This is a genomic window from Proteus sp. G4380, from assembly GCF_963885725.1.
GTDB lineage: Bacteria > Pseudomonadota > Gammaproteobacteria > Enterobacterales > Enterobacteriaceae > Proteus > Proteus mirabilis.
This window is the reverse complement of sequence record NZ_CAWPAV010000120.1, coordinates 1-55804: the sequence shown is the minus strand read 5'-3', so window position 1 is coordinate 55804 and position 55804 is coordinate 1. Positions and strand designations below refer to the sequence as shown.

The 55804-nt window shown below is 40.0% G+C and carries 68 protein-coding genes and 7 tRNA genes (1 of these 75 cut by a window edge); 18 read left to right on the top strand and 57 right to left on the bottom strand.

Translation table 11 applies throughout. The features are described from left to right. The 10 genes from crcB to rsfS all read right to left on the bottom strand — a co-directional run. Positions 1–21 carry the start of a fluoride efflux transporter CrcB gene (gene crcB / locus AACU98_RS11055; RefSeq protein ID WP_004246058.1) on the bottom strand. The gene continues 354 nt to the left of window position 1, outside the view, so 21 of the gene's 375 nt are visible here — the first part of the coding sequence; it begins with the start codon at positions 19–21; the stop codon falls past the left edge of the window. Between the two features lie 15 nt (positions 22–36). After that, positions 37–1002 carry a lipoyl synthase gene (gene lipA, locus AACU98_RS11050; RefSeq protein WP_004246057.1) on the bottom strand — a complete coding sequence of 322 codons (966 nt, stop codon included), beginning with the start codon at positions 1000–1002 and terminating at the stop codon, positions 37–39. Between the two features lie 101 nt (positions 1003–1103). Further along, positions 1104–1748: a lipoyl(octanoyl) transferase LipB gene (gene lipB / locus AACU98_RS11045; RefSeq protein WP_004246056.1), complete on the bottom strand. Its 645-nt coding sequence runs from the start codon at positions 1746–1748 to the stop codon at positions 1104–1106. Positions 1749–2099: 351 nt separating this feature from the next. Then, complete coding sequence (gene ybeD, locus AACU98_RS11040; protein WP_026090527.1) at positions 2100–2363, bottom strand: DUF493 family protein YbeD; 264 nt, start codon at positions 2361–2363, stop codon at positions 2100–2102. Between the two features lie 198 nt (positions 2364–2561). Beyond that, complete coding sequence (dacA, locus tag AACU98_RS11035; RefSeq protein ID WP_004246054.1) at positions 2562–3773, bottom strand: D-alanyl-D-alanine carboxypeptidase DacA; 1212 nt, start codon at positions 3771–3773, stop codon at positions 2562–2564. A 126-nt stretch (positions 3774–3899) separates the two neighbouring features. After that, a complete protein-coding gene (gene rlpA, locus AACU98_RS11030) occupies positions 3900–4931 on the bottom strand; it encodes an endolytic peptidoglycan transglycosylase RlpA (RefSeq protein ID WP_049210528.1) in 1032 nt (343 codons plus the stop codon). Positions 4932–4941: 10 nt separating this feature from the next. Then, positions 4942–6054 (bottom strand): peptidoglycan glycosyltransferase MrdB, encoded by a 1113-nt coding sequence (mrdB, locus tag AACU98_RS11025; protein ID WP_004246052.1) that lies wholly within the window; start codon positions 6052–6054, stop codon positions 4942–4944. A 4-nt stretch (positions 6055–6058) separates the two neighbouring features. Further along, complete coding sequence (mrdA, locus tag AACU98_RS11020; protein WP_004246051.1) at positions 6059–7954, bottom strand: peptidoglycan DD-transpeptidase MrdA; 1896 nt, start codon at positions 7952–7954, stop codon at positions 6059–6061. 37 nt (positions 7955–7991) lie between these two features. Continuing rightward, positions 7992–8462 carry a 23S rRNA (pseudouridine(1915)-N(3))-methyltransferase RlmH gene (gene rlmH, locus AACU98_RS11015; RefSeq protein ID WP_004246050.1) on the bottom strand — a complete coding sequence of 157 codons (471 nt, stop codon included), beginning with the start codon at positions 8460–8462 and terminating at the stop codon, positions 7992–7994. A 2-nt stretch (positions 8463–8464) separates the two neighbouring features. Beyond that, positions 8465–8791 carry a ribosome silencing factor gene (rsfS, locus tag AACU98_RS11010; RefSeq protein ID WP_004246049.1) on the bottom strand — a complete coding sequence of 109 codons (327 nt, stop codon included), beginning with the start codon at positions 8789–8791 and terminating at the stop codon, positions 8465–8467. A 390-nt stretch (positions 8792–9181) separates the two neighbouring features. Between rsfS and AACU98_RS11005 the strand changes: the two genes are divergently transcribed. Further along, positions 9182–9937, top strand: coding sequence for a YbgA family protein (locus tag AACU98_RS11005; protein WP_017628839.1), 756 nt, complete (start codon positions 9182–9184; stop codon positions 9935–9937). Positions 9938–9950: 13 nt separating this feature from the next. Here AACU98_RS11005 and nadD read toward each other — a convergent pair whose 3' ends face one another. The 8 genes from nadD to AACU98_RS10965 all read right to left on the bottom strand — a co-directional run bounded on the left by nadD (position 9951) and on the right by AACU98_RS10965 (position 18301). Next, positions 9951–10622, bottom strand: a complete 672-nt coding sequence (gene nadD / locus AACU98_RS11000) for a nicotinate-nucleotide adenylyltransferase (RefSeq protein WP_004252240.1) — start codon at positions 10620–10622, stop codon at positions 9951–9953. Then, positions 10615–11649: a DNA polymerase III subunit delta gene (holA, locus tag AACU98_RS10995; protein WP_017628838.1), complete on the bottom strand. Its 1035-nt coding sequence runs from the start codon at positions 11647–11649 to the stop codon at positions 10615–10617. The genes nadD and holA overlap by 8 nt, the downstream gene beginning before the upstream one ends. Next, positions 11646–12194, bottom strand: a complete 549-nt coding sequence (lptE, locus tag AACU98_RS10990) for an LPS assembly lipoprotein LptE (protein WP_004246045.1) — start codon at positions 12192–12194, stop codon at positions 11646–11648. The genes holA and lptE overlap by 4 nt, the downstream gene beginning before the upstream one ends. Positions 12195–12206: 12 nt before the next feature. Next, positions 12207–14789: a leucine--tRNA ligase gene (gene leuS, locus AACU98_RS10985; RefSeq protein ID WP_161735896.1), complete on the bottom strand. Its 2583-nt coding sequence runs from the start codon at positions 14787–14789 to the stop codon at positions 12207–12209. Positions 14790–15148: 359 nt separating this feature from the next. Further along, complete coding sequence (locus AACU98_RS10980) at positions 15149–15874, bottom strand: amino acid ABC transporter ATP-binding protein (RefSeq protein WP_004246043.1); 726 nt, start codon at positions 15872–15874, stop codon at positions 15149–15151. Then, complete coding sequence (gene gltK, locus AACU98_RS10975) at positions 15875–16549, bottom strand: glutamate/aspartate ABC transporter permease GltK (RefSeq protein WP_004246042.1); 675 nt, start codon at positions 16547–16549, stop codon at positions 15875–15877. After that, entirely contained in the window at positions 16549–17289 is a 741-nt protein-coding gene (locus AACU98_RS10970) for an amino acid ABC transporter permease (RefSeq protein ID WP_004247440.1), read from the bottom strand. The genes gltK and AACU98_RS10970 overlap by 1 nt, the downstream gene beginning before the upstream one ends. Positions 17290–17407: 118 nt before the next feature. Then, positions 17408–18301 (bottom strand): amino acid ABC transporter substrate-binding protein, encoded by an 894-nt coding sequence (locus tag AACU98_RS10965; protein WP_004246040.1) that lies wholly within the window; start codon positions 18299–18301, stop codon positions 17408–17410. A 356-nt stretch (positions 18302–18657) separates the two neighbouring features. Between AACU98_RS10965 and AACU98_RS10960 the strand changes: the two genes are divergently transcribed. The 4 genes from AACU98_RS10960 (at position 18658) to AACU98_RS10945 (ending at position 22398) form a co-directional block, all read left to right on the top strand. Continuing rightward, positions 18658–19047: a hypothetical protein gene (locus AACU98_RS10960; RefSeq protein ID WP_004246039.1), complete on the top strand. Its 390-nt coding sequence runs from the start codon at positions 18658–18660 to the stop codon at positions 19045–19047. 80 nt (positions 19048–19127) lie between these two features. Further along, on the top strand, positions 19128–21164 hold the full coding sequence (locus AACU98_RS10955) for a protein-disulfide reductase DsbD family protein (RefSeq protein ID WP_004246038.1): 2037 nt from the start codon (positions 19128–19130) through the stop codon (positions 21162–21164). Further along, entirely contained in the window at positions 21164–21895 is a 732-nt protein-coding gene (locus AACU98_RS10950) for a DsbA family protein (protein WP_004246037.1), read from the top strand. Before AACU98_RS10955 ends, AACU98_RS10950 begins: the two co-directional genes overlap by 1 nt. After that, positions 21895–22398 (top strand): protein disulfide oxidoreductase, encoded by a 504-nt coding sequence (locus AACU98_RS10945; RefSeq protein ID WP_036919933.1) that lies wholly within the window; start codon positions 21895–21897, stop codon positions 22396–22398. Before AACU98_RS10950 ends, AACU98_RS10945 begins: the two co-directional genes overlap by 1 nt. An 8-nt stretch (positions 22399–22406) precedes the next feature. Here AACU98_RS10945 and AACU98_RS10940 read toward each other — a convergent pair whose 3' ends face one another. From AACU98_RS10940 to miaB, 6 genes are all read right to left on the bottom strand, one after another. Continuing rightward, positions 22407–23090 carry a hypothetical protein gene (locus tag AACU98_RS10940; protein WP_004246035.1) on the bottom strand — a complete coding sequence of 228 codons (684 nt, stop codon included), beginning with the start codon at positions 23088–23090 and terminating at the stop codon, positions 22407–22409. A 76-nt stretch (positions 23091–23166) separates the two neighbouring features. Next, positions 23167–24690, bottom strand: a complete 1524-nt coding sequence (gene lnt / locus AACU98_RS10935) for an apolipoprotein N-acyltransferase (protein ID WP_004247445.1) — start codon at positions 24688–24690, stop codon at positions 23167–23169. A gap of 7 nt (positions 24691–24697) precedes the next feature. Beyond that, positions 24698–25579 (bottom strand): CNNM family magnesium/cobalt transport protein CorC, encoded by an 882-nt coding sequence (gene corC / locus AACU98_RS10930; RefSeq protein WP_004246033.1) that lies wholly within the window; start codon positions 25577–25579, stop codon positions 24698–24700. Positions 25580–25649: 70 nt separating this feature from the next. Then, positions 25650–26117, bottom strand: a complete 468-nt coding sequence (ybeY, locus tag AACU98_RS10925) for an rRNA maturation RNase YbeY (RefSeq protein WP_004246032.1) — start codon at positions 26115–26117, stop codon at positions 25650–25652. After that, positions 26110–27171 carry a PhoH family protein gene (locus AACU98_RS10920; protein ID WP_004246031.1) on the bottom strand — a complete coding sequence of 354 codons (1062 nt, stop codon included), beginning with the start codon at positions 27169–27171 and terminating at the stop codon, positions 26110–26112. Before AACU98_RS10920 ends, ybeY begins: the two co-directional genes overlap by 8 nt. A gap of 28 nt (positions 27172–27199) precedes the next feature. Then, a complete protein-coding gene (miaB, locus tag AACU98_RS10915) occupies positions 27200–28630 on the bottom strand; it encodes a tRNA (N6-isopentenyl adenosine(37)-C2)-methylthiotransferase MiaB (protein ID WP_004246028.1) in 1431 nt (476 codons plus the stop codon). A gap of 212 nt (positions 28631–28842) precedes the next feature. Between miaB and ubiF the strand changes: the two genes are divergently transcribed. Beyond that, complete coding sequence (gene ubiF, locus AACU98_RS10910) at positions 28843–30030, top strand: 3-demethoxyubiquinol 3-hydroxylase (protein ID WP_017827457.1); 1188 nt, start codon at positions 28843–28845, stop codon at positions 30028–30030. Between the two features lie 48 nt (positions 30031–30078). Here ubiF and fghA read toward each other — a convergent pair whose 3' ends face one another. From fghA to nagB, 13 genes are all read right to left on the bottom strand, one after another. Further along, complete coding sequence (gene fghA / locus AACU98_RS10905) at positions 30079–30909, bottom strand: S-formylglutathione hydrolase (protein WP_017827456.1); 831 nt, start codon at positions 30907–30909, stop codon at positions 30079–30081. Between the two features lie 53 nt (positions 30910–30962). Then, positions 30963–32075, bottom strand: a complete 1113-nt coding sequence (locus AACU98_RS10900; protein ID WP_004246024.1) for an S-(hydroxymethyl)glutathione dehydrogenase/class III alcohol dehydrogenase — start codon at positions 32073–32075, stop codon at positions 30963–30965. 19 nt (positions 32076–32094) lie between these two features. Then, positions 32095–32370, bottom strand: a complete 276-nt coding sequence (gene frmR / locus AACU98_RS10895; RefSeq protein WP_004246023.1) for a formaldehyde-responsive transcriptional repressor FrmR — start codon at positions 32368–32370, stop codon at positions 32095–32097. Positions 32371–32632: 262 nt separating this feature from the next. Then, positions 32633–32717 (bottom strand) — tRNA-Leu (locus tag AACU98_RS10890). A gap of 51 nt (positions 32718–32768) precedes the next feature. Then, a tRNA-Gln gene (locus AACU98_RS10885) sits at positions 32769–32843 on the bottom strand. 3 nt (positions 32844–32846) lie between these two features. Continuing rightward, positions 32847–32923, bottom strand: a tRNA-Met gene (locus tag AACU98_RS10880). Positions 32924–32967: 44 nt separating this feature from the next. Beyond that, a tRNA-Gln gene (locus AACU98_RS10875) sits at positions 32968–33042 on the bottom strand. A 44-nt stretch (positions 33043–33086) separates the two neighbouring features. Then, positions 33087–33161, bottom strand: a tRNA-Gln gene (locus AACU98_RS10870). 25 nt (positions 33162–33186) lie between these two features. Continuing rightward, positions 33187–33271, bottom strand: a tRNA-Leu gene (locus AACU98_RS10865). Positions 33272–33279: 8 nt separating this feature from the next. Continuing rightward, a tRNA-Met gene (locus tag AACU98_RS10860) sits at positions 33280–33356 on the bottom strand. A 413-nt stretch (positions 33357–33769) separates the two neighbouring features. Further along, positions 33770–35002: a DNA-binding transcriptional regulator NagC gene (nagC, locus tag AACU98_RS10855; protein ID WP_004246020.1), complete on the bottom strand. Its 1233-nt coding sequence runs from the start codon at positions 35000–35002 to the stop codon at positions 33770–33772. A gap of 9 nt (positions 35003–35011) precedes the next feature. Continuing rightward, on the bottom strand, positions 35012–36175 hold the full coding sequence (gene nagA, locus AACU98_RS10850; protein ID WP_004246019.1) for an N-acetylglucosamine-6-phosphate deacetylase: 1164 nt from the start codon (positions 36173–36175) through the stop codon (positions 35012–35014). 122 nt (positions 36176–36297) lie between these two features. After that, on the bottom strand, positions 36298–37104 hold the full coding sequence (nagB, locus tag AACU98_RS10845; protein WP_004247451.1) for a glucosamine-6-phosphate deaminase: 807 nt from the start codon (positions 37102–37104) through the stop codon (positions 36298–36300). Between the two features lie 387 nt (positions 37105–37491). Here nagB and nagE point away from each other — a divergent pair, with 387 nt between their 5' ends. After that, positions 37492–39495: an N-acetylglucosamine-specific PTS transporter subunit IIBC gene (gene nagE, locus AACU98_RS10840; protein WP_201741339.1), complete on the top strand. Its 2004-nt coding sequence runs from the start codon at positions 37492–37494 to the stop codon at positions 39493–39495. A gap of 227 nt (positions 39496–39722) precedes the next feature. Here the strand turns inward: nagE and AACU98_RS10835 are convergent, their stop codons facing one another. From AACU98_RS10835 to AACU98_RS10760, 16 genes are all read right to left on the bottom strand, one after another. Further along, positions 39723–40724 (bottom strand): tyrosine-type recombinase/integrase, encoded by a 1002-nt coding sequence (locus tag AACU98_RS10835; protein WP_049213530.1) that lies wholly within the window; start codon positions 40722–40724, stop codon positions 39723–39725. Beyond that, the gene (locus tag AACU98_RS10830; protein ID WP_012367595.1) at positions 40681–40926 is read right to left on the bottom strand and encodes an excisionase; all 246 of its coding nucleotides are present in this window, start codon (positions 40924–40926) and stop codon (positions 40681–40683) included. Before AACU98_RS10830 ends, AACU98_RS10835 begins: the two co-directional genes overlap by 44 nt. Further along, positions 40923–41261, bottom strand: a complete 339-nt coding sequence (locus tag AACU98_RS10825) for a phage protein NinX family protein (protein WP_004247455.1) — start codon at positions 41259–41261, stop codon at positions 40923–40925. The genes AACU98_RS10830 and AACU98_RS10825 overlap by 4 nt, the downstream gene beginning before the upstream one ends. Further along, positions 41254–41430, bottom strand: coding sequence for a hypothetical protein (locus AACU98_RS10820; protein ID WP_012367596.1), 177 nt, complete (start codon positions 41428–41430; stop codon positions 41254–41256). The genes AACU98_RS10825 and AACU98_RS10820 overlap by 8 nt, the downstream gene beginning before the upstream one ends. Before the next feature lie 157 nt (positions 41431–41587). Then, positions 41588–41848, bottom strand: coding sequence for a hypothetical protein (locus AACU98_RS10815; protein WP_107033967.1), 261 nt, complete (start codon positions 41846–41848; stop codon positions 41588–41590). Between the two features lie 51 nt (positions 41849–41899). Beyond that, positions 41900–42352: a hypothetical protein gene (locus AACU98_RS10810; protein WP_017628829.1), complete on the bottom strand. Its 453-nt coding sequence runs from the start codon at positions 42350–42352 to the stop codon at positions 41900–41902. 284 nt (positions 42353–42636) lie between these two features. Further along, positions 42637–42927: a hypothetical protein gene (locus AACU98_RS10805; RefSeq protein WP_102086781.1), complete on the bottom strand. Its 291-nt coding sequence runs from the start codon at positions 42925–42927 to the stop codon at positions 42637–42639. Positions 42928–42966: 39 nt separating this feature from the next. Next, entirely contained in the window at positions 42967–43128 is a 162-nt protein-coding gene (locus AACU98_RS10800) for a hypothetical protein (protein WP_153274246.1), read from the bottom strand. 32 nt (positions 43129–43160) lie between these two features. Continuing rightward, a complete protein-coding gene (locus AACU98_RS10795) occupies positions 43161–43619 on the bottom strand; it encodes a single-stranded DNA-binding protein (RefSeq protein WP_107033968.1) in 459 nt (152 codons plus the stop codon). Beyond that, positions 43609–44415 carry a recombination protein RecT gene (recT, locus tag AACU98_RS10790; protein WP_107033969.1) on the bottom strand — a complete coding sequence of 269 codons (807 nt, stop codon included), beginning with the start codon at positions 44413–44415 and terminating at the stop codon, positions 43609–43611. The genes AACU98_RS10795 and recT overlap by 11 nt, the downstream gene beginning before the upstream one ends. Beyond that, on the bottom strand, positions 44408–45226 hold the full coding sequence (locus AACU98_RS10785) for a PD-(D/E)XK nuclease-like domain-containing protein (protein ID WP_063693264.1): 819 nt from the start codon (positions 45224–45226) through the stop codon (positions 44408–44410). The genes recT and AACU98_RS10785 overlap by 8 nt, the downstream gene beginning before the upstream one ends. Further along, entirely contained in the window at positions 45223–45477 is a 255-nt protein-coding gene (locus AACU98_RS10780; RefSeq protein ID WP_063693267.1) for a hypothetical protein, read from the bottom strand. Before AACU98_RS10780 ends, AACU98_RS10785 begins: the two co-directional genes overlap by 4 nt. Beyond that, positions 45474–45911 (bottom strand): SAM-dependent methyltransferase, encoded by a 438-nt coding sequence (locus AACU98_RS10775; protein WP_107033978.1) that lies wholly within the window; start codon positions 45909–45911, stop codon positions 45474–45476. The genes AACU98_RS10780 and AACU98_RS10775 overlap by 4 nt, the downstream gene beginning before the upstream one ends. A 32-nt stretch (positions 45912–45943) precedes the next feature. Next, entirely contained in the window at positions 45944–46201 is a 258-nt protein-coding gene (locus AACU98_RS10770; protein WP_107033970.1) for a hypothetical protein, read from the bottom strand. Continuing rightward, complete coding sequence (locus tag AACU98_RS10765) at positions 46192–46326, bottom strand: hypothetical protein (protein WP_255310961.1); 135 nt, start codon at positions 46324–46326, stop codon at positions 46192–46194. The genes AACU98_RS10770 and AACU98_RS10765 overlap by 10 nt, the downstream gene beginning before the upstream one ends. 427 nt (positions 46327–46753) lie before the next feature. After that, positions 46754–47029, bottom strand: coding sequence for a hypothetical protein (locus tag AACU98_RS10760; RefSeq protein WP_107033971.1), 276 nt, complete (start codon positions 47027–47029; stop codon positions 46754–46756). A 304-nt stretch (positions 47030–47333) separates the two neighbouring features. Between AACU98_RS10760 and AACU98_RS10755 the strand changes: the two genes are divergently transcribed. Further along, positions 47334–47783, top strand: a complete 450-nt coding sequence (locus tag AACU98_RS10755; protein ID WP_049256526.1) for a hypothetical protein — start codon at positions 47334–47336, stop codon at positions 47781–47783. Positions 47784–47806: 23 nt separating this feature from the next. On the opposite strand, the gene AACU98_RS10750 is transcribed toward AACU98_RS10755, so the two are convergent. From AACU98_RS10750 to AACU98_RS10735, 4 genes are all read right to left on the bottom strand, one after another. Further along, complete coding sequence (locus AACU98_RS10750; protein ID WP_049256529.1) at positions 47807–48124, bottom strand: transcriptional antitermination N peptide; 318 nt, start codon at positions 48122–48124, stop codon at positions 47807–47809. Positions 48125–48555: 431 nt separating this feature from the next. Continuing rightward, entirely contained in the window at positions 48556–48732 is a 177-nt protein-coding gene (locus AACU98_RS10745; protein WP_159037577.1) for a hypothetical protein, read from the bottom strand. Next, positions 48725–49636: an SDH family Clp fold serine proteinase gene (locus tag AACU98_RS10740; protein WP_107033972.1), complete on the bottom strand. Its 912-nt coding sequence runs from the start codon at positions 49634–49636 to the stop codon at positions 48725–48727. The genes AACU98_RS10745 and AACU98_RS10740 overlap by 8 nt, the downstream gene beginning before the upstream one ends. Before the next feature lie 48 nt (positions 49637–49684). Further along, positions 49685–50329 carry a LexA family protein gene (locus tag AACU98_RS10735; RefSeq protein ID WP_004247476.1) on the bottom strand — a complete coding sequence of 215 codons (645 nt, stop codon included), beginning with the start codon at positions 50327–50329 and terminating at the stop codon, positions 49685–49687. A gap of 105 nt (positions 50330–50434) precedes the next feature. On the opposite strand from AACU98_RS10735, the gene AACU98_RS10730 reads away from it, so the two are divergent. From AACU98_RS10730 to AACU98_RS10685, 10 genes are all read left to right on the top strand, one after another. Then, a complete protein-coding gene (locus AACU98_RS10730) occupies positions 50435–50644 on the top strand; it encodes a helix-turn-helix transcriptional regulator (protein ID WP_004247477.1) in 210 nt (69 codons plus the stop codon). Positions 50645–50789: 145 nt separating this feature from the next. Then, the gene (locus tag AACU98_RS10725; RefSeq protein WP_004247478.1) at positions 50790–51137 is read left to right on the top strand and encodes a hypothetical protein; all 348 of its coding nucleotides are present in this window, start codon (positions 50790–50792) and stop codon (positions 51135–51137) included. A gap of 95 nt (positions 51138–51232) precedes the next feature. Continuing rightward, a complete protein-coding gene (locus AACU98_RS10720; RefSeq protein ID WP_004251793.1) occupies positions 51233–51406 on the top strand; it encodes a hypothetical protein in 174 nt (57 codons plus the stop codon). Beyond that, positions 51403–52170, top strand: coding sequence for a helix-turn-helix domain-containing protein (locus AACU98_RS10715; protein ID WP_104459722.1), 768 nt, complete (start codon positions 51403–51405; stop codon positions 52168–52170). The genes AACU98_RS10720 and AACU98_RS10715 overlap by 4 nt, the downstream gene beginning before the upstream one ends. Continuing rightward, positions 52170–53555, top strand: coding sequence for a replicative DNA helicase (locus tag AACU98_RS10710; RefSeq protein WP_017628813.1), 1386 nt, complete (start codon positions 52170–52172; stop codon positions 53553–53555). The genes AACU98_RS10715 and AACU98_RS10710 overlap by 1 nt, the downstream gene beginning before the upstream one ends. 21 nt (positions 53556–53576) lie before the next feature. After that, positions 53577–53912, top strand: coding sequence for a hypothetical protein (locus AACU98_RS10705; protein ID WP_017628812.1), 336 nt, complete (start codon positions 53577–53579; stop codon positions 53910–53912). 67 nt (positions 53913–53979) lie between these two features. Beyond that, positions 53980–54429, top strand: a complete 450-nt coding sequence (locus AACU98_RS10700; RefSeq protein WP_036919942.1) for a YbcN family protein — start codon at positions 53980–53982, stop codon at positions 54427–54429. Between the two features lie 78 nt (positions 54430–54507). Next, on the top strand, positions 54508–54798 hold the full coding sequence (locus tag AACU98_RS10695; RefSeq protein ID WP_004245984.1) for a DUF1364 domain-containing protein: 291 nt from the start codon (positions 54508–54510) through the stop codon (positions 54796–54798). Then, positions 54795–55151, top strand: a complete 357-nt coding sequence (locus AACU98_RS10690) for a RusA family crossover junction endodeoxyribonuclease (RefSeq protein WP_004245983.1) — start codon at positions 54795–54797, stop codon at positions 55149–55151. The genes AACU98_RS10695 and AACU98_RS10690 overlap by 4 nt, the downstream gene beginning before the upstream one ends. Further along, complete coding sequence (locus AACU98_RS10685; protein WP_223310087.1) at positions 55085–55783, top strand: bacteriophage antitermination protein Q; 699 nt, start codon at positions 55085–55087, stop codon at positions 55781–55783. Before AACU98_RS10690 ends, AACU98_RS10685 begins: the two co-directional genes overlap by 67 nt. The last annotated feature ends 21 nt before the right edge of the window (positions 55784–55804 follow it).

The window sequence follows — 55804 nt, the reverse complement described above, 5'->3', positions numbered from 1 at the left end:
AGCTATTGCAATGTTAAGCATAAGAGAGATTAATCGTTATTTAACCTCAATCCCTTGAGCTTGAAGATCAGCATGATAAGACGAACGAACAAATGGTCCACAAGCGGCGTGGGTAAAGCCCATCGCTAATGCTTGCTCTTTCATATATTCAAACTCGTCAGGACTGACGTAGCGTTGAACAGGAAGATGGTGACGACTGGGTTGTAAATATTGCCCTAATGTCAGCATCGTTACACCATGTTTACGCAGATCGCGCATCACGTCAATAATTTCTTCATTTGTTTCACCTAAACCGACCATTAACCCCGATTTAGTTGGAATATTTGGGTGGGCTTGTTTAAAGCGTTCTAGTAACGTTAGAGACCATTGATAGTTCGCACCAGGACGCACTTGACGATAAACACGAGGTACGTTTTCTAAATTGTGGTTAAAGACGTCTGGTGGTGTGTCAGTGAGGATCTCTAATGCTTTATCCATACGACCACGGAAATCAGGGACTAAAGTTTCGATGCGAATATTAGGATTTTTTTCACGGATAGCGGTAATACAATCGGCAAAATGTTGTGCACCACCATCGCGTAGGTCATCGCGATCTACTGAGGTGATAACAACATAACGTAATCCCATATCTTTTATCGTTTGGGCTAATTTAATTGGCTCTTGGGGATCGGGTGCGTTAGGACGACCATGAGCAACGTCGCAAAATGGGCAACGACGCGTACAGATTGCCCCTAAGATCATAAAGGTTGCGGTACCGTGGTTAAAACATTCTGCAAGATTAGGGCATGAAGCCTCTTCACAAACAGAATGCAGGCCATTTTTACGCATGGCCGCTTTAATACCTTGAATTTTACTTGAATCTGCGGGCAACTTTATTTTCATCCACTCAGGTTTGCGTAGCAGTTCTTCACGTTCTGTAACGATTGTTTTAACAGGAATAAGTGCCATTTTATCGGCGTCACGATATTTTACGCCGCGTTCCATCTGAATAGGTTTACTCATAATTGTGCCAGTTCCAGTTATCTAGGGTGATTAACACGATGTGACTGAGGTAATCAGGGTTTTAAAAAAAAATGATAAATGTTAAAAAAATTATAGCATTTTTATTGCTGTGGTTGGAATCCCAGTTGTGTACAAAAATGGTTGATTAATAATGATGCCACTTGTTCCGATGTTGCATTAGGCGCTAAATCAACCAGTTGTGTCATTTTTAGATCAGGATAACCACAAGGATTTATTCGCGTAAAAGGAGATAAGTCCATATCAACATTAAGTGCTAGACCGTGAAAAGAGCAACCTTTGCGTATACGTAATCCCAAAGAGCAAATTTTATCACCATTAACATACACGCCCGGTGCATCTGCACGAGCATATGCGTCTACATTAAATTCTGCGAGTGTGTTGATCACAGTATTCTCTAAAACAGTGACTAATTGGCGAACGCCAATATGGTTACGTTTTAGATCAAGCAAAACATACATCACTTGTTGGCCAGGGCCGTGGTAGGTTACTTGTCCACCGCGGTCAGATTGGATCACCGGTATAGAGCCTGTGTTTAAAAGGTGTTCTGCTTTACCCGCTTGACCTTGGGTAAAAACCTGTTCATGTTGAACCAGCCATATTTCATCAGGTGTATGACTTTCCCGTTTTTCCGTAAACTGATGCATAGAATCAGAAACCGGTAAATAGGGTTTCATACCCAATTGGCGAATAATGATTGTTTTATCTTGCACCGTGAAAATCTTCATTTGTAGCGTAATTGTGAAAGGCAGTATAACGCTCCAACAAATGAACTACCAGAATGAGATGAGATTATTGCTTCAGTTTGTGTTTGATAAAGGAATATTGATAAAAAAACGACGTAGTGAGAAGGGGGATAGATGTGATTAACCAAGCAGTGCTTAATTGGCGATTAACCCCAATTAGGCTTTTATTTAAGTGAGACTTACTAAATCTAGGTGACAAATCAATAACGAAATAATAAGAATTAATATAAGAAGTAAGGTGAAAGAGAAAGATAAAGAGAAGATACTGCGTAATATTGCTTCTTAAGTACGTCTAATGCCCCCTAATAGGGTAAGGGGGCAAATAGAAAAAAATTATAACACCATGCGAACAAGCTCTAATTCACCTAACTCTTTATAGAGGGTTTCTACTTGTTCAATATGCGTTGCGTTGATAGTCACCGAGACTGAGTGATAGTTACCTTTGCTACTTGGTTTTACTGAAGGTGTATAATCACCGGGTGCATGACGCTGGATCACTTCAACGACTTGGTCAACTAATTCGGGTTTAGCATGACCCATGACTTTGTAAGTAAATGAGCAAGGGAACTCTAATAGTTCGTTTAATTTTGTTTTCATCATAATGTAATCCTTAAGACAACAGGCGATGTTGTTTTAATAATCTCTTTTACACCTCATCAGCACAAATAAAAAGCGCATTCCTCCTATAATGAGGAATGCGATACTGATAGTTAGGGTAAATATAGAATGGGTAAATGTGTTTATTCCAATATCGATATAATCTTTATATATGGACACATTTATCCTTTTCAAGCCTTAACCAAACCAACGTGAAAATAATAATTTGATGTAATCAATCAAGCGGCTGAAAATGCCACCTTCTTTCACTTCATTCATAACAACAAGTGGACGTTGTTCAATGACTTGCCCATCAAGTTGGAAATTAATGGTGCCAACCACTTGGTTTTTACTGACTGGCGCATGTAATTCAACATTATCTAATACATAACTGGCCTTTAGATCTTTGAGTCGGCCACGGGGGATCGTGAGATAAACATCTTTATCAACCCCTAATTGCACTTTATCAGTATCACCATACCAGATAGGTTCAGCGGCAAATTCTTTACCCACTTGCAGCGGTTTTACCGTTTCAAAGAAGCGAAAACCCCAAGTAAGTAGTTTTTTACTTTCAGCATCACGGCCTTTAGATGAGTGTCCCCCCATCACAGCAGAAATCAAGCGCATATTTCCTTCTGTTGCAGAGGCAACAAGATTATAACCCGCAGCTTCAGTATGACCTGTTTTAATACCATCAACATTGAGGCTAGTATCCCAAAGTAAACCATTACGGTTAGTTTGACGGATATTATTGTAGGTAAACTCTTTTTCTTTATAAATGGCATATTCTTCTGGAACATCACGAATTAATGCGGCGCCAATCAATGCCATATCTCGTGCACTACTGTATTGCCCAGGTGCATCTAAACCATGTACAGTTTGAAATTGTGTGTTTTGTAAACCTAGACGCTTAACATAGTCATTCATCATAGTGACAAAGGTATCTTGGCTTCCCGCAACATAAGAGGCCATTGCTACACAGGCATCATTACCTGATTGTAGATTGATACCGCGTGTTAATTGTGAAACGGTGACTTTATCACCGGGTTTCAAAAACATTAATGATGAGCCGCGAAATACAGGGTTGCCCGTTGCCCATGCTTCTTCACCAATAGGAACAATATCGTTGTTCGATATTTTTCCTGCACGAATGGCTTGACCTATAACATAACTGGTCATCATTTTGGTTAAACTGGCTGGATCACGACGGACATCTGCATTTTTTTCCGCGAGGACTTTCCCAGAATTATAGTCGATAAGAATATAGGATTCGGCTTCGATATTAGGAACAGCGGGTATCATTGTTTTTAATGTGTCATCAGCAATAGCATGATGGCTAATAGCTAATAATATAAAGGTTGCACTAAATAGACGTGTTCTTAGTAATTTCACTGGGCGTGTCTGTTTCATTCTGTTTGTCTGTTCCGGAAATTCAGGGAAAATAAATAAAAGTTGATAAGAAAAATATCAGCAAACTCAGGTGATTCTATGCCTGAATTTGCTTTTAGAAAAAGAGTTTTTACGAATTATTACCCTTTATTGGCTAACAATAAACCCATCGATATTTTTACTTTGTTTCAAAGCACTTTTTATTGTTTCGGCTTGCGTTTTTGATGAGTAGGGGCCTAATTGCACTTTATGTAGTCCATCAGTTGTATTAATGACACCTTGGGTATTTAAAGCATTGGTTAATTCAGATAACCATGTTTGTGCATTAGTTTGATTACTTAAAGCACCTACTTGTACATAGTAGCCTTGCGCTATTGCGCTAGATGAAGATACTGGCTGTGGAGCTGGAGCTGGAGCTGGAGCTGGAGCTGGAGCTGGAGCTGGAGCTGGAGCTGGAGCTGGAGCTGGAGCTGGAGCTGGAGCTGGAGCTGGAGCTGGAGCTGGAGCTGGAGCTGGTTGAGTCACTGTTATGGGAGACGGTGCTGTTACAGAGGGTTGGGGAGCCATTGTCGATGGCTGAGTATTAAAGTTAGGACGCTCAGGTAATGTAGTAGCTCTTTTCTCTATTTGTGCACCTTGAGTACCAATACCACTTATTTGGCCATTTTGATCAACGACAATACCTTCAATTTGAATAGGGGTTGTTGGCATTAACTGCAAACTGTTATAAACAGCAGGTGTAACCTGTATTTGTTTGCCTTCAACGTAAGGGCCACGATCGTTAATTCGCACAATCATTGTGCGTCCATTGATTAAGTTTGTTATTTTCGCATAACTTGGAATAGGCAATGTTGGGTGTGCCGCAGCAAACTCATAAGGGTTGACTCGTTCACCTATGGTTGTTAAGCGACTCATTGCTAAGCTGTCGTAAACAATCGCTTGTCCTCGTTCACTAAAGTTCGCCGGATCTTTGACTATGCGATAAATTACCCCATTTTTACGATAATCTTGATTCGCAGTCGGGTGATAAGGCTCATAACGAGGCTCTATACCTAATACGGGTTGTGTAGGTACATTTGGCAACCTTGTGGTTGGCTGATTATTATTCACAGGTTTATCAGCAACACATCCTGCAAGTAGCAATGCACTGACACCCATCAAAACCCATTGCAAACGCATAGAAACCTCATTATAAACTTTTTGATAATAGTTTTCGGTGTGTATGAATTGACATAACAATGCCAAATCCTGCCATTAGTACAATTAATGCCGATCCCCCATAGCTTACCAGTGGTAATGGCACGCCGACTACTGGGAGGATCCCACTCACCATACCAATATTGACGAAAACATAAACAAAGAAGATCAGCATTAATCCACCAATCATGACTCTGCCAAATGTATTTTGTGCTTTTGTCGCGAGATAAAGACCTCGAGCAATTAAGAGTATATAGAGCGTTAGTAGGATTAAAACACCAATCAGTCCTAATTCTTCTGCGAGTACGGCAAAAATAAAGTCGGTATGGCGCTCTGGTAAAAACTCAAGTTGAGACTGAGTCCCTTGTAACCAACCTTTGCCATGTAATCCACCAGAACCGATAGCAATTTTAGATTGGATAATATGATATCCGGCTCCTAAGGGGTCAATTTCAGGATCAAGTAACATCATGACCCGTGTTCGTTGGTAATCATGCATCAAGAAAAACCAGAGTATCGGAATAAATCCAGCAATTAATAGTGTTGCGACAGTAATTAAACGCCAACTCATACCGGCAAGGAAGATAACAAAAATTCCTGAAGCAGCAATTAAAATAGAGGTACCCAAATCAGGTTGTGCAGCCACTAAAAGGGTGGGGACGAAGATCAACACTAAGGCTATTGCTGTGTTACGTAATGTTGGCGGACAAACATCACGGTTCATAAAGCGAGCGACCATTAGAGGAACGGCAATTTTGGCAATTTCAGAAGGCTGAAAACGTATGATACCTAAATCAAGCCAGCGTTGTGCACCTTTACTAATTTGCCCAAAGACATCAACAAAAATAAGTAATACAACACAAAATACGTAAAGGTGAGGAGCCCAGTTTTCATACACCCGTGGAGGGATCTGCGCCATGATAATCATAACGATAAAACCCGTAGCAATTTGTCCCAGCTTGCGTTCCATCATATCGGGATCTTGCCCACTTGCTGTCCACATAATAAATGCGCTATAGCATAATAAGGCAATAATACAGAGCATAAAGAATGGATCGATATGTAAACGCGTCCAGAGTGATTTTTTCTTGTTATTTTCTGTCATTGGGTTATTCCTCTGAGCCACGCGGTGAAGGCGGGGAAATAGGCAACTCGGTGTTGTTGTCTCCAAGTATAATGTGATCAAGTATTTGGCGAGTAATATCCCCAACAGATGGGCCAGCACCACCATTTTCTAAAATTATAGAGACGGCAACGGTAGGGTTTTCATAAGGCGCAAAAGCAATCATTAATTTATGATCACGAAGATGTTCTGCTAATTGGCTAGCATTATAGGTTTCATAACTAAATACCTGTGCTGTACCTGATTTTGCAGCAATCTTATAAGGAGCATCAGCAAAGCTACGTCGCCCTGTACCATTGGGTAGATTGGCAACACCATACATACCGTACTTCGCTAACTCCCAATAACCGGAGTTGATATCGCCAATTTGGCGTGTCTCTTTATCCACGTAAGGTAGCATTTCATTACCTAACTTGGTGCCATAAAGTAAGTGAGGGGTTTTAACCTGACCATCGTTAATTAAGGTCATTAACGCTTTTGACATTTGGATTGGGGTCGCCGTCCAGTAACCTTGACCTATACCAACAGGGATGGTATCCCCTTGATACCAAGGTTTTTTATATCGTTGTTGTTTCCATTCTCGGGTTGGCATAATGCCATTACGCTCTTCAGAAAGGTCAATCCCCGTGTATTCACCATAGCCAAAGCGGGACATCCATGTGGAAATACGATCAATACCCATATCATAGGCAACTTGATAGAAGAAAGTATCTGCTGACTCAATAATGGATTTAGTAACATTGAGTTTTCCATGACCCCAACGTTTCCAGTCACGATAGCGTTTTTCAGAGCCGGGCAGTTGCCACCAGCCCGGATCATGGATAGTTGTGTTAGGAGTAATAACCCCTTCACTTAGGGCTGCAACAGACATAAAGGGTTTAACCGTTGATGCCGGAGGATAGAGCCCTTGGGTTGCCCGGTTTATTAATGGTCTATCGGGATTATTAAGTAGGCCTTGATAGTCTGTATTAGATATTCCCCCAACAAATAGGTTAGGGTCATAACTTGGATTAGAAACCAGTGCTAATATCTCGCCGTTACGAGGATCTGTGACGACCACAGCCGCTCGGCTAGTGGTTAATAGCGTTTCAATATAGGTTTGTAATTCAAGATCAATAGTTAGGTAGATATCTTTACCGGCTTGTGGTGGTTGCTCATGCAATTGGCGGATCACACGGCCACGGCTATTAACTTCGACCTCTTCATAACCGGTTTTACCATGCAAAACAGATTCATAATAGCGTTCAATACCTAATTTACCGATATCTCGGGTTGCTGCGTAATTAGGATAGAGCCCTTCTTTTTCAAGACGTTCTACATCTTTATCATTAATTTTTGCAACATAACCAATAACATGAGTAAGGGCTGAACCATAAGGGTAATAGCGACGTTGATAGCCTTTGATTTCTAATCCGGGATAGCGATATTGATTAATGGCAAAACGTGCCACTTGCACTTGGTCAAGTGACGTTTTAAGCGGAATAGAACTAAAACGACGAGAGCGTTTTCGCTCTTTTTCAAATGCAGCAATATCGTCGTCAGTTAAATCAACGACCTCTCGTAAACTCTCCAATGTTTCTTGGATATTAGCCACTTTCTCCGGTACGATTTCTAATTGATAGATAGTACGATTTAGGGCAAGTGGAACCCCATTACGATCGTAAATAATGCCTCGGCTCGGTGGGATGGGAACTAATTTGATCCGGTTATCATTCGAGCGAGTTTGATAATCATCGTGGCGAGCGACTTGTAAGTGATACAAGTTAAAAACTAAGATGCCCGTTAAAACTAAGATCCCTGAAAATGCGACAATAACACGGCGGATAAAGAGTTTTGACTCCGCTGTATAATCTCGAAACGGGGTGCGTTTTCTTTTCTTCATCCCATTAGTTGATTTCACTTACTTACCCGCCAATTTATTATTCCCGATGATAAGGATGGTTTGTGGTAATACTCCATGCACGGTAAAGGCTTTCTGCTACCACTACACGTACTAGCGGATGTGGCATAGTTAATGGAGATAAAGACCAACTTTGTTCTGCAGCTGCTTTACAAGCGGGGGCTAAACCTTCAGGGCCACCAATTAATAAGCTGACATTTCTTCCATCTAACTTCCAGCGATCGAGTTGTTCGGCAAGTTTTGGGGTATCCCAACGGGCGCCAGGAATATCAAGGGTGACGATACGATTTCCTTTACCTACCGCTGCTAACATCTGTTCGCCTTCTTTTTCGAGAATACGCTTAATATCAGCATTTTTCCCTCGTTTACCCGCGGGGATCTCGATGAGTTCTAAGGGCATATCTTTGGGAAAGCGGTTAAGATAATCCATAAAGCCGGTCTGGATCCAGTCCGGCATTTTTGTACCAACGGCGATGAGCTGTAATTTCAAACTCAGCTCCAGAGTTTTTCGAGTTCGTACATACGGCGACTGTCTTCTTGCATTACGTGTACCATGGCTTCACCAAGGTCAACAACAATCCAATCAGAAACGCCTTGTCCTTCGATGCCTAAAGGTTGTAATCCTGCTTCACGACAGTCATCAACCAGATTATCGGCGACAGACATTAAGTGTCTGTTTGAAGTTCCCGTACAGATGATCATGTAATCAGTGACACTTGATTTTCCACGAACATCTAATGCGATAATGTCTTGAGCTTTAGAATCCTCAAGTTTATCAATAATAAATTGCTGTAATTCTGAGCCTTGCAAAAGGGTCACCTTTTTCTATTTAGTTAACTCAATCGAGAAAATAACAAAGCGCTATTTTAAAGGAATTTATACCAATAAATCTATTTTACTCGATGATTTATTCCAGTTGTCGATAGCAAAAACATCTATCAAGTATGGTTGCTATTCGACGCTTGATTTAGAAAAATTCATATATGCCTATTTATTGCGCCATAATAAATAATAAAAGCCGGCAGATAAGAACTTTCCAATTAGACGACAATTTTACTCCACAGTTCCCTTAATGGGAGCCGAGGGTGAGAATAACAGTAAAACAATGTCTGTCAATGCTCGTGAAATACCTGATAACGGTATCATCACGTCAATGATTGTATCATTATACGGTGTAATGTTGAGATAGTGACTAAGAGAAACAGACGAATGAAAGAAAATTATTATTATTTGGAGCAAACTTCAGAAATAGCGAGTAACAAAAACGCATTGTTACAGGCAGATTGGCAACGATTTTGTCAATTGTTATGCTATGAAGGCATTGAAATTAAACAAAATAATGATGAAAAACGACAAAATAAGGCAGTGATTTGTCGGGTTAAAATGAAAGGGGAATATTCATCAACCTTATTCATGCAGATTTTGGGGGAAGGAGAGTTACAATTAACCCTTGAACAATTTTCTCAACCTAGTGGATTGGAACATTTTCTGACACAGTTTTTTGCCTTAATTGATTATCAACAGCAGGTAAATGCTAAGTTGAGCAAAAAAGCACTGATCCAATTTCATAGTCGATATAAATATTTGTTAATGGCTTATTCTCAAGTCGCTTATCGAGAATTGGGGCGTTATATGGCCAATATCCCTAATTCGCTACCGCTGTTACAATTTGCCGAGCAGTATCAAAAGGCCTTAATGAAAGCACTGTCAATACCAGCAACTCGAGAAGGGCATACCAATGCATTAATGCATATGGCGGGATATTTTAAGCGAGCACTTAGCGCAGAGCAAAAACAGTTGTTAACACAAGAGATTTTATCTTATCGGCAAGGAAAAACGAGTCTTTCGGCTCCTTTGTCACGGTTGAAAAACTACTTGGCGTTTTATCCTGATAATTATCTACTTTCTCAACGCTATTTTTCACCTTATCCAGCGGTATTTGATGACTTAAGAGCGCAATTTTAATCTCTAAGATCTGTTATCGATACAACTGATGCTGTTTGATATAGTTTTCAACAGACTCAGGCAGAAGATCATGACAATCTAATCCTGCTTTATGTCTAGCCCTAATATCGGTCGCTGAAATATTGTATAAAGGAGTATCAGCAAGAAAAATTTTCCCGGCGGGTAAACAGTGAATATCTGCTTGCTGTTTGGTTTGATGTTGTTCAAGCCAGGTTTGCATTTGTGGTGATGTAAATGTGGTTTGGTAACCCGGGCGAGCGCAAACCAATAAGTGACACACATCTAACAACTCTTCCCATTTATGCCAAGTATCAATTGAAAGTAATGAATCTTGTCCAATAATAAAGGCTAATGGCTGTTTCTCACCAATTTCTTGTCTAAACGCTTTTAATGTCTCAATGGTATAAGAGGGAGTCGGTTTCTCTAACTCTCGAGTGTCGACTTTGAAAGCACTAAAAGGTTGTAATGCGAGCCGCACCATGGCTAATCGCTGTTGTGAAGAGGCTTCTGGTTGGGGGCGATGAGGGGGAATATTATTAGGCAACCAAATCACTTCTTTTAGCCCTATCAAGCCAGAAAGGGCTTCTACAGGACGTAAATGCCCATAATGGATCGGATCAAAAGTACCACCATATAGAGCAATGGCTTGATGAATTAAAGGGGGGTTATTATTGGTGCTAGCCATGGCGAATAAATCCTTCCGGTAATGCTTTTCCACATAATAATAAGCCAAGGGCATGAAGTTCAGGCCAAACGTTTTGTCCGTGATCCTGTTTAAGGGTTATTTCAATCTGGGTAAGTAATCGCATGGCAGTGAGTAATTGATGCTCTGACAAACGTTGTAACGCGGCGGTAAATATCGGACGTCGGTTTTGCCATATCCGATGTTGATCGAAAACGGATTTTAAGGAGGCCGTTTTAGCGCTACGATGTAAGGTAATTAATTGCATTAATTCGCGTTGCAATGTTCTAAGTAGAATAACGGGTTCAATATCCTCTCTTTTTAGTTGCTGCAAGATATGCCATGCCCGTTGGGTTTTGCCTGCTAATAATGCATCAATCCAATGATAAGCAGTAAAATGAGAGGCATCATTGACAGCCGCTTCAACTCTTGGCAGGGTTAATTTACCATCAGGATAGAGCAAACAGAGGCGTTCAATTGCTTGAGCTAAAGCGAGTAAATTTCCTTCATAGCAGTAACACAGTAATTGATTACCTTGTTCATCAAGCTCAAGGCCTTTTTGTTTGGCGCGTCTCGCTACCCAATTTGGTAATTTATCTAACTCAGGGGTTAAGCAAGTCACATAAATACCTTGCTGGCTGAGTGTTTTAAACCATTCGCTATTTTCCTGTGCCTTGGTTAATTTATGTCCACGTAAAATTAACAAGAGATCTTCATGCAATTCGTGAGATAAGCGTAAGAGCTTTTCTGACATTGCCGCATTAGGACCATTCTCAGGAAGATGGAGTAAGATAGATTGCTTTTGTGAAAAAAGACTCAGTGACTGGCAGAGTGAATATATTTCATTCCAATCAGTGCTGTTATCAAGGGTAAATTGATAATGTTCCGTAAAGCCTTGTGATTTTGCCACCGTTTGAATGGCATCTTGAGATTCTTGGAGTAATAGCGGTTCATTACCCCAAAGTAGGTAACTTTGGCGCAACCCCTCTTGGAGTTGCGCATTAAGTTGTTCTGGATAAAGGCGGATCATTTGGCTGGTGAGATTATCTGTTTCGCTTTAGCTGCCTCTGACGCTTTTTGGCGTTCAGCATTGTGAACCACCAATAATTTACGTACTAAGATAGCGGTAGCCTGTTCACGCATTTCCTGTTTGATAATATCATTTTCGGCATCTTTAGCTAATGCTTCTAATGGGTTATCAAAGAATGGACGTGAAACCTGTGATGAAATAGGGTAGATGGTTCCATCAGGCATAATCACTTGTGCATCTAGGACAAAAGTGAGCTGACGTTCAGCCGATTTACCGTCTTGATACACAGAGACAGTCTCTTTATTTTCTGAAGATCCAACAATTTTGAGAACAGGAATATCTGCTTTTGGCGTTTCAACCAGTTGAACTCCACTTAATCTCAATTGTTGACGCATTACACGAGATAGTGGCCCGTATGGGTCACCAGAGCTTAGGTAAAGCGTTTTTAATTCAGCTGGAACTTGGGTTTTACCTTGTAGGTGAAAACCGCAGCCAGCGGTGACCAACACCGCTAACGCAAAAAACAGCGAAAATAGATATCGCACTAAGCCTCCTTATCAGCCAACAACGATGTTCAGTAATTTGCCCGGTACATAAATCACTTTACGTACGGTGACATTTTCTAAATATTTAGCAACACTGTACTCTTTTGTTGCCATTTCCTGAACATAATCTTTTTCTGAATTAGCAGGAACAGTGATACGACCACGTACTTTACCATTAACTTGAACAATAATAAGTTTCGTGTCATCGACCATCGCTTCTTCATCAGCAACAGGCCATGGTGCAACATCAATATCCTCTTTACCACCTAACGCTTGCCACATAACAAAACAAGCATGTGGAATGATAGGAGAAAGCATACGTACCACCGCTTCTAATGCTTCTTGCATTAAAGCACGATCTTGCTCAGTCTCTTGTGGTGCACGTGTTAATTTATTCATTAACTCCATAATCGCAGCAATAGCCGTATTGAATGCTAAGCGACGACCTACATCATCAGAAACTTTGGCGATAGTTTTGTGTAAATCGCGACGTAAGTCTTTCTGCTCTGTGGTTAATGTTGCCAAATCAAGTGATTGAGTCGTTCCTTTTTCGGTATGCTCATGAACTAAACGCCATAAACGACGTAAGAAACGGTTCGCACCTTCAACACTTGATTCTTGCCACTCAAGTGTTAATTCTGGTGGTGCAGCAAACATCATAAATAGACGTACGGTATCAGCACCATAACGCTCAACCATGGTTTGTGGGTCGATGCCGTTATTTTTTGATTTAGACATTTTGCTCATACCAGCGTAAGTCAGTTCATGGCCTGCACTGTCAGTTGCTTTGATGATGCGATTTTTTTCATCGCGTTCAACAATCGCTTCTGCAGGAGAGACCCAATGGCGAGCGCCATCTTCACCGGTATAATAAAATGCATCTGCTAATACCATGCCTTGGCACAGTAAGCGTTTAGCAGGTTCATCAGAATTAACTAAACCAGCATCACGCATCAATTTATGGAAGAAACGGAAATACATCAGGTGCATGATAGCGTGTTCAATACCACCAATGTACCAGTCAACCGGTAACCAATAGTTAGCAGCTTTTGGATCTAACATTCCCTTGTCGTAATCAGGGCAGGTATAACGTGCGTAATACCAAGAAGATTCCATAAAGGTATCAAAAGTATCTGTTTCACGTAGCGCTGGTTGACCATTAATCGTTGTTTTAGCCCACTCAGGATCGGCTTTAATTGGACTGGTAATGCCGTCCATTTTCACATCTTCTGGTAAAATAACCGGTAATTGGTCATCAGGAACTGGAACAACGGTACCATCTTCTAAGGTTGCCATTGGAATTGGCGCACCCCAATAACGTTGACGAGAAACACCCCAGTCACGTAAACGGTAATTCACTTTACGTTCACCCACACCCATTGCAGTAAGTTTATCTGCAATAGCATTAAAACCAGCTTGGTTATCAAGTCCTGAGAATTCACCAGAGTTAATCAGGCTATTTTTCTCAGTCAGAGCGCCTGTTGATAAGTCAGGTTGGTTACCTTCTGCATCAGCAATAACCGCTTTAATCGGCAAACCATATTTAGTGGCAAATTCCCAGTCGCGTTCATCGTGACCTGGAACGGCCATAACCGCACCTGTACCGTATTCCATTAAGACAAAGTTAGCTACCCAAATAGCGATTTTCTCTTGGGTTAATGGATGAATAGCATACAGACCTGTAGCAATACCTTTTTTCTCCATGGTTGCCATTTCAGCTTCTGCCATCTTCATGTTACGGCATTCATCAATGAAGTGCTGAATTTCAGGATTATTTTGAGCGGCTTTTTGAGCTAATGGATGACCGGCGGCCACAGCAACATAAGTGACACCCATAAAGGTATCTGGACGTGTGGTATATACGGTCATAGTATCGTCGCTATCTGCGACATCAAAGGTAATTTCTACACCTTCAGACCGGCCAATCCAGTTACGTTGCATGGTTTTAACTTGTTCTGGCCATTCATCTAACGTATCTAAGTCGTTTAACAGCTCTTCAGCATAATCGGTGATTTTAATAAACCACTGTGGAATTTCTTTGCGCTCGACAGGGGTGTCGCAACGCCAGCAACAACCATCGATGACTTGTTCGTTAGCCAGTACGGTTAAGTCGTGTGGGCACCAGTTTACAGCAGAGGTTTTTTTATACACTAAACCTTTTTCATACAGCTTAGTGAAAAACCACTGTTCCCAACGATAATATTCTGGTGTACAGGTGGTGACTTCACGATCCCAATCATAACCAAAGCCCAGTTTTTTTAACTGGCCTTTCATATAATTGATATTTTCATAAGTCCACGGTGCAGGTGCGGTGTTATTTTTTACGGCAGCACCTTCTGCGGGTAAACCAAACGCATCCCAACCAATAGGTTGTAAGACGTTTTTACCCAACATACGTTGATAACGGGAAATCACGTCACCAATGGTGTAGTTACGGACGTGTCCCATGTGTAGTCGACCAGAAGGATAAGGTAGCATTGACAGGCAGTAATATTTTTCTTTGTTATTATCTTCTGTCACTTTAAATGTATTGTTCTTTTCCCAGTGTTCCTGGATAGTTTGCTCTATATCTTCGGGACGATATTGTTCTTGCATGGCACCGATAATCCTATGGTGAATTAATGGCTACCGAAGGGTAACCGCTATGATGAATTAAGACTTGCATAGCATAGCTGATTTTGTCTAATAGCCACAACTATTGATCTCAAGGAAAGCCATTGTTTGCATAACTTTTTTGCCACAATGGCGAGATAGCGCGAAAACAGCATTTTTTTGTTAATGATAAATGCGAGATTTTCAACCGCTTAGCCTAATTATTGCAAGAAAAATGAATTAATTGCTACTGTGTTGCGTCATCAAAGGTTGATGATTATTTTTAGCGATATTTTGCTGGCATGTAATAATTCATGCCAGCAAAGGGGAAAAGTGAGTGGGATAAAAAAGAAAATTGAAGATTAATGTAAGATTTTAGCTAGGAAATCTTTAGCCCTTTCTGATTTAGGATTATCAAAGAAGTCATTTTTCGGGCTATCTTCGACAATACGACCTTCATCCATAAAAATAATACGGTCAGCAACTTTTTTAGCAAAGCCCATTTCGTGTGTAACCACCATCATGGTCATGCCTTCATTCGCCAGCTCAACCATAACATCAAGAACTTCATTAATCATTTCAGGATCAAGTGCGGATGTGGGTTCATCAAATAGCATCGCAATAGGATCCATACATAAAGCACGAGCAATAGCAACGCGTTGTTGTTGACCACCAGAAAGTTGAGCAGGGTATTTATTAGCGTGGTTGGCTAAGCCTACGCGCTCTAATAATTTTAGCCCTTTCTCTTTTGCTGCACCTTTCTCTCTATTAAGGACTTTCACTTGCGCTAGTGTAAGATTTTCAATAATGGAAAGGTGAGGAAATAATTCAAAGTGTTGAAACACCATACCAACTTTGGCTCGTAACTTAGCTAAATCAGTTCGTTTATCATTGACTTTTATATCATTTACTAGGATTTCACCTTGTTGTATAGGCTCTAAACCATTAACGGTTTTGATAAGTGTCGATTTACCTGATCCTGAAGGTCCACAGACAACAACAACTTCCCCCTTTTTCACTTCAGTGGAACAATCTGTCAGTACTTGAAACTGACCATACCATTTGGATACATCTTTTAGGGAAATCATCTAAGTAGTCCTTTTTTTAAGAAAGTTCACTAACATTGAAGCGGAGAAACTAATTATAAAGTAGACAAAACCAGCAAAAAGGATCATTTCAACCTGTGTGCCATCACGCTCACCAATATTTGCCGCTGTTCGGAAAAAGTCGGTCAGACTTAATACATACACGAGTGAGGTATCTTGAAATAAAACGATACCTTGTGTGAGCAATAAAGGGATCATGGCACGAAATGCTTGAGGTAAAATCACTAAACGCATCGTTTGTGATTTTGTCATTCCTAAAGCTAAGGATGCTGAAAACTGGCCTTTACTGATGCTTTGTATACCTGCTCTGATGATTTCAGAGTAATAAGCAGCTTCAAATAGAGAGAACGCTACCATTGCTGAAATTAAACGGATATCACTTTTTGGTGAAAGGCCTAGAACATTTTGTAATATGTTAGGCACAATTAAATAGAACCACAGTAATACCATCACTAAAGGAATAGAACGAAAGGTATTAACGTAAGCGGCCGCAAACCAACTGATGGGCTTAAAAGTAGATAAGCGCATCACTGCAAGTATTGTTCCCCATAAAATACCGATAACAATTGCTGTTATGGTGATTTTTAAAGTAATGACCATGCCATCCATTAAAAAAGGTAGGCTAGGAACAACAGAACTCCAGTCAAACTCGTACATTATTGACCTCCTGCTGTGCCAGGTAAACGCACCCGTTTTTCTAACCAGTGCATAATCAACATAATAATGACGTTAATAAAGACATAGGCTAGTGTGATAGCGGTAAAGGATTCATAAGCTTTAGCTGAATAATCTAATAATTTATTCGCTTGCGCAGCCATATCAATCAGGCCAATCGTTGAGGCGATTGCAGAGTTTTTGACTAAGTTCAGCATTTCAGAGGTCATTGGCGGAATAATGACGCGATAAGCATTAGGTAATAAAACATAGCGGTAGGTTTGTGGCAGTGTTAAGCCTAGTGCTAAGCCTGCTGCTTTTTGTCCTCTTGGTAATGAATTGATTGCCGCCCGCACCTGTTCACACATGCGCGCTGCGGTAAACAAACCTAAACAGAGTGCTGAAGAGACAAAGAATTGGATATTCGGCGTTAAGTCCATTTTGAACCAATCACCAATAGCTTGTGGTAAGAGTTCAGGGATCACTAAATACCATGTGAAGAATTGTACAATCAGGGGGACGTTACGAAATAGTTCAACATAGATAGCCCCTAAACTAGAGAGCAAGCGATTAGGTACGGTTCGTAAAATACCAAAAAAAGAGCCGACAATAAAAGCGATGATCCAAGCACAAAGAGATAAAGCGACAGTAACTTGAAAGCCTGAAATAAGCCAACCTAAGTAAGTGGTATTTCCAAAAGGGGCTTCTTGGAAGAATATCCCCCAATCCCAATCAATCGACATGATTTCACCTCCGGTGAAAAAAATGGGGCAGGGAACGGCTGCCCCAAACTTCACTGATCTGTCTGTCCAACAGATACTTTATAATTATTAATTTTGCATCAATTACTTATATGCATTGTTAGTTCAATGCTTTATCATTTGGTGATGCAAACAGTGCTTTCATTTCATCCGAGATAGTGAATTCTAAATTGAGGTTTTTCGGTGGAATTGGGGCATTAAACCAACGGTTGAACGATTTTTCTGCTGCGCCAGATTTTTGCGCATTAGCAATGGTTTCATCAATTAACGACTTAAATTGTGTATCACCTTTGCGTAACATACAGCCATAAGCTTCTTCTGATTGAGGTGTTCCCACAATCTCCCATAACGCAGGTTTTTTCGCTTTAGCACGTTCACCCGCTAATAAGGCGTCATCCATCATAAAAGCAACGGCACGCCCTGATTCAAGTGTACGGAATGAGTCGCCATGATCTTTTGCGCTAATAATGCGCATATTCATTTTTTTCTCATCATTGAGCTTGTTGAGTAACATTTCAGATGTGGTGCCTGACGTAACAACCACATTTTTGCCCGCAAGATCAGCAAAATCTTTAATTCCACTGTCTTTTTTCGCAAGTAAACGTGTACCAACAATAAAAATAGTATTCGAGAAATCAGCTTGTTGTTGGCGAGCGAGATTATTGGTCGTTGAGCCACACTCAAAGTCAAATGTACCATTTTGTAATAGTGGAATTCGATTCTGAGAAGTGATAGGGATAAGGCGAACTTGTAGGTTAGGTTTGCCTAATTTTTCTTTTACTGCCTCAACAATCAGGTTGGAATAGTCTTGAGAGTATCCGACCACTTTTTGTTGATTATCGTAGTATGAAAAAGGGACAGAGGATTCACGATGACCAACAATAATAATATCGTTATCGTTGATTTTTTTTAAGGTACCAGTGAGTTCTTCTGCTTGCACAGCTCCTGCAGCCCCTAAAATCATTAATGATAATGCTAGTTTACGCATGCGCATAATAACTCCTGTCGTGGTGATATTGATGTGTTGCTTTGTGTTGCTTTTTTGTTTTAATTTGTTTTGATAATGTTAATAAATAGAACAAATAACATACGGTTGGGAAGTGCAATATTCCAAATACGAGAGCTATCTCTCAATAAAAGGATGAAATAAAAAATTGTTCAATGTTTTTTGGAAGTGATTTTCAATATTTAAAATTATTATAGTAATAACCATGAGAAGTTAAAGGTTAAAAAGAACAAAGAAGAAAAAGGCGTTAATCTAAAAAAGAAAAGAATTTGTAAAGTTTATCTTAAGGAGTTGTTTGTCTGTAGATTACCGTTAAGATAGCAGGTCAACAAATGAGGAAATCTATGCATAATTGGCGGTCAGGTCGCTGGCTAGTGTTGATAACAGTATTGCTGATCTTGTGTTGTATTGTTCAGCGCTCTATGGGGGCTCATGTGATTAGTGAGCGCTTAGCATCTGCTGTTTCGCAAACACAGTCCTCATTCTCGACGCCAATTGCAGAGCAACAAAATGCAAGTGAAGGGAAATATTCACTTTCAACCTGCGAATTAAGTGCTAAATCACTCTTATCGATTCCTCCTTTAGCGATTGAACCGCTTTTTTATACTTGGGCGGTATTACTTTTATTTGGTATGGCTGCCATTTATGTTTCTCGTCAACGTAGCCAGAAAAAACAACATCACCCACCGCCACGAATAAGGCTTCACCTTCATTACTGTATTCTAAGGGATTAGTAGCGCTTTAACTCAATAATACGTCTTATATTGAGGCGTTGTTTTATGTGTAGCGTTAGAGGATTTTTTAGGGAGTTGCTATGGTTCGTTCTTTTTTAATAGCATTGATGTTGATGCTATTTTCATTATCTTCATTAGCCGCCGATACAGGTTGGCTAACTATGCCAGACAATGATCATGCTCAGGTTAGGGCTACGGCTGACAAGTCATCGACAGGCGATGTTAAAATATTGCTTGAGGTGCAATTAGCGCCGGGCTGGAAAACATATTGGCGCTCTCCCGGAGAAGGTGGCGTAGCACCTGAAATTAATTGGACGCAATCTGTGTCTGATATGATATGGCATTGGCCATCACCTTCCGCTTTTGATGTCGCAGGTATTCATACCCAAGGTTACGATAAAGAAGTCGTCTTCCCCATTGAACTAAAATCTGTCGATAGCGATAACTTAAATGGGGTATTAACACTTTCAACCTGTAGTAATGTCTGTATTTTAACTGATTACTCATTAAATCTGGATTTAAACGAGCCTGCTCCCGCTGATTTTGAATGGCAATATAATCAAGCCATGGCCAAAGTACCTGTGACAAGTGGATTAATTTCTGCTGTTTCATCTGATTATCGAAATAGTCAATTAACCCTCTCATTACAACGAGAACAAGGTGACTGGCATCAACCTAATATTTATCTCGATCCACCACAAGGAATGCTATATGGCATTCCACAGTTAACAGCAAAAGGTGATCATTTATCTGTTACTGTCGATGTAACCGATGATTGGGGAGACGCTGCAGGTGACATTGTAGGAAAACCACTCTCCTTTGTTGTGACTGACGATGGCTATTCACGTCAAGTCAATGACACTATAGGCCAAGGCGATAGCGTATCTCTGCCTACTGCTGACTCGGGGGTTGGATTATGGAGTATTTTAGCCTTTGCGCTGTTAGGGGGCTTAATTCTTAATTTAATGCCTTGTGTGTTACCTGTTTTGGCAATGAAATTGGGCTCAATTCTTCATATCGAAAAACGTGATACAGGGGCTATTCGTAAACAGTTTTCTGTTTCTGTTGTGGGAATTTTAGTGTCATTCTGGGCCTTAGCGCTGTTTATGACCGTATTACGCTACAGCCAAGAAGCAATAGGTTGGGGCATACAGTTTCAAAGCCCTTGGTTTATTGGCTTTATGGTGCTGATCACGGCTATTTTTACCGCTAATTTATTTGGCCTATTTGAATTACGTTTATCAAGTAATATGAATACCAAAATAGCGACAGCAGGAGGCCAAGGTTATAGTCGACATTTCTGGGAAGGGGCTTTTGCTACATTGCTTGCCACACCGTGTTCTGCCCCATTCTTGGGGACTGCGGTTGCTTATGCATTGATAGCACCATTAAGTGAGTTATGGTTAATTTTCACCGCATTAGGTCTTGGAATGAGTTTACCATGGATCATGGTTGCTATGTTTCCATCAATTGCCAAAGTGTTGCCAAAACCCGGTAAATGGATGAATCGCCTAAGAGTTGTTTTAGGCTTTATGATGTTGCTATCTTGTATTTGGCTGATCACTTTATTGATCCCCCATTTTGGTATTGGCATTGTTGCGGCTATTTTTGTGGCTATCGCCCTGATCTTGCTTTTTGCTATTGCTAAACATTACGGCAAAAAAACGCTATTTGCTTCAATGGTGATCACCCTTATTTTAGGTGGTACAAGCTATCTATTTATTGCTCAGCCTGATACTCAGACCTTGGCGGGGCAAGATCAGGTGAATTGGCAACCACTCTCAGAAGAGGCTATCCATCAAGCGTTAGCTGAAAATAAACGGGTGTTTATTGATGTTACTGCAGATTGGTGTGTTACCTGCAAAGCAAATAAATACAATGTATTATTACGCGATGATGTGCAAAAGGCACTTTCAGAGCCTGATGTTGTCGCATTAAGAGGGGATTGGACGAAACCGTCAGAACAGATCACCCAATTTTTAAAACAGCGCGGTCAAGTCGCCGTGCCGTTTAACCAGATTTATGGACCATGTAACAAGGAGGGGGAGATCCTACCGCCTCTTTTAAATAAAGATCTAATGTTAACTATTCTTTCAGAGGCTAAAGGAGCCCAATAATGAAAAAAACACTTTCTGCACTGGTTATCTCTTCGTTACTTTTTGGTGCAAATGTTCAAGCCGCTGCCTTGAATGCAGCTCAAGAAAAAGAAGTACGTGCATTAGTTCGTGATACTTTAGTGAGTAATCCTGAGATTTTGGAAGAAGCTATCATGGCATTGCAAACTAAGAAGGCAGATGAGCAACAAGCACAGTTCCGTCAAGCATTGGCCTCTGAACATGATGCATTATACAACGATGCGGCAAGTCCACGTATTGGCGCTAAAGATGCTAAGTTAGTGTTAGTGTCGTTCACTGATTATAACTGCCCGTATTGCAAACGCTTTGACCCATTATTAGAAAAGATCACCGAACAATACCCTGATGTGGCGGTTATCATTAAACCATTACCATTTAAAGGTGAAAGCTCTGCTAAAGCCTCTCAGGCGGTGCTTTCTGTCTGGAAAGAAGATCCAAAAGCATTCTTAGCACTTCATCAACGTTTGATGCAGAAGAAAACGATGCTAGATAATGCAAGTATTGAAGATGCAATGAAGAGCACTAATACTAGCAAAATTAAGTTAACTGATGACAGCTTAAAAACGTTGCAAAATAACTTAGAGCTTTCTCGTAAACTGGGTATTCAAGGTACGCCAGCGACGGTAATTGGTGATACTATTTTACCGGGTGCTGTTGATTATGATCAGTTAGAAATTATTGTGAAAGAACAACTGGCGAAAGTGAAAAAATAATGGCAAATCGTTTACGAAAATGGGGTAAAGAATTAGTTATTCTCGCCCTTATTTTTGTGGCTATTTCATTTGCTATGGACTGGTGGCGTCAACCAACGCCACCAGAACTTACTGATTTATCTACGCTTTATACAGTTGATGATAAACCAGTCTCATTGATTGCCCTTAGCCAAGAGAAACCATTACTGATCTATTTTTGGGCGAGTTGGTGTGGCATTTGTAAGTTAACTACACCGACGGTAAATGATTTAGCACAACAGGGTTATAATGTTACGTCTGTAGTTATCCGCTCTGGTGATGATGCCAAAATAATACGTGGCATTAACTCCAAGCAACTAGTTTTTCCGGTTATTAATGATGATAGAGGGGCTATTTCTCAACGTTGGGGGATAAGTGCTACACCTTCTTTTGTTATTCTCTATAAAGGTGAAATGGTGCACTTTACAAGTGGCTGGACATCCTCTTGGGGATTAAAACTTAGGTTATGGTGGGCTTCAATTTAACTTGTTTATCAGAGTTTAAATGAAGAAAAAATAATGCCAGGTAGGCTGACAATAAAATCGATTATCTCATAGACAAGTTTTTTACGTCTGCGTTTTATTTTTGCTTCTTGGCTACCTTGAACAATTAATTCCTTTTCATTGTAAGTGCGTTTTGAGGTATTAATATGTATTGGTACAATATTAATAGGAATAACGATTTGATTATTCTTATTGGCTGGTGTTAATTGAGCTAATGTCCAACCATATTGATGTTGTTTATCTCCAAACGCATTTTTCTGGATAATACGACCGTAATAATCTTTACGAAAACCTTTTTCTTCATTATCGCTGGAAATCTGATGGGCATGTTGCCAATAAGGTAAAACATCTGTTGGTGATTGAATGAGTTTCGATAGTGCTGGTGGGTCAAGTGGGATCATATTGAGACGTTTAGAGCTTGCTTCTTGTTTTTGCTCATAGGCTCTCGCTGTTTGCCAATGTAAAGGCACAATTGTTTCATCTTCAATAATTTGATGAATCGAACTGGGTTGTTTTGATAATACCCAGCCAAATTCATTTTGTTGATTAAACATTTGGCGCTTGATCCATTTAGTTTCTTTATCTTTACGAAATCCTTTTGTTTCATTATCGGCAGATATTTTTTTCGCTCTTTGCCAAATAATATCAAGAATATATTCAGGGTAATGGATCATTGAAAAGTCCTTTTATTAGAAAAGCCCTTACTTAATTAATTGTTTTAAGATTAATTGAGCAGGGCTTTATTTAACATTAAGAACGACGCTTAATAAAAGCAAGAATTAAAAATACCCCTGCTAAAATCCACACTGGATAACTCCCCATTTTATAATAAGGTGTTGATCCTGTTGTGGGTGTCATTTTTTCAGCTAATGCACCTGCTTCAAATTGTGGAAGCTGGGCAATAACATCACCATTAGCAGCAATAAAGGCGGTAATGCCGTTATTAGTTGAACGTAATAATGGGCGTCCTAACTCTAATGAACGCATTCTAGCCATTTGAAAATGTTGCCATGGACCAATTGAATTACCAAACCAAGCATCATTTGAAATAGTTAATAAGAAACGTGTATCCGGCTTAAAGTTAGCACGAACTTGTTCTCCAAGAATAATTTCATAACAGATGGCGGCGGTTATTTTGGCATCATTTACCGTCAGTTGAGGTTGTATATATTCACCTTGGCTTAATGATGACATAGGTAAATTAAAAAATGGCGCTAATGGGCGCAATAAGGACTCTAAAGGGACATACTCACCGAAAGGCACAAGATGATGTTTGTTATAGCGATCTGTTGCCGGATATTGGTAAGCATAGTGTTCACCTAATGTAATAACACTATTATAAAAACGATAGCCTTCTAAGGTGGGACGCGCATCAATAATTCCTGTCATTAGATGCGTGTCTTGTGCTCTTAATTGTTTATCCAATTGCGCTAAAAAGCCTTGTTGCTGAATTTCAACATCAGGGATAGCTGACTCAGGCCAAATAATTAAGTTTGCTTTACCGATAAAAGGGCGACTTAAGGTGAGATAGGTGTTTAACGTACTTTCTAAAGTACCGGGTTGCCATTTTAATGATTGCGCGATATTGCCTTGAATTAAGGCAATTTCTTGTGTTTCATCAGTTAAAGGTTGATACCATTGATAAGATTTAAAGCTGATAGGTAAGAGTAATAATATTGCTCCGATCACCGCACTATATAGTGATTTACGATAGATAGCGACAGCAATAAGTCCACTAATTATGGTCAGCAAAAAGGTTATCATGGTGACACCAAAAATAGGTGCAATACCTTTTAATGGGCCATCAATTTGGCTATAACCAAATTGTAACCACGGAAACCCTGATAACACCCAGCCCCTTAAAAATTCAGTGAGTTGCCATACAGCGGGAGCCGCAAAGACAAAACGCCAAAAGGTAGGTTTAGGGAAGAACTTGTTTAATAATCCGGCAAATAGGGCGGTATAAAGCGATAGGTAAAGGGCTAACAATATGACTAAGAAAATATTGATAGCAAATGGCATTCCCCCAAAATCAGCAATGCTGACATATACCCAGTTTACACCACTACCAAATAATCCAAATCCCCAGGCAAAACCAAGCCATGCCCCTTGTCGTGTGGTTCGTTGCGTTATTATCAGTAGCAAACCTGATAAAGAAATTAACGCTGCAGGCCAGAAATCAAAGGGAGAAAACGCGAGTGTGCCACTGGCACCGAAAAAAACCGCCAGTAGGGTGCGAACCCACTGGCGGTTTAATAAAGAGAAATTATTCATTAATATCCTACACATCATTACCTAGTTCAGGTACAGGCGCATCGTCAGGAATGTGCACATAAACCTGAATAATTTTACGGCTATCAGCCATAACAACTTTAAATTGGTAATTATCAATGGTAATAGTTTCACCTCTAGCAGGAAGATGACCGAAGGCTTGCATAACTAAACCACCAATCGTATCGACTTCTTCATCACTAAAGTGAGTACCAAATGCCTCATTAAAATCTTCTATTTGGGTTAATGCTCTCACTGAGTAGGTATGGCGACTTAATGGACGAATATCAATATCATCCTCATCATCATACTCATCTTCAATTTCGCCGACGATAAGTTCAAGAATATCTTCAATCGTGACCAAACCAGAAACACCACCAAATTCATCAATGACAATAGCCATATGATAGCGTTGCGAACGGAACTCTTTTAGTAAGCGGTCAACGCGTTTACTTTCTGGTACAACGACAGCAGAACGTAAAACTTTGTCTATACTAAATGGCTCAGCACCAGTACGCATAAATGGCAATAAATCTTTTGCCATTAATAAGCCTTCAATATGATCTTTGTCTTCACTGATGACAGGAAAGCGAGAGTGCGCTGAATCAATAATCACATCAAGGCACTCATCAAGGGTTTGATTGCGTTTTAATGTGACGATTTGCGAGCGGGGGATCATAATATCCCGTACACGCTGTTCAGCGATATCCATTACCCCCTCTAACATATCACGGGTATCAGGATCGATTAATTCTTTCTGTTCAGAATCGCGGATAAGCTCCATCAGATCATCACGATTTTTAGGTTCACCGTGAAATAACTGATTAAGCAATGTGAGAAACCCCTTTTTAGGACCAGGGTTATCGTTACTCGAAGATTGGTCGTCGCTCATGGCGTTTTAACTATTTTTCCTCATTGAATGGTTATTAGATATAGTATTTATCATAAAATAAAGAGAACTGTTACTCTTTTTCAATCAAATAGGGATCTTCATAACCTAATTTTTGTAAGATTTCTGTCTCTAAACCTTCCATTTCTTCAGCTTCATCATCTTCAATATGATCATAGCCTAAAAGGTGCAGACAACCATGGATAACCATGTGTGCCCAGTGCTCTTCAACAGTTTTATTTTGCTCATCGGCTTCTTTTTCAACGACCTGACGACAGATAATTAAATCACCCAGTAAAGGTAATTCCACTTCAGGCGGTGCTTCAAAAGGAAAAGAAAGTACATTAGTTGGCCTATCTTTTCCACGATAAGTTAGGTTTAACTCATGGCTTTCCGCTTCATCAACGATACGGATAGTCACTTCACTAATAGGCTGAAATTGCGGTAGTACGGCTTCCAGCCAAGTGATAAATTGGGCTTCACTCGGAAGCCCTTGTGTATTTTCAGTGGCAACTTGTAAATCAAGAATCACTTCACTCATGATTTTCTCTCTGCAGTCTCTCTTTTTCTGCTTTAATTGCTTGGCGGCGTTTTTGATCTTCAACTTCCCAAGCTTCATATGCGACAACAATCTTAGCAACCACAGGATGGCGAACCACGTCTTCACTATGGAAGAAGTTAAAGCTTAAATCATCGACATTAGATAGCACTTCTATGGCATGACGCAATCCGGATTTATGGCCTCGAGGAAGGTCGATTTGCGTGATATCACCTGTGATGACCGCTTTAGAGTTAAAACCGATACGCGTTAAAAACATCTTCATCTGTTCGATTGTGGTGTTTTGACTTTCATCGAGAATAATAAATGCGTCATTGAGTGTACGACCTCGCATATAAGCTAAAGGGGCCACTTCAATCACATTACGCTCTATCAGTTTCTCAACTTTTTCAAAACCTAACATCTCGAATAACGCATCATAAAGTGGTCGTAAATACGGATCGACTTTTTGGCTTAAATCGCCGGGTAAAAAACCGAGCTTTTCACCCGCCTCTACCGCAGGGCGAGTCAGTAAAATACGGCGTACTTCTTGACGCTCAAGGGCATCGACAGCGGCAGCAACAGCCAGATAGGTTTTCCCTGTACCTGCAGGCCCGATACCAAAAGTAATATCGTGAGTTTGGATATTGGCAATATATTGCGCTTGGTTAGGCGTACGTGGTTTTATCACGCCGCGTTTAGTGCGAATATTGGTCGATTTCCCAAATTCAGGCACATGCTCATCACTTTGCTCAAGCACTCGGCTCTCTTTGATGGCAAGGTGAATTTGCTCAGGGTCGATGTCGGGTATCACACCTTTAATAGGTGAGGTTTCCACATACAGATGTCGCAAAATTCCTGCAGCTGCATTCACATTCAGTGATTTACCCGTTAGTTTAAAACGGTTATCACGGTGATTGATCTCGATACCTAAACGGCGTTCAAGTTGCTTAATATTGTCGTCAAATGGGCCACATAAACTCATTAAACGGTCATTATCTGCGGGCTCTAAGAAAATCTCTTGGGTCGCTACCTGTGTATGGGCTATTACTGTCACTGAGTATCCTTTTGTTAAGTCTGATCAATTAAGGTTGGTAAACACCTACACCTAATTCATCTTCTTTACGAGTACGGGCAATAACGGATTCTGGTGATTCATGGATACGTAAATCCATTTGATCTTCCGTTCTGACCACTTTACCACGCAATGAGTTAGCGTAAACGTCAACAATTTCGACATCAACGAATTTACCAATCATATCCGGTGTACCTTCGAAGTTAACCACGCGGTTATTTTCGGTACGACCTGAAAGTTCCATCACATTTTTACGTGAAGGGCCTTCCACAAGAATACGTTGTACGCTGTTAAGCATGGCACGGCTGTAGTTCATTGCTTGCTGATTAATGCGCTGTTGTAACAGATATAAACGCTGTTTCTTCTCTTCTTCGCTCACATCATCAGGTAAATCAGCCGCAGGGGTTCCTGGACGGGCTGAATAGATAAAGCTAAAGCTCATATCAAAGTTTACATCCGCAATTAATTTCATGGTTTTTTCGAAATCATCTTGCGTTTCACCTGGGAAACCAATGATAAAGTCTGAGCTTATCAGAATATCAGGGCGTGCTTTGCGTAATTTACGAATAATGCTCTTATATTCAAGAGCTGTATGATTACGCTTCATTAAGGTTAAAATACGATCTGATCCGCTTTGTACTGGTAAGTGTAAGAAGCTAACCAATTCAGGGGTATCTTCATAAACCGCAATAATATCGTCAGTAAACTCAATAGGGTGGCTGGTAGTAAAACGAATACGATCAATACCATCAATCGCTGCCACTAGGCGTAGTAATTCTGCAAAGCTACAGATTTGCCCGTCAAAGGTTTCACCACGATAAGCATTGACGTTTTGACCTAATAGATTAACTTCACGTACCCCTTGAGCGGCCAGTTGTGCGATTTCAAATAGGATATCATCACAAGGGCGACTGACTTCTTCACCACGCGTATAAGGCACTACACAAAATGAACAGTATTTATTACAGCCTTCCATGATAGAAACAAATGCAGAAGGGCCTTCAGCACGAGGTTCAGGTAGACGGTCAAATTTTTCAATTTCAGGGAAACTGATATCGACCACTGGGCTTTTGGTGCCTTTTACCTGATTAATCATTTCTGGTAAGCGGTGTAAGGTTTGTGGTCCGAAGATAATATCGACACACTGCGCACGTTGACGAATGTATTCACCTTCTTGAGAGGCAACACAACCACCAACGCCGATGATAATATCAGGTTTATTATCTTTAAAATTTTTCCAACGTCCTAACTGATGAAAGACTTTTTCTTGTGCTTTCTCACGGATAGAACAGGTATTTAGCAGTAGAATGTCCGCATCTTCGGCGACATCGGTTAACTGATAACCGTGGGTGCTTTCGAGTAGGTCTGCCATTTTAGATGAATCGTACTCATTCATCTGGCAGCCCCAAGTTTTAATGTACAGTTTTTTTATCGTCGACATTGTATAAATCCGGTATTTACAGTGAGATAATAGCTAATCACTGAAAAACGTTGCGTGTAATAAGCCAATAAGGCGGTTATTGTAGTCATTTGTGTGGTCAGTGACTAGAGTCAGTCGGCGCTAATTCTTTCTGGCGTTCAGTTTTGCTTATTTCTAATAAACTGATATAGCGCTTACCTATTATTTTTAAAGCAATGAGTTATGGCATAACAATGATGAGAAATGTAAAAAACGATTTTGATGCAGTCATTGCCGGTGGTGGCATGATTGGCGCAGCCGTTGCCATTGGGCTGGCGCAAGAAGGGTTGCGTGTTGCAATGGTAGAACGGCAATCTCCAGCACCTTTTGATGCCTCATCTCATCCTGATATTCGTATTTCTGCGATCAGCTGCGCGTCCGTTAGTTTATTAAAACAGCTAGGTGCATGGCAACATGTTTTAGCGATGCGCAGTGCGCCATACCTAACCCTCGAAACATGGGAAGAAGATAATGCCCATGTTATTTTTGATGCCAAAAGTCTTGGTTTACCTGAATTAGGTTATATGGTTGAAAATCGCATTTTGCAATTGGCATTGTGGCAAGAAGCAGAACGTTATAGCAATATCACTTTATTATGCCCAAATAGTCTAAGTAACATGAAATACTTAGATAATAAATGGCAAGTCACGCTTGCTGATGGTCAGGAAATCACCACTCAGTTAGTTGTAGGGGCCGATGGGGCTAATTCGCAAGTGCGTCAAATGGCAGGGATTGGCAGTAATGGTTGGCAGTATCGTCAATCCTGTATGTTAATCACCGTGAAAACGCAATTGCCACCAGAAAAGGGTACATGGCAACGCTTTTACCCTTCAGGGCCACGGGCTTATTTGCCTCTGTTTGATAATTGGGCTTGCTTAGTTTGGTATGATTCTCCGCAGAGAATTAGAAAGCTACAAACGATGTCAATGGCACAGTTAGAAAAAGAAATCGAACATGCTTTCCCTGAACGCTTAGGCAAAGTGACACCTATTGCAGCAGGCTCTTTCCCATTAACTCGTCAGCATGCTAGTCGTTATGTTGATAATGGTGTGATTTTAGTGGGGGATGCGGCACATACTATTAATCCATTAGCAGGACAGGGGGTTAACCTCGGTTATCGTGATGTGGATTGCTTGCTTAATTTAGTGGCGCAAGCGAAACAGCATTTTGAACCTTGGCATTCAATGGCATTGTTAAAAAAATATCAGCGCCGTCGTATGCCTGATAATATGCTGATGCAGGCAGGAATGGATCTCTTTTACCACGCTTTTAGCCATCAATTACCAGGCTTAAAATTAGCCAGAAATATCGGATTATTAGCTGCGCAGCATGCAGGAAAAGCGAAAGAAGCCGCGCTACGTTATGCTTTAGGGATTAAATGATGAGCAATGCGATGATCTGAATTGTCTTCATCGATCATCGCATTAGGTTTAAGCCTTTAAGTGCTTAGCATGAAAGGCTATATGTTCACCGATAAAACTCGCGACAAAATAGTAACTGTGGTCGTAGCCTTGATGTAAATTTAAACAGCACGCAAACTGTTTTTTATCACACACTTGTGCTAAACGTTCTGGCTGTAGTTGCTGTTGGTAAAAAGGATCATCAAGACCGACATCCACTCGTATGGGCACTGTCTGTTGTGTTTTATTCAGTAATTCAATCGTGTCATATTGTTGCCATTGTGCCATATCGTCGCCTAAATAAGCGCTGAAGGCTTTTTGTCCCCAAGGGACTTGGGTTGGTGCAACAATGGGTGAAAACGCTGAAATACTGCAATAGCGAGACAAATTACGCAAACCAATCATCAATGCACCATGTCCCCCCATTGAATGTCCACTAATAGCACGTCGCTCATTGGCAGGAAAATGTGTCTCAATCAATTTAGGGAGTTCATTAACAATGTAGTCATACATTTTATAATGACTATTCCAAGGTGCTTGTGTGGCATTCAGATAAAAACTAGCACCTTGTCCTAAATCATAAGCACTATCATCAGCCACATTTTCACCACGAGGGCTAGTATCAGGTACCACTAAAATAACACCGTGTTGCGCAGCATATTGCTGTGCTCCGGCTTTGGTAATGAAGTTTTGTTCATTACAAGTTAATCCAGATAACCAATATAAAACCGGATATTTTTGCCCATCTTCCATAGGCGGGAGATAGATAGCAAATTTCATCTCACAATTGAGGGTGGTAGAGGTGTGTTGATAAACCTCTTGCCAACCGCCAAAACAGGCATGGCGTTCAATGTTGTTCATTTTGACTCCTTAACAACAAAGTCAGACCTATTTGCTAATAGGCCTGAGAGTGATTAATCGAAATGAATAACAGTTCTAATTGATTTACCTTCATGCATTAAATCAAAGGCTTCATTTATTTTTTCAAGAGGTAAAGTGTGGGTCACAAAAGGTTTGAGTTCGATTTTCCCATTCATTGCATCTTCAACCATATTGGGTAGTTGGCTACGACCTTTTACTCCGCCAAATGCAGTCCCTTTCCATGAACGACCTGTGACGAGTTGGAAAGGGCGTGTTGAGATCTCTTGTCCTGCCCCCGCAACACCAATAATGATAGATTGCCCCCAACCACGGTGAGCACTCTCTAGAGCGGCTCTCATCACATTGACGTTACCAATACACTCAAAAGTATGATCAACGCCCCACTGAGTCATTTCAACCAGTACTTCTTGAATAGGTTTGTCATAATCATTGGGATTTAAACAGTCTGTGGCACCAAATTGGCGTGCTAATGCAAATTTTTCAGGATTAGTATCAATCGCAAAAATACGGCCTGCTTTGGCTTGTCTAGCGCCTTGCAGTACAGCAAGACCAATGCCACCTAAACCAAATACAGCCACCGAGTCACCTTCTTGTACTTTTGCCGTATTATGTACAGCACCAATACCTGTTGTCACGCCACAACCAAGTAAGCAGACTTCTTCATGGTTGGCTTGTGGATTGATTTTAGCGAGTGATACTTCAGCTACTACCGTATACTCACTAAAGGTAGAGCAACCCATATAGTGATAAATAGGTTGTCCATTATAGGAAAAGCGCGTTGTGCCATCAGGCATTAAGCCTTTACCTTGGGTTGCTCTTACTGCTACACAGAGATTCGTTTTGCCTGATTTACAAAATAGGCATTCGCCACATTCTGCTGTATAGAGAGGGATCACGTGATCACCCGGTTTGACACTGGTGACGCCTTCACCTACTTCAACCACCACCCCCGCGCCTTCATGACCTAAAATGGCAGGGAAAACACCTTCAGGATCATCACCTGAAAGGGTAAAGGCATCAGTATGGCATACGCCAGTGTGACTAATTTTAATCAATACCTCACCTGCTTGAGGTGGCATCACATCAACTTCAACAATTTTTAAAGGCTCTCCTGGTCCAAAGGCGACCGCAGCACGAGATTTCATAATGATATCCTTGTTGTTATTAGCGCAGGTAAGTGCGTATTAGTGAGATTGCATCATCAACGGAATTTTTTTGATCTTCAGGAGAAGCGACGGCATCCATTAGACCTTCACGTAAATGACTTTCGAGTACGCCCGCCATCAGGCCATTGATAGCACCCCGAATGGCAGCAATTTGCTGTAAAACTTGGCCGCATTCATTTTCGTTTTCAAGGGCGGTTTCTAATGCCAAAATTTGCCCTTTGATTTTTCTTACACGGGTTAACGCGGCTTTTTTTTCTGCTGGTGAGTGTGGCATATATAATCCTTAAATATACTATGGGGGAGTATAGTATTGGTATGAATATATGTACAGCTTGATCAAAAAATAACGTTACGATGAGTCTATGTAGATTATCGAGCAAACAATGATAAGTATGAGAGTAATGAGGAAATAGACAAGGCGTCAGCGTGTTGATAAAGGGTGAGAGTGAGGGGATATTTAAGGCTAAAAACAAAAAAGACCCGCCATAGCGAGTCTTGTTTGTTGATTTTAGTTAGTGTTTGACACTATTAATCAATGGTGCGGGAGGCGAGACTTGAACTCGCACACCTTGCGGCGCCAGAACCTAAATCTGGTGCGTCTACCAATTTCGCCACTCCCGCAACAACCTTTGAGAAAAAAAGACTCGTTTAACGAGTCTCTCTTTCAGAATATGGCTGGGGTACCTGGATTCGAACCAGGGCATGCCAGGATCAAAACCTGGTGCCTTACCGCTTGGCGATACCCCAAAATGGTGGCTATGACGGGATTCGAACCTGTGACCCCAACATTATGAGTGTTGTGCTCTAACCAGCTGAGCTACATAGCCAATAGGAGATAATTTCTCACTATTTATTGAATTTAGCAGAAATATGGCTGGGGTACCAGGATTCGAACCTGGGAATGCCAGGATCAAAACCTGGTGCCTTACCGCTTGGCGATACCCCATCCGCTAATTCAATTGTCAACACGCATATTATCTATCAGGAAAATGGCTGGGGTACCTGGATTCGAACCAGGGTATGCCAGGATCAAAACCTGGTGCCTTACCGCTTGGCGATACCCCACCTGATAAATTGACGACGGTTAAAATGGTGCGGGAGGCGAGACTTGAACTCGCACACCTTGCGGCGCCAGAACCTAAATCTGGTGCGTCTACCAATTTCGCCACTCCCGCAAAAAAGATGGTGGCTATGACGGGATTCGAACCTGTGACCCCAACATTATGAGTGTTGTGCTCTAACCAGCTGAGCTACATAGCCATCTTTTTTTGCATAACCTTCGTCGGCGTTGCGGGGCGCATTATGCGTATTACAGACAAATCCGTCAACTGCTTTTTGCATTAATTTTCGAGAAAAGTGTTCGTTTGCTCGCTGGTTAATCATTTTGTCGAAAAAAGATCCAAAAAACAACCTTATTGATGAAAAATCTTACTAAGTAAATAACAACAGATTGTCTGAATAAAAAGAAAAAACAGCCTAATAGGTGATAATTTGATAGCACAGGGAAGGGGATATAGTGGTGTAGTGGTGACATAATAAAACAACGCACAGTTATTTTAGCTGCACGTTGTTTTTTAAACAAAGATGACTGGTTGAAATTTATCCTAAAATTAATCTTAATTGAGATAAATAACAGCCTTCATTTAAAAAGCTGTTTTATTGTAACAAAAAGATTATTTGTCGAATAAATATTGTAGTAACTCTCCATTAAGCATTGCTCGCTTGGTAAGTGCAAATGCACCAATGGCTGAGCGATGATCAAGTTCGGAGATAACAACAGGAAGCGCTTCTCTAAACTCTTTTAATACTTGGGTATTAATGCAACTTTGGATCGACGGTAGTAATATTTCAGCCGCTTCGGTCACTTCTCCTGCCAAAACCACTTTTTGTGGGTTAAATAGGTTAATTGCAATGGCGATGGCTTTACCTAGATGAAGACCCACTTGTTTAATGGTTTCAACAGCGAGGGGATCGTTTTTTACCGCGGCATCGCATATATCTTGAATTTGGCATTGTGTTGCAGATAAATGCTGGCTGGGATAGCCTTGTTCAAGTTGGTAGCGGACTTTAGCTTCTATTGCGCTATTGGACGCAATGGTCTCTAAACAACCAAAGTTACCACAGTGGCAACGCTCTCCTAATGGATCTATTTGGATATGACCAATTTCACCAAGATTACCACGCTGGTTGAGCAAAATTTTGTTGTTGATAATAACACCAGCCCCTGCGCCACGATGAATACGAACCAAGATAGAATCTTCACAATCTCTGGTGGCACCAAAATAGTTTTCTGCTAAGGCGAGACTCCGAATATCATGGCCCGCATAGCAAGGCAGATCAAAGTGTTTTTCTAAGTTATCAACGAGTGCCCAGTTATTTACCTTCATATGAGGCATATAGTGGACAATGCCTTTATTAGGATCAACTAACCCGGGCAAGATAATTGAAATTGAAATAAGCTCATTAATACGACGTTGATTTTGTTTAATAAAATCATCAATAGCATTAATAAGCAAGGTTTCAACTTCTTGTTGGGTGCTTTGTTCTAAAGGGTAGTGTTGCTCTACTAAGGCTTTACCACTGAGATCATAAAGAGCAACAGTGGCATCATTGCGTCCTAATCGGACGCTGACGGTATTAAAACGGCGATGTTCCACAACAATGGATATTGCGCGACGACCTCCGGTTGAAGCCTGTTGATCAACTTCTTTAATCAAGCCACGTTCAAGAAGCTGACGAGTAATTTTAGTGACACTGGCAGGGGCGAGTTGGCTCTGCTCGGCGATTTGAATACGAGAAATCGGCCCGTGTTGATCAATGAGCCGATATACAATCGCACTGTTAAGTTGCTTAACAAGATCGATATTGCCAATTTGCGTTTCAGTGTTGTTGTGACTCATCAGCATTTACATCCATTAGTTATCTGTTATTTCAATACCATTGACAAATGTTGTGCAAAGGTTGAAGTCCTTATCAAAAGAAGCAATATTTGCTATTTTACCTGCTTCAATTGTACCGAGTTCGTTATCTGCACCAATCGCACGGGCAGGGTAAAGTGTCGCCATACGCAACGTTTCATCTAATGGAATACCAACATGAAGTACACTATTTTTAATAGCGTCAATCATCGTGAGTGATGAACCACTTAATGTACCGTCCGCATCCACACACAGCCCATTGCGATAATATATCGTTTTTCCAGCAAAAACGAAGCTATCCATCTCATTTTTATTTGGATCAAGCCCCGCAGGAGCTGTCGCATCTGTCACTAATAACAGTTTTTCACCTTTTAAGCGCTTACTGTTACGGATATTTGCCCATGAAACATGTAAACCATCGGCAATGATCCCTGCGTAAACCTCAGGGGTATCATAAATTGCCCCTACAAGACCCGGGCCACGACCTGAAATATAAGGCATTGCATTATAAAGGTGAGTCGACAATGAAATACCGTTACGAAAGCCTTTACGCGCTTCTTCATAGGTGGCATTTGAGTGGCCTGCAGAAACAACAATACCTGCTGTGATTAATTGACGAACATATTTTTCATCGACCATTTCTGGTGCGAGTGTAATTTTAGCGATGACATCAGCGTTATCACACAAATAGTCAATCATCTGTGCACTTGGTTGACGAATAAATTGAGGATCATGTGTCCCTTTTTTAATGATATTGATATAAGGGCCTTCTAAATGTAATCCCAACACTTTATTTTGGTGTTTTTGCATATAAGCGCGAGTTGCTTCAATGCCTATTTTCATCAATTCATCAGAACAGGTAATTAATGTTGGTAAATAGCTAGTACAGCCTAAGCGTTCATTGGCTTTTTGCATAATCTCTAGCGTTTTTACTGTGACATTTTCCGCGGTGTCATTAAATTGTACACCGCCACAGCCATTGACTTGTAAATCAATAAAACCGGGGGAGACAATCGCACCTTGCATATCACGAGTGGCTATATCTTTTGGTAGTTGATCCTGTGGGCAAACCTGCTCAATACGTGACCCGTTAATAATAATGGCGTGATCTTCTAAACGGTCATAACCTGTATAAATAACAGCATTTGTTAAGGCAAACATACCTTTGTCTCCTAATATAAGGGAAGTCAATCTAAAAAACCGATATCAGCCAGCAAATTCTGGCTGATAAGTAAGAGAGCTTAGTTTTCCACTACTTATCGTAGGTACTTAATTTACTAAACTTAGTCTTGGTATTGCTGGCGCTCTTGCGCTTCAATTTGCTGAAAATAACGCAGTGTTTTCACACGCAGTTCCATTGTCGCCGGATCATCACAGACTAAAATTGCTTTAGGGTGTAATTGCACGCAAGAGATAGTCCATAGATGATTAACAGCACCTTCTGTTGCCACCTGTACTGCTTGAGCCTTATTGATGCCAGTCGCTAAAATCATTAACTCTTCTGCATCTAATAATGTCCCTACACCGACAGTTAGCGCATATTTAGGCACTTTATTGATATCGTTGTCGAAGAATCGTGAATTAGCGAGACGAGTATCTTCAGTCAGTGTTTTCATCCGTGTACGAGAAGCGAGTGATGAGGCGGGTTCATTAAAAGCGATATGACCATCATTACCAACACCTCCCATAAACAGATTGATTTTGCCATAAGACTTTATTTTCGCCTCATAACGTGCACATTCTGCTTGTGGATCTGTTGCATTACCGTTTAATAAATTGATATTTTCATCTTTAATATCAATATGATTAAAAAAGTTCTCATACATAAAAGTACGATAACTTTGTGGGTGATCTGCTGGAATGCCAACATATTCGTCCATATTGAAGGTGACAACATGCTGGAAACTTACTTTACCTGCACGATGTAGTTCAATTAGCGCTTTGTACGTTGCTAATGGCGTACCACCAGTAGGTAAACCAAGAACAAAAGGACGATCGGCGCTTGGCGCAAATGCGTTGATTTTCTCAACGATATAATTAGCCGACCATTTTCCCACTTGCTGTGCCGTGGATAGGGGGATTAACCTCATAATAACCTCATAGAAAAAAGACAAATCTGACAATCAAGTTACATACTATTTCAATGCGTGATTATCAGTGGCTCATCTATAACACGAATTGCTTTTCATTTTTAGTCAATGAAGACATCAATCCTTCAAAAGATATTTTTAATCATAAAATAAGCTTTCTGACTTAGCCAGCATTTAAGCTAAAAAATATCCTATATAGGTGACTTTAATCACAAATTAGCACTAATTAATTTGCGATACAAAATAATTTTTTTAGACTAAAAATGGAATTAAATAATTAACTCATCAATAAATATAAATGAGTATAAATAAGATCCCAAATAGGGGTTATCCAAGGGGGAGTGTGTGAATATTTTAAGTTATCTGCAAAAGATAGGACGGGCATTGATGGTGCCCGTTGCGACATTGCCTGCTGCAGCAATTCTGATGGGAATAGGCTACTGGATTGATCCGGTAGGCTGGGGAAACGATAATGCGCTAGCTGCTTTACTGATCAAATCAGGTGCTGCCATTATCGATAATATGTCAGTATTGTTTGCGATAGGTGTTGCTTATGGTATGTCAAAAGACAAAGACGGGGCGGCGGCCTTAACTGGCTTTGTCGGCTTTTTAGTGGTGACTACACTTTGTTCACCTGCTGCGGTATCGATGATCAAAGGTCTACCACTTGCAGAAGTGCCTGTGGCTTTTGGTAAAATAAACAACCAGTTTGTCGGTATTCTGGTTGGGGTACTTTCAGCTGAGCTGTATAACCGCTTTAGCAGTGTCGAATTACCTCGTGCATTATCATTTTTTAGTGGTCGTCGCTTAGTGCCGATCCTCACGTCATTCTTGATGATTATCGTCGCCTTTATTCTAATGTATATCTGGCCGGTAATTTACGGCGGCTTAGTGAGCTTTGGTGAAAGCATTAAAGATATGGGGGCTTTGGGCGCCGGTATTTATGCTTTCTTTAACCGCCTATTAATTCCTGTTGGTTTACACCATGCGCTGAACTCTGTGTTCTGGTTTGATGTGGCAGGTATTAATGATATTCCTAACTTCCTTGCTGGTCAGCAAGCGATTGATGCGGGCTTGGCAACGGTCGGTGTGACAGGACGTTATCAAGCAGGTTTCTTCCCAGTTATGATGTTTGGTTTACCAGGGGCAGCACTGGCTATTTATCATTGTGCGCGCAAAGAGCATAAAGCAAAAGTTGCCGGTATCATGATGGCTGGGGCATTTGCGGCATTCTTTACGGGGATCACTGAACCGCTTGAATTCTCCTTTATGTTTGTTGCTCCAGTGCTTTATGTTATTCACGCATTCTTAATGGCGATTTCTGTTTATATTGCCGCAAGTATGGAGTGGATTTCAGGCTTTGGCTTTAGTGCGGGCCTTGTGGATATGTTCTTATCTTCACGCAACCCTCTGGCGGTTAAATGGTATATGTTGATTGTGCAAGGTATCGCATTCTTCTTCATTTACTATGGTATTTTCCGTTTCACCATTACTAAATTTAACCTGAAAACACCGGGTCGTGAAGATGAGGTGGCGGGGGATGAAACCGCAGACGGCTATGATGAAGATATCAAAGCCGTCCCCACTAATAGCAAAGAAGCAGTGCAACAAGAAGCACGTCAATATATCGCTGCAGTTGGTGGCTCAGATAACTTAACTGGTATTGATGCTTGTATTACTCGTTTACGTTTAAATGTAAAAGATGCCAGTGTAGTCAACGATGCTTACGCAAAACACCTAGGTGCTTCAGGGGTTATTCGCTTAAATAAACAGAGTGTTCAAGTGATTGTGGGCACACGGGCTGAAATTGTTGCAAGTGCCATGCGTGATGTATTAGCACAAGGCCCAGTTGCCGCTTATGCTGGTAGACATACAGATAACGCGGTATCGACAGAAAAAACATCAGAAAAACAGACTAATAATGATGCCAAAGTCATTCTTGAAATGGTCGCGCCATTTGATGGTGAAGTGGTTGCATTAAAAGATGTGCCTGATGAAGCTTTCTCAAGCGGTGTCGTGGGAGATGGTCTTGCTATTAAACCCACATCAAATATTGTGATGGCACCTGCTGCCGGTACGGTAGTAAAAATCTTTGATACTAACCACGCATTTTGCATTGAAACGGATAACGGTGTTGAGATTATCGTCCATATGGGGATTGATACGGTCGCATTAGGAGGAAAAGGCTTTAAACGTCTGGTTGAAGAAGGTACAGAGGTTAAAGTTGGTCAGCCTATCTTAGAGCTAGATCTTGAGTATTTAAACACTAATGCTAAATCAATGATAAGTCCGGTTATCATCAGTAATATCGATGACTTTGATAAAGTGAGTGATATTGCATCCGGTCAAGTGACGGCAAATAACACCATAATCTATAAAGTATTAAAATAAATATCATATAGATATTTAATCCTCTATAAAGAGATGGTTAAATAAGACGATAAAACGGGGAGTGTTGTCTACTTCCCGTTTTTTTATCCCTATCTTGATAAATATCTCTGCGCTCTCTTTCGCTAGGGTATTTATGAAACCTGCTTATTGGATTATAGTGGTGTTCATTTTTTTGTATTATAAATCAATATAATACATATCGATACTCACAATCACTCACTATTAACTCACAATTCAACGTAGCCATTACCTCTATCATCAAGGTATTTATCTGTCATTCTCATAGATTTGTGGCCAAGTATTTTCTTTGCAAACTCAGCACTTTTTTCTTCTTCATATAATCTTGCAGATAAACTTCTAATTTCATGAAATGTTGGTTTATTCTCTAAATACTCAGGTAGGGCTTCGATAAATTTACCTCTTAATGTTTTTGCTGTGGTATTGCCACAGATTTTATCTGAGCTCCTATTCATGAGATTTAAAACATCTTTAATAGAATAACTAATAGACTCCAGTCTTAATGAGAGTGGTATTGCTACTTTAGAACCTGTTTTTATTTGAGTGACATACAGCCTATCATTTTTTATATCATCCCACTTCATATTGATAATATCGCTAATACGTTGAGCTGTAAGTATCGCCAATAGGAACATATGCCTATATTTGTCATTTGTGTGCTCCAAGGCGTATTTAAACTCTTCTAGTGATAACCTTGATCGCTGAACACTTGTTTTTGGTGGCTTTGTCACGGAAACGGGATTTTCCTTTATCACACCATCCGCAATAGCTTCATTAAAGGCATCTAGCATAGTGGACCTTAGTAATTTTGCCATTGCCTTTTTAGGGTACTCTGAAATAAATGTGGCTACATCTCTTGGTGTTACATTCTCAATTGGACAGTCATTAAAGTGTAATTTGATTAACTTTATTCTTGATTCGTAATCGTAGAGCGTCTTCTCTTTTAACCCCCTGTTGTTTACTTTCTCCCTATAAGTATCAAGCCACTCATGCAATGTTACACAGTGAACATTATTAATTCTGTCAACTAATGACTCTTTAGGTTTATAAATAGCCAAATTGGCTTGTATGGCTTCGGTTATTGCTAATGATTTGTTTGAGCCAACAGAAAATTCCTTTTTAGTTCTTACATCCCTGTAATAGTAAATCCCTTTACGCAAATACAAGTTAGGCGGTAAACCCTTGTTCTTTGCACTTCTGCTTCTGCCCATTAATTTTCTCCATTAAATATTGCGGTTCCCTTACCATTTTGTCATTTGTTAGAATTGTCCACGGCTCTAACTCATATTCTCTACCAACCTTTTCTGGAGCAGGGTATAACCTACCTTCCTTTATATAGCGAGATAATTGCCGTTGACTTCTAGGGTTAGCGAAATATTTATTATTCCATTCTGATAATGTAATTCGTTTCATTGATTATTCTCCGTATCCTTCATCATTAAAAAAACTTCCATAGCGCCACGGTATGGGTTTTTATTTACTGACATGAAGTCATAATCAAGGCAGTCAGCTGTCCATTTATTAGAATGGTACATTGGTGATAACCCTATTTTATTTTCAATAATAATCGGCATTGCGTCTGATGGGTTATTGCATGGGTCGAAAAAGCGATAACCAAACGAGCCATCAACAAGGAATTGGATAATATCCATTGTTTGTTTAATTACATCGTATTGCGTTTCAGGTAAAACAGATTGAGCTACTAATAAATTAATCTCGAAATCAGATAGTTCGGTGTATTTATTCATTATCATCTCCTAGTATTTCATTAATAGTATTTCTGATGTCAATTAAGTCTTGTTTTGTCACATCCATATTCCAAGATGGAGTATTTAAAATAAAACAATCTTTTGTTGTAGGTTCAATCTCAATACAATCTTTGTAATTTTCCAAGCCAGCATAATATTTATCTTTCATTCCATACCTCTCCACAAACAACTTTAACATTCCTCACTGACATTAAATATTCAGCACGTTTATTGCATTCCGATTGCGTATAAATATCTTCCGTAACAGGCACAGCAGAACCCTGTATTAACATGTGTAATACATATTCGATTATTTGCATGGTTATTTAATCTAATTTATAGAGTGGTATATTTATTTTTTCACTTCTTTCTTCATTTAGATGGGTATATCCATATTCTTTTATATTATCGAACCCGTTTGATGTTATATAACCAACAGGCTCTAAGCCATTAATTAAACTCTCGCGTGATGCTTGCCAAGATTGAAATAATAAAGTCTTTAAATCCTCCTTGCCTTTATCGCTATAAGGCAATTCTCCGTGACCAGAATTAAACCACGCTTCAAATTGCTGCCTTGATTCATCCATGCTTACTCCTGAATTTTAGGTATAAAAAACCCTGCAATGCAGGGCGTATAGTTAAATATGGTACATTAGGTTTTTTATAGCTTGCTCTGTGTTAAATTTATGATTCTCACCTTCTAGATAGAACTCATTAAGAAAGTCAATAACCTTTCTTCTTGAAATGCTCTTCGTTGTTATGCTATCAAGATATTCTTTTTCTTCAGCAATAATTATACCTTTACCAAGTTTGAATTGATCGAATGTTAAATCGTAATACAACTCCTCAAATTCAACAAAGTAATGTTCACCTGACAAAGTGGAGCTATATATATTTATAATAAATATTTCTTCTGTATTTAATTTTCTACTTAGTACTCCACCAAGCAGTGCAGAAGCTCCTTCACAGGAATTATGAGGGAATGCATGAAATGGAAAGTTAATATTTCTTGCTATCTCGTTGTAATACTCGTCAAAACATTTCCTTAATTTTTTAGCTATATGAATAGCTAATTTCGTTTTTTCAGCCATTGCAATATCACCGTAGTTAATTCATGGTGACAAAATGTTAAATTAAATAAAGGTATTTATCCATCACTCCACCTTATCCCTCTGTCTTCACATACCAATCAACAAGATTATCAATTGCAGTATTGATATATCCTGATTGTTCTTCTTCGGTTAATTTATCCCATTAGTCCTCAGTAATGCCCAGCCCACATTCAGAGTCAGAGCCAACCTTGTTTGTCCTTGCAACTAAAACCATCTGCTTACTCATATTCATTCCTCTTATTGCATCCCTGAGAGTTAAATTATCATGCGAACTTTGGTAGCTTATTACCTGTAAGTTCCTCTGCGTCCTTCATAAAGTCGGTGGCTTGCTCTTCCATTCCAATACCGAAATCATATTTATGAACCGCTTTAGCCATTAAGAAAGCGCCAGCAAAAAGAACTTCTTTCAACTTTTCATTTTCTTCTTGTAACTGTTCAGGTGTTGATTGCTTTTCTTCTTCCATTGGTTGCTTCCATCCGCAGTGGCAATCCTTGCATTCACCATCACCACCCTCTAAATAAGCAGAGCACTCTAGACAATATAGTTTTTTCATATCTATCTCCTGTTTGCATCCTTGCACTGAGCCCTATAATTAAACGTATGGCTTAATATCAAATTGCTTGAACCATTCTTTTATTTCGGCGTATTGTTCATAACTAATTCCAATATCTTCCCGCCATTCTTCAAATGAATTTCGGGCGGCGTCTTTAGTTAAATAATAAATAAAATCCTGCAATTTCTCAGGTGTGTTCATGGTTATATCCTTTGGTTAAACGGGTAGGGTGGTTAGAAGGGTATTTCTTGGTCATCCCAATCTTGAGGCGGCTCACTTTGCGGCGCTTGATTACTCGATGCTTGTTTTGGCGCTTGCGGTTGCTGTGGTTGGCCCCATCCTTGATTCTGCTGTGTCTTCTGGCTTCCTGCCTGATTACCACCGTTACCACCAAAATCTAATTGATCAACGATAATTACCGGCGCTGATTTTTTCTCACCGTTCTGGCTTGTCCATTCTTCCATAACGAACTCACCAGTAACCGTAACCTTTATTCCTTTGGTTAGGTGCGGAGGTAACTTTTCAGCTTTAGGGTCAAACATCTTGCAGATAACCCAAGATACTTTTTCGTGCTCTCCGTAGCCTTGTTTCACTGGCAAACTAAAAGATGCAACCGCCTTACCATTTGGCGTCCATCGTTGTTCGCAATCTTTACCTAAGTTTCCACTTGCCGTTATTGTGTTAATTGCCATCAGCACCCACCTCCTCAAACTCGCCTTCAAATACTGAGGCGTTTTCCTGATCGACATTAGCCTCTGCTTTTTCATCAAGAATTACCGCTTTCTGCATTTCGATAGAGACAGGTAGATATTTAAACAAGCGACGGATAACGGTTTTCTTCGCCATTTCTTCCCAGTGAGAAACCCAAGGGCCATTTTGCCCTGCTTTACTTGATGCTCTGACTTTCTCAATTTGGTTATGCGTCATAACTTCAAACTGGACACCGCCATCTTTCAACCTTGCGACAGCGTAAACGTGTGTAATTGGTGAGTCCTCATTTTCACCCGGTACGTGCGTTAAATTTTCATTCAGTCCATACTCAAAGTGAAAGCTATCGCCTTGCCTTACCGTTCTGGCTGATATGCTGATTATTTGATTTGAGCGACGAGCCAGATCAATCATTCCACGGTAGCCAATGATTAGTTGCACATTCGATTGACCTGACTTTGCTTTACCATTGCCGAATGGGAGTAGGTAAGCATGACCTAAGGCATTACCGGGCTCTAATCCTAGCTGTGAACACTGCACAACAGCACCGATAAAACTCTGCATGTCGCAATTTGCAAGTGCTGGAGTTTTGCGAATCTCCGTTGTCACAATCCGTATCATGCGATCTGGTGTCATGTGGCGAGGAAGGGCGGCCGCTAACTGCGCCTTCATGCTTGGCTGGTTAATGAAGTGAATTAGTTGCTGATCCTTTGTTTTGGTCTTTACCTCTGTACCTTGTGTTTTTTGTAAGTCAGCTTGAGCTAATGGTGGGTTACTCATTCCTTAATTCCTTAGCCCAGTAGGGCAGTGATAATGTGCGTATACCTGCCCATTCATCCGTTTTTAGGCATTCCGCATACGTTCTTAAATTTTGTTTGTAGGTTGTTCGACCAATATCTTTTGCTTGTTGGTCTAAATTGAAAACTCTAACGGGGTATCTACCGCAGTCGATAGTCGTGCTGACAACGAGAAAGACAAATACAGGAGGTTCACCTGTTAATGATTTATATCCATCAGAATAAAAAGAGTCCTGTACGTGATATCGATATTCGTACATGGAGCGGTCAAATCGTTGAATGTCAGCGGAACTTTTTACATCAACAATCCAATGGTGATCTTGAATGAGTTTATCTGGTCTGCAACGACAAAGAATATCCGTATCTTCATCATTCCAATAAATGCTACTCTCAGCTACTCCGTTAGCTTCTAAGCACCATCTTGCGATAGGGTGCGCCATTGCACTATCTCTCATGAGCATCAACTTCCTGTTATCTTCATAAGTAATAGGTGTGATACCTTCCTTTTCACACATTTCGAGAAATTCCTTTTCCTCTTGCTTCCCTGCGTTTGTTCTACGATTTACATCAGGGCCTATCTTGTATCGCTTACTGTATTCATCTGGTTCTAACAAAAGACAATGGATAGCAGTCCCGAAATCCAATGCCTTTATTTTTTCTTCATCAACAGGGGCTTTCTTGCTCCAAATATATTCGGCTGGCATTTCGCTTATTAAATCCAACTGAGATTTACTGATCCCTAATCCATGGTGATAGTCCTCATTTGAAATATCGTAATAGATACCGGGTTTCATCCTAAAACCTCTTTATCTATCCCTATCTGAATAGCCGTTCTAATTCCATCTAAAACTGCATCCAGTGCTTGGGGACTAATTTCAAATACTGGGTTTAACTTCCTTGCTAAATCCATGCACAGTAGTTCTTCTGGTAGGCTATCCATAACCTCATCAACTGATATTTTCTCTTCCTGAGAATTAACAAACGCTTCTCGTTCCATTTGGCGTTCGTACCAGTCGTTTCTGAGTCCGTATGTGTTGGTAATCATTTAACCTCCTTAAGAAAAGAGATCCAGTGCGTCTTATCATTTTTCCCTACACGTTGCACTATAGTTGGTTTTTGGTCAGTTAGCGCTAAAACTTGCTTGGTAGGTATTTGCGTTTCATTCCACTTGAACAGCAATGTCCCTCCAGGTCTGAGCACACGAAATGCTTCACTAAATCCTTTTGATAAATCGTCTTTCCATGATTCTTTATTTAATCGTCCGTACTTTTTAAACATCCATGCGTTGTGGCCAACTCTAATTAAATGAGGCGGGTCGAATATAACTTGATAAAACGAGCCGTCAGAGAAGGGGAGGTTTTTAAAATCAGCGATAATGTCTGGTGTGATATTTAACTTCCTGCCATCACATAAAATATGTTTCTCTGCGCGGATGTCGCTGTAAATTGCTCGGCTATCTTCCTTGTCAAACCAGAACATGCGACTACCACAGCACATATCTAGAATCTGAGTCACGCAACCCTCCTTAGCAGAGCCAGCTTAGAAATAGGGACATCCTTACTTGCTTCATTGACAATCCTGTCAATCTCTTCCTTGTCGAACTGCATAATCCATTGCAGGGCTTCCACGGGGTCAATTTCCGTTAATTTAGCCAGCTCAGCGAAACTTCCTGTCTCAATACTAAGCTTGCTACTTTCGTCAAATTCCATGACTGTTTTGCCGTCTGTGTTAACCCTCATTCCTTGAGCATTTTTGAAGGCTATTTGCATAAACCCTCCTGATAGCTTTCTTTGAGTAATTCCATTGCTAACCACCAGATATCCTCACATTTCTGGCGAATAGCTACCTGCGCCTGAGCTTGCGCCAGACGGAAAATATCTTGGTTAATTTTCATAATTTACCTTGCGATAATTAGACTTAATGAAATAACTGCGAATAGAAGTAGGACGCTGAATATAGTGTCTATGTTCATGCGAAATTCTCACTATTGAGATAGCGATTGTTATATGGTTTCTCTGGTGTTGGTGCGGTGGGTTACTGCTGACCTAGGGCTTTAGAGTTTTGCTACAACTTCGTCATAACTAACTTCAAAGTCTTTGCAGGTTTCTTTCAAGTCGTTAAAGTTAATTGCGTGATTTAAGGCACTAACTTCATCCTGAGTTAGTTGTTCATCTCAGTAGTCATTAAATCCAACTGATAACAATTTACCGCCTAATATCTCCGTTCCTGCATTAACAGACGGCTCCTTGCCATCTTCATACTCAACTACGAATGTCATTTTTCCCATGTCATACCCCCTCCGTTATTAACTAAACACGATGCTAGTCATCAAGCTTGAGTTTTTGAATTAAGTTACTCACTGTGGTATCTACTGCTTCCTGATCGATAGTGTCGAATAGCTTGTTGCGTGCTTCTTCCGCTTTATTACAGCCTTCCTCATCATTGTCGTCGTAATCTATCCATAATCCAAAGTCGACATCGAAAATCTTCTCAGGCCAGCAATACTGTACTCCGACTTTTTGCTCATCTGCGTCATGAGCTTTCTTGATTAGAATCTGACGTCCATGTGACTCAAATTCCTTAAACCATATTTCCATCTCTATCTCCTATCTATTAATCAACTCACCACAGCCCACCTTGATGGACTGTAATTAGTTAACTGTGCCCGCTTTTAACCACGTCAGGCGAGGTGGTTTATTACATTCCCCAACGCAAGAAATTTGTGTATAATTCAATCACTCCAAAGTAATGATAGGATTGAATTATGAGCGATAAAAAATCGTCAAACACTACGACTAAGACGGTGTTTGTTAATGATCATATGCCGTCAAGATTAATTAAAACCCCACCTCCACCACCACCTGCAAAAACAGGGGATAATGGTAAATAATAAGGATATATATGAGCCGACAAGATGTAATTGCTAGAATTTTATATTCACATTATCTAGAGAAGCTGTACGCAACAGCGACTGGACGTATAGATAAGATCATTTCAGTGTTAACTCTTATTTTCGGCTCATCAATTATTTTGAACGGAAACCCGTTTTTGTTTGGTGTTCTTGTTGTGGTACTTACTGGTATACAGACTGTATTTCAATTCGGTAAAATGTCTGGTAGTGCAAGAAAAAGAGCTTATGATTACCTGCGTTTATACACACAAGAGTCGAAATATACCGATGAGGACTTACGTTTTCATATGCTGGAGATTGAATTATCTGACAATTCAATTTGGTCATCATTAGAAGAAATAGCTGCAGTGAAAACCGAGATTAGATTAGGAACCTCTGATTTTTCCGGGTTAACTAAACTCCGAACAAAACTTAAATTATTACGCTTAATCTGCGGTTAATTTTATAAGCCCATTCATGGGCTTTATCTCGCCGTCACCCCAAACTCACTGCTCGGCTGTTTTGTTTTAACTCCTGAAAATACTGCTACATTAGGTAAGCAACAGTTATCTACCGATGGTTGGTATTTAGGTTCAATACTTCTAGTAACTGGTATGTGACTTAATGACAGTGTTTTTTCTACTGATGTAAGTCTTTTCTCCTGAGGAAATACTGATTCTAATTTCAACTCAATATTCTTTTTTGCAATAGCTTCTGCTTTCCGTCTGGCGTGACGTCTATTTGCAGATGCTCCACGTAAAAACTCAGGCTTGCGTGATTTTTTAACTGTAATAGTTGCCATATATCCTCCAAACAGTTGGCTTTGGTGATTGGCATAGTCATGTGACTAATCATGATCCGCTATGCGAAAGTGGCTACGTCACGCCATCTTCTACACCAATCCCAAAACCTTCTGAGAAGGTTGACGCTTTATCAGCGTCGCCTTTCTGATAGCTAATACACAGCTTGCTACCATCGTTGTTAAAGAACATCAACGTGCTGTGTTCCGTTGATGGATAGTATATTCACAAATTGTGATTTTAATGTCAACCACAAAATGTGTTTATTTATTTGTTTTTAAATTAAGTCGATGATTTGAAATATAAAATAAATGGTAAATAAACACGGAATGTGTTGTTTGTCACATAAGATTGGAATGGAGATCACCTCTTTGGAGGGGAGAGGGTACAAAAAAGCCCTCGCGGGGAGGGCTGAGGGTCATTCTTAATGGTGTTAATTATTTCTAGGTTGAAAATATGCCGATGGGGAGCATTTGAGATTGAACGAAGGTGTAACTAACAACCCCATATCATCAAGATCACGAATCATTTTTACTTGTCTTTCATTTATTTCTTTATTTCTTATAGAAATGACATTTGTAATGATTTTTGAGTTAGTAGCCTTATTCATTTTCTATCTCCAGTTGTGGGTCTTCTTCATCTAAAAATGGTGTTGACCCTATGACAACTATTTCTTGATTTGATTTCATTGCAAATTGAAGTAATAAATTATGGATATCAATAACTTCAGCTGAGAAATCCTCATCGCCTGAGTAATCTTCAACTTTTAACTTTAAAGTATCAATTATAGTTTTAATGCCAATTGATCTACCATGTGAGTGCCATCGTTTATTATCAGATAATAGTATAGCTATTTCTTCCGCTCTATCCATTTTATCCTGTAAACTAACGACTTCACCTGAACTCTCTTTATAATTCCATTCTTTAAATTTATAATCAACAAGCCACTTTTTCAAGAGTTCTTTTGATAATTCTCTTGCTTCCTCATATCTTCGAAGTTCGGCAAGGTCTAAACGGTTAAGCATCATTAACTCTGCTTGAGTAACAACCCCTTGTTCGGATTTTTTTATAATCTCTTCTACTTTATCTAAATAACCTAATGCTGGAACCCATTTATCATCTGGGTTGGCTACTTGTGGGTCTATGGGGCCTAGCGATGACGCATAATCCATATAAATTCTATCACCTGACATGCACCATATTGTTCCAGCTGACATAGCAAAGTCAGGAACTATAAAATATACCTCGTCGTAGAAATATCTTGTTATTTCTACCAGTTTTTCAACTGATTCTACACTCCCACCTGTCGTCTGAAGTAGAATTACCAGTTTTTTTACTCTCCTTTTTTGGGCTGCTTTACCAAGAAAAGATACTGTTGGTTGGAATGCATGTTTAGACCAAAAATTTATTCCACCATAATAAGACACAATATCAGCATCAGGAAAGTGTTTTTCCTTAAACTTATCAATGTTATATGTTATAAATCCTTGCAGCGCATTATCTAAATTTTGCATAAAATTATCCATGTATTTAAATCATATTACGTTTTTATTCCCCACACCCTAAAACGTGTCGTCAGGCCATTGTGATTTGATTACCTTACCTATGATTGTGCAATTCCCGTTAATAGGGATCAGATCGAAGCGAGGGTTTAATGGCTCTAGATACTCAATTCCACCATCTCTAATCAATCGTTTGAATGTGAATTCATCATTCAGTAAACGCGCGACGCAAAAATCTCCGAACTCAACTTCTTCCTCTGGATCAACCAAGATAAGCATTCCTTCTGGAAAGCTTGGCTTGCCTCCTGGTGGTGCTGTCATTGATTGACCTTCAACTTCTAACCAGAAAGAACGTTCACTAGCTTTCTTAGCTGTAGGTATCCACGACACAGCATCTTTCTGGGTGTATGAGTTAAATTCTGTTGAGAAAGCGCCGGCCTGTACCTTTGTGAATAGAGGGTATTCATAATTTTTGATCACTTGCTCACTTTGACTGCCAAACATTAATTCGGCAGGTGATATACCAAGAGCTTCACTTATAACAATCGCATCATCAGCGCTAATCTTGCGCTCTCCAAGCTCATAGTTTCCTATTCTGGACGCAGCAGAGTAGCCGCACAATTTAGCTAATTGAGCTTGACTTAGCCCTCTTGATTCACGAATGGATTTTAACCTTTCGCCAATAACTTCATTTACTTTTTTCATGTATACCTTTTAACACAAACCGTGATAAATGTATTTAAACGTTTTGTGGTTGACAGTTAATCACATATTGTGTGTAATATTGAAATAAACAAGGAGGATACACACATGAACAATATCGCAGAACAGCGAAAAAAACTGGGAATTTCTCAAGCTGTTTTAGCTTCATCAATAGGATGGGGGCAGTCACGAATTGCTAACTATGAGTTAAACATTAGAACTCCTAGCTTAAATGACTGCCGAGCTATTGTTGAAGCATTACAAAAATTAGGGGCAAATTGTTCTTTAGACGACGTTTTCCCTCCAAAAGTAGCTTGATTTCACCACGTTCTTTAATAACCGCAGGGTTCTTGACTGCTACGGAGTCGCTGATAAAGCGACAACTCTTCCCCCAATATCAACTCATACGGAATGAGTCACGGATCATTATTGTCCCTTAGTTAACTCATAAGGACTTTAAACAATGGAATGCGCAAATACACGCAAACAATTCAATCAATTTATCTCTAACCACCTAATAGCTTCAGCATTACAAGCATTGAGAAATAAAACTCAGTCTGCCGTGGCTAGAACGTTAGGTGTTCATGATTCAACTATCCTACGTCGAACTGAAAAATATCCTGAAATATGCGAAACGCTTGTCGCATCGGGAATTATTGATTTTGTGATGGAAGGAGAACGAAAAATCTCAGAAGAAGAGTACCGATTTTTGTGGAAACAAATGGGTGAACTTTCTCAAATGAAAATAAAAGAAAACGCCTCGATTGCGGCAACAAACGAGGCGTGTTGTTCAATGGAATTCACCATTTAACGTACAAATACACTGTATCAATATCCAGTTTTTATCACAAGGGGAAACTTCGGTTTCCCTTTTTTGATACAGCTTTGGAATGGAGAAATTATACCATGAGACAAAGAATAAATCATGAATTTAATGGCTGTGATGAGCATAAAAACATCATGAGAAATAGGCTATTACAAGAAATAACCCCACTAGGTTGTCAGCGTTTAAAGGAAGCATTGAAAGACGCAAAATTAAGGAAAGCACATCGGGATAAGTTATTAGGAGAGCGAAAATGAGTATGCTTCTAATGGCAAAAGCCATGCAATTACAGGTGGGGAGTACAGCACAAAAAATGGTGCTACTGAAACTTGCTGATAATGCCAATGATAAAGGTGAGTGCTTTCCTTCTTATGAGACTATTGCACGTCATTGCGAAATTAGCCGTCAAAGTGCGATAAACCACATTAAAAGTTTATGTAAAAAAGGGTTTGTTCGTAAAGTTACGCGAAAAACAGATAAGGGGCATACTTCCAATTTATATATTCTGGATTTGGAGGCTAAATCTCTTGATGACGGTAGTCAAAATACAGTACCACCTAGTCAAAATTCTGTACCAGAGGTAGTCAAAGAATTTGACCACGGTAGTCAAACGGTTGGACTAGGGGGTAGTCAAAAAATTTTACCCAGAACCAGTCAGTCTTTTAACCAGTCAATTAACCCTAAAAAATTATCGTCTGACGACTCGAAACCTGCAAAGCAGATTTCAATTAATCGGCAAGCTAACATTCCTTATCAGGAAATTATGCAAGCCTTCAACGAATCGGCAGGGGATAGATTACCCAATGCCGAATCACTGAATGACAAACGCAAACGAGCAATATCCAAATTCCTGAAAGAGCTCAAAGAACCCACAGTTGAATCAGCTAAAAATTATTTTGATTATTTTATGGAAACGGCGAGTGCTTGGTATTTCGGCGAAAATAATCGAGGTTGGCGAGCAAATTTTGATTATTTACTCAGACCTGAAACGGTACTCAAAACAAGGGAAGGAGCACTGTGATGAACCAAGTTCCGAATAATTTAATGGCGGAACAAAATGTTATTGGAGGACTACTGCTTGACCCGCAAAGTGATAATGCGCAATCAATTTTTTCACTGCTAAAACCTGAAGATTTTTATACCCGACACCATCAAATTATCTATCTCACTCTGCGAGAAATGTATACCCAACGTATGCCAATAGACATCATGACGGTGACGGATTATCTGGAGTCAAAAGGGCGAATTAATCAATCAGGTGGTTTTGCCTATCTTGCTGAGATGGCAAGAGAAACACCGAGTATTGCTAACATTATGGCTTATGCGAAAAAAATCCGAGAGTGTTCCGCACAGCGTTTTGTTATCGAAAAGACGGTTGAAATTCAAAAACTCATGATGGTGCCAAGTGAGTTAAGTTTTACGGATAAAATTGAACAAGCACAACGCTTGCTTGATGAAGCCACTTCGTTTGGAAAAATGGGAAAAAAAACAGGGTTGCGCCGAATTGATGATGTGTTGGATGATGTTTTTACCGACATTTGTGACCGACAAGATAACCCAGAGAAACATCGAGGATTAAAAACGGGATTTAAAGATTTTGACCGCCTATTAAGCCCGAAACAGATTGTTATCGGTTCACTGTTCGTGATTGGTGCTCGCCCTAAGATGGGGAAAACAACCGTTCTCACTGAAATGGCAAAAAATGTCTCACAACAAGGTAAGCCTGTATTGCTGTTCAGCATGGAAATGACGGATAAACAGCTTGTTGAACGGACACTAGCCCAACAAACCCAGATTAATTCAGATAAATTTTACCAAAAGTTAGAGGAGCATGAATGGGATAGGCTTTGCAGTGCCATCGGTCGCCTTAAAGATGAGCCCAATATTTGGGTGGATGATACACCTGGCATGTCCTTACAACACATTCGTTCTGAAAGTCGGAAAATCAAACGCAAAGTCGGTGATATTGGGTTTATTGGTGTCGATTACCTCACTCTGATGCAAGCGGGAAAAGCTGACCGTAATGATATTGCCTATGGTGAAATCACTAAGGGGCTAAAAATATTGGCAAAAGAGCTCAATACGGTGGTTGTGTTGCTTGTACAACTGAATCGGGGATTAGAAAACAGGGCTGACAAACGTCCCGTACCAAGTGATTCAAGAGACACAGGACAAATCGAGCAAGATTGTGATTATTGGTTAGGCATTTATCGTGATGCGGTGTACCACGATAATGCGGATGAAACGCTGACCGAGATGATTTTAAGGCTCAATCGACACGGTAAAACAGGCACCGTGTATGTTGATCAACAAGGATTGAGTATTACACCGGTTGATCAATATATGGCTGCTTATCGCGCTCAACCGAAACGAGAACCCAAAAAATATTGTGAAAAATCGTTTTAATTCGATAGAGGGATTTTAGATATGACAATAAAACAACTACAGAAAAAAATTCATCAACAAAACATTGAGGCTGGATGGTGGGATATCCCAAGGGAAAAAGGAACCTTACTTTGCTTGATCCATTCTGAAATTAGTGAAGCAATGGAGGGAGAGCGTAAAGATCTAATGGATTACCATTTACCACATAGAAAAATGGCAGAAGTTGAACTTGCTGATGCTGTTATTCGTATTTTGGATTATGCGGAAGAGTTCGGTTACGACATCGAAAGCGCTATTACAGAGAAACTCGAATACAACAAACATCGAGTAGATCATCAGCGAGAAAATAGAGTTAAAAAAGGAGGTAAACGATTTTAATTTAGCAATTTCCGAGATGAAACTAGGTGTTTGTATATTTAAAAAATAATGATGGAGAGGTTGTTTAGTGACAGATGATATCTGTCTCCATAAATCTAATCTCAACAGTATTTTCAAAGTGCTCTCCGAAATCGTGACAACAGGTAAACGCTATCGCATCAAAATCACCGAGTGGCGTGATTTAAGAACCATACCCATGAATAAAACATGGCGTATGTGGATGGAAACCACAGGCGAGTGGTTACGTGCACGTGGCGTTGTTATCGATATTAAAAATGGTGTCGGTGAAGTTGTTTTATCAAAGCCCATCACTAATGAGGAAACTCATGAATATTTCGTTGGACATTGGCTAGGACGCAATGAAAACGGTGAGCGTGAAAAAACCAGCAAGATGGATAAAGCAAGGATGCTTTACATGATGGAGAAACATGAACAATGGTGCATTGAGAAGGGAATTCCGATCATCATTCCTCGTAATTCTGAATATATGAGTTTGAAAAGAAAGCAAGAAGAATAGGAAATAGTGATGATTATTTCAGTTAATAACATGATCGTTTTTATTTTAAAGTGATAAAAAATAGTAATCAGGAGGCTCATGATGAATTTACGCAATGAGGCAAAAGGGCGTGAATGTCAGATTAGAATACCTTCAGTTTGTAATGGTAACTCTGAAACGGTTGTTTTAGCCCATTACAGAATGTCAGGTCTTTGTGGCGTCGGAATAAAATCGCATGACTTATTTGGCGCTTGGGCTTGTAGTGCATGTCACGATGAAGTTGATAGACGAACACGATTTACGGATATGGAGTATGCAAAACAATGTCACCTAGAAGGTGTTTTGAGAACGCAAGCCATATTGATCCAAGAAGGGAAGTTGAACGTGTGAAGGTCTTTAATATCGAACCAGTACCTAAACCAAGGATGACTCAGGCTGATAAATGGAAAAAACGTCCCCCAGTTTTAAAGTATTTTGCGTTTAAGGACGAAGTAAAGTTAAACAAAATCACCCTACCTGAATCACATTACCACATTACATTCATTCTACCCATGCCGAAGAGTTGGAGTAAAACTAAACGCTCCGAAATGAACGGTAAACCCCATCAACAAAAACCGGATAAAGATAATCTCGAAAAAGCATTACTTGATGCTATTTTTGACGATGATTCACGTGTATGGGATGGGCGGGTAACAAAAGTGTGGGGAAAAAGGGGGCAGATAATTATCCAAGAGGTGCGATAGTGAATATTGAGTGGATACGCGAGCGAGTAAGTACAGCGTTGATGAATGTTTGTATTATAGAAAATGGGCCGTTAAGTGCCATGGAGGAACAAGCAATACTTGTAACCGATAGGTTTAAAAGAAACCCAATACGCTATGCGGGTGAAAGAAAGTCTCGATACAGACTCCCCTCACATCCACTCAAAATTAAGCAAAAACATGCCAAAGGAAAATCAAAACCATTAATTAATGAAGTTACTTATCGCACTTCATCATGGCGCAGAGGTATTCATCAATTGCCTAACGAAATGCGCTTATGGTTACTCTATTGCTATGGTGATTATCAATATTATCGTGAGCAAATACTCATTGTTCCCTATATTTGGCATGAGTTTCAGCGATTAAATAGTAAAAAAAGGATAACGAAAAAAGTTAAGCAACGACTTCAATCTCTTACCTTACTAGCCATTCAGGCGGTAAAAGCAGAAATTAATCAAACAGCAAAAAAATATACGGATGTTAAGCTCGCTGGATTGTTGGGCGTCAGTGCTGATGCTTGGCGAAAGAGCTATAAACTGTATTGGATTTGTTTATTAGATTGTTGCTATCAATTAGATAGAGATTCGCTATTCAAAATTAGCGCTTTAAGCTGATTAAAAAAGTTGCAAAACTCC

Coding starts and splice junctions, on each gene's coding strand:
- lipA (WP_004246057.1), bottom strand. CDS start 1,002: ATGAGTAAACCTATTCAGATGGAACGCGGCGTAAAATATCGTGACGCC.
- lipB (WP_004246056.1), bottom strand. CDS start 1,748: ATGAAGATTTTCACGGTGCAAGATAAAACAATCATTATTCGCCAATTG.
- ybeD (WP_026090527.1), bottom strand. CDS start 2,363: ATGAAAACAAAATTAAACGAACTATTAGAGTTCCCTTGCTCATTTACT.
- dacA (WP_004246054.1), bottom strand. CDS start 3,773: ATGAAACAGACACGCCCAGTGAAATTACTAAGAACACGTCTATTTAGT.
- rlpA (WP_049210528.1), bottom strand. CDS start 4,931: ATGCGTTTGCAATGGGTTTTGATGGGTGTCAGTGCATTGCTACTTGCA.
- mrdB (WP_004246052.1), bottom strand. CDS start 6,054: ATGACAGAAAATAACAAGAAAAAATCACTCTGGACGCGTTTACATATC.
- mrdA (WP_004246051.1), bottom strand. CDS start 7,954: ATGAAGAAAAGAAAACGCACCCCGTTTCGAGATTATACAGCGGAGTCA.
- AACU98_RS11005 (WP_017628839.1), top strand. CDS start 9,182: ATGAAAGAAAATTATTATTATTTGGAGCAAACTTCAGAAATAGCGAGT.
- nadD (WP_004252240.1), bottom strand. CDS start 10,622: ATGGCTAGCACCAATAATAACCCCCCTTTAATTCATCAAGCCATTGCT.
- holA (WP_017628838.1), bottom strand. CDS start 11,649: ATGATCCGCCTTTATCCAGAACAACTTAATGCGCAACTCCAAGAGGGG.
- leuS (WP_161735896.1), bottom strand. CDS start 14,789: ATGCAAGAACAATATCGTCCCGAAGATATAGAGCAAACTATCCAGGAA.
- AACU98_RS10980 (WP_004246043.1), bottom strand. CDS start 15,874: ATGATTTCCCTAAAAGATGTATCCAAATGGTATGGTCAGTTTCAAGTA.
- gltK (WP_004246042.1), bottom strand. CDS start 16,549: ATGTACGAGTTTGACTGGAGTTCTGTTGTTCCTAGCCTACCTTTTTTA.
- AACU98_RS10970 (WP_004247440.1), bottom strand. CDS start 17,289: ATGTCGATTGATTGGGATTGGGGGATATTCTTCCAAGAAGCCCCTTTT.
- AACU98_RS10965 (WP_004246040.1), bottom strand. CDS start 18,301: ATGCGCATGCGTAAACTAGCATTATCATTAATGATTTTAGGGGCTGCA.
- AACU98_RS10960 (WP_004246039.1), top strand. CDS start 18,658: ATGCATAATTGGCGGTCAGGTCGCTGGCTAGTGTTGATAACAGTATTG.
- AACU98_RS10955 (WP_004246038.1), top strand. CDS start 19,128: ATGGTTCGTTCTTTTTTAATAGCATTGATGTTGATGCTATTTTCATTA.
- AACU98_RS10950 (WP_004246037.1), top strand. CDS start 21,164: ATGAAAAAAACACTTTCTGCACTGGTTATCTCTTCGTTACTTTTTGGT.
- AACU98_RS10945 (WP_036919933.1), top strand. CDS start 21,895: ATGGCAAATCGTTTACGAAAATGGGGTAAAGAATTAGTTATTCTCGCC.
- AACU98_RS10940 (WP_004246035.1), bottom strand. CDS start 23,090: ATGATCCATTACCCTGAATATATTCTTGATATTATTTGGCAAAGAGCG.
- lnt (WP_004247445.1), bottom strand. CDS start 24,690: ATGAATAATTTCTCTTTATTAAACCGCCAGTGGGTTCGCACCCTACTG.
- corC (WP_004246033.1), bottom strand. CDS start 25,579: ATGAGCGACGACCAATCTTCGAGTAACGATAACCCTGGTCCTAAAAAG.
- ybeY (WP_004246032.1), bottom strand. CDS start 26,117: ATGAGTGAAGTGATTCTTGATTTACAAGTTGCCACTGAAAATACACAA.
- miaB (WP_004246028.1), bottom strand. CDS start 28,630: ATGTCGACGATAAAAAAACTGTACATTAAAACTTGGGGCTGCCAGATG.
- ubiF (WP_017827457.1), top strand. CDS start 28,843: ATGATGAGAAATGTAAAAAACGATTTTGATGCAGTCATTGCCGGTGGT.
- fghA (WP_017827456.1), bottom strand. CDS start 30,909: ATGAACAACATTGAACGCCATGCCTGTTTTGGCGGTTGGCAAGAGGTT.
- AACU98_RS10900 (WP_004246024.1), bottom strand. CDS start 32,075: ATGAAATCTCGTGCTGCGGTCGCCTTTGGACCAGGAGAGCCTTTAAAA.
- frmR (WP_004246023.1), bottom strand. CDS start 32,370: ATGCCACACTCACCAGCAGAAAAAAAAGCCGCGTTAACCCGTGTAAGA.
- nagC (WP_004246020.1), bottom strand. CDS start 35,002: ATGCTGATGAGTCACAACAACACTGAAACGCAAATTGGCAATATCGAT.
- nagA (WP_004246019.1), bottom strand. CDS start 36,175: ATGTTTGCCTTAACAAATGCTGTTATTTATACAGGTTATGACCGTTTA.
- nagB (WP_004247451.1), bottom strand. CDS start 37,104: ATGAGGTTAATCCCCCTATCCACGGCACAGCAAGTGGGAAAATGGTCG.
- nagE (WP_201741339.1), top strand. CDS start 37,492: ATGGTGCCCGTTGCGACATTGCCTGCTGCAGCAATTCTGATGGGAATA.
- AACU98_RS10835 (WP_049213530.1), bottom strand. CDS start 40,724: ATGGGCAGAAGCAGAAGTGCAAAGAACAAGGGTTTACCGCCTAACTTG.
- AACU98_RS10830 (WP_012367595.1), bottom strand. CDS start 40,926: ATGAAACGAATTACATTATCAGAATGGAATAATAAATATTTCGCTAAC.
- AACU98_RS10825 (WP_004247455.1), bottom strand. CDS start 41,261: ATGAATAAATACACCGAACTATCTGATTTCGAGATTAATTTATTAGTA.
- AACU98_RS10820 (WP_012367596.1), bottom strand. CDS start 41,430: ATGAAAGATAAATATTATGCTGGCTTGGAAAATTACAAAGATTGTATT.
- AACU98_RS10815 (WP_107033967.1), bottom strand. CDS start 41,848: ATGGATGAATCAAGGCAGCAATTTGAAGCGTGGTTTAATTCTGGTCAC.
- AACU98_RS10810 (WP_017628829.1), bottom strand. CDS start 42,352: ATGGCTGAAAAAACGAAATTAGCTATTCATATAGCTAAAAAATTAAGG.
- AACU98_RS10805 (WP_102086781.1), bottom strand. CDS start 42,927: ATGAAAAAACTATATTGTCTAGAGTGCTCTGCTTATTTAGAGGGTGGT.
- AACU98_RS10800 (WP_153274246.1), bottom strand. CDS start 43,128: ATGAACACACCTGAGAAATTGCAGGATTTTATTTATTATTTAACTAAA.
- AACU98_RS10795 (WP_107033968.1), bottom strand. CDS start 43,619: ATGGCAATTAACACAATAACGGCAAGTGGAAACTTAGGTAAAGATTGC.
- recT (WP_107033969.1), bottom strand. CDS start 44,415: ATGAGTAACCCACCATTAGCTCAAGCTGACTTACAAAAAACACAAGGT.
- AACU98_RS10785 (WP_063693264.1), bottom strand. CDS start 45,226: ATGAAACCCGGTATCTATTACGATATTTCAAATGAGGACTATCACCAT.
- AACU98_RS10780 (WP_063693267.1), bottom strand. CDS start 45,477: ATGATTACCAACACATACGGACTCAGAAACGACTGGTACGAACGCCAA.
- AACU98_RS10775 (WP_107033978.1), bottom strand. CDS start 45,911: ATGTTCTGGTTTGACAAGGAAGATAGCCGAGCAATTTACAGCGACATC.
- AACU98_RS10770 (WP_107033970.1), bottom strand. CDS start 46,201: ATGCAAATAGCCTTCAAAAATGCTCAAGGAATGAGGGTTAACACAGAC.
- AACU98_RS10765 (WP_255310961.1), bottom strand. CDS start 46,326: ATGAAAATTAACCAAGATATTTTCCGTCTGGCGCAAGCTCAGGCGCAG.
- AACU98_RS10760 (WP_107033971.1), bottom strand. CDS start 47,029: ATGGAAATATGGTTTAAGGAATTTGAGTCACATGGACGTCAGATTCTA.
- AACU98_RS10755 (WP_049256526.1), top strand. CDS start 47,334: ATGAGCCGACAAGATGTAATTGCTAGAATTTTATATTCACATTATCTA.
- AACU98_RS10750 (WP_049256529.1), bottom strand. CDS start 48,124: ATGGCAACTATTACAGTTAAAAAATCACGCAAGCCTGAGTTTTTACGT.
- AACU98_RS10745 (WP_159037577.1), bottom strand. CDS start 48,732: ATGAATAAGGCTACTAACTCAAAAATCATTACAAATGTCATTTCTATA.
- AACU98_RS10740 (WP_107033972.1), bottom strand. CDS start 49,636: ATGCAAAATTTAGATAATGCGCTGCAAGGATTTATAACATATAACATT.
- AACU98_RS10735 (WP_004247476.1), bottom strand. CDS start 50,329: ATGAAAAAAGTAAATGAAGTTATTGGCGAAAGGTTAAAATCCATTCGT.
- AACU98_RS10730 (WP_004247477.1), top strand. CDS start 50,435: ATGAACAATATCGCAGAACAGCGAAAAAAACTGGGAATTTCTCAAGCT.
- AACU98_RS10725 (WP_004247478.1), top strand. CDS start 50,790: ATGGAATGCGCAAATACACGCAAACAATTCAATCAATTTATCTCTAAC.
- AACU98_RS10720 (WP_004251793.1), top strand. CDS start 51,233: ATGAGACAAAGAATAAATCATGAATTTAATGGCTGTGATGAGCATAAA.
- AACU98_RS10715 (WP_104459722.1), top strand. CDS start 51,403: ATGAGTATGCTTCTAATGGCAAAAGCCATGCAATTACAGGTGGGGAGT.
- AACU98_RS10710 (WP_017628813.1), top strand. CDS start 52,170: ATGAACCAAGTTCCGAATAATTTAATGGCGGAACAAAATGTTATTGGA.
- AACU98_RS10705 (WP_017628812.1), top strand. CDS start 53,577: ATGACAATAAAACAACTACAGAAAAAAATTCATCAACAAAACATTGAG.
- AACU98_RS10695 (WP_004245984.1), top strand. CDS start 54,508: ATGATGAATTTACGCAATGAGGCAAAAGGGCGTGAATGTCAGATTAGA.
- AACU98_RS10685 (WP_223310087.1), top strand. CDS start 55,085: ATGGGATGGGCGGGTAACAAAAGTGTGGGGAAAAAGGGGGCAGATAAT.